Here is a 57671-nt window from a genome sequence, read left to right as displayed (position 1 = left end):
AGTCCACGGACCAATCGTGGACTCGAGTTATCTCGATGTCAACCTTCTTGACGTCGAGAGAATGTTTGGGTGGTGTACCGAAGAACGGGCAGTGGTCGGCGCGGCGCCGCAGGTTGCCGTACCAGCCGAGCGGCGGACTGGCGACGGTCGGGTATGCCGGGCTGAGGACGACCCGTTCTTCGGTACGCGGGTGACGGATGTCAGCGGGCGGCGAGCAGTTCGGCGATCTGGACGGCGTTGAGGGCGGCGCCCTTGCGGAGGTTGTCGTTCGAGACGAACAGGACCAGGCCGCGGTTGCCGGTGACCGACTGGTCCTGGCGGATGCGGCCGACGTACGACGGGTCCTGGCCGGCGGCGAGCAGCGGCGTCGGCAGGTCGGCGAGCGCGACTCCGGGCGCTTCCCGCAGCAGCTCGGTCGCCTGCGCCGGCGTGATCGGCTCGGCGAACTCGGCGTGGATGCTCAGCGAGTGACCTGTGAACACCGGCACCCGGACGCACGTACCGGCGACCGGCAGGTCCGGGAGGTGCAGGATCTTGCGGCTCTCGTTCCGGAGCTTCTGCTCCTCGTCGGTCTCGCCGGTGCCGTCGGCAACGATCGACCCGGCCAGCGGGAGCACGTTGAACGCGATCGGCCCGGCGTACACCTTGGGCTCGGGCAGCGTGATGCCCTCGGTACCGCGGGCGAGCTTGCCGCCGGCCACGGACAGTTCCCGGGCCTGGTCCTCGAGCTCGCTGACGCCGACGCCGCCGGAGCCGGAGACGGCCTGGTACGTCGAGACGACCAGCCGGGTGAGGCCGGCCGCGCGGTGCAGCGGGGCGAGCACCGGCATCGCGGCCATCGTCGTACAGTTCGGGTTCGCGACGATGCCCTTGGGGATCGTGTCCAGGTCGTCCGGGTTCACCTCGGAGACGACCAGCGGTACGTCGGGGTCCATCCGCCAGCCGGACGAGTTGTCCACCACGACCGCACCCGCGGCGGCGACCTTGGGAGCGAGTTCCTTCGAGGCAGTCTTCCCGTTCGAGAACAGGGCCAGCTCGAGCCCGGAGAAGTCCGCCGTCGCGGAGTCCTCGACCACGATCTCCCGGTCACCGAACGGCAGTTTCGTCCCGGCCGACCGCGCCGAGGCGAAGAACCGCACCTCGTCCACCGGAAAGCGCCGCTCAACCAGCAACTCCCGCATAACCCCGCCGACCTGCCCCGTCGCACCAAACACACCAACTCGCATACGACCGAGCCTAGTAGCCCCCCGCCCCACCCCACCTCCCATCCCACCGAACGGACGCCAGGCCCAGCACAATCGCCGGCAACGACCGGCGTTCACGCTCAGCGGGCGGCGGAACGGGCGATTGTGATGGCCTGGAGGTCCGGGACCGAGCCTCCAGGGCGCCTCCGGGGCACCGGTCAGGTGTCGGAGGCGAGGGTGCCGCCGTTGGCTACGTCGGTTTTCTCGATTTCGGTGAAGACGATGCGGACGGACTCGCGTTTGGCGCCGAGGATCGCGATGGCGGAGTCGGTGACGGCGGCGACGAACTCGCGGCGCTGGTCGAGGGTGCGGCCGGAGAGCAGTTCGACGGTGATGTTCGGCATCTGGCAGTTTCTCCTGGGATTCGGTGTCAGGACAGGGCCGCCGCCGGGCGGGCGGTGACCGGATCGGTGTTCAGGGAGTCGACCAGCTCGTCGACGTCCCCGCGGTTCTCCGGCAGCAGCAGGCCGAGGCCGACGTACACGACCAGAGAGGTTGCCAACGGCAACGCGACGACCAGGGTCTGGTCGGTGGATCCGACGCCGTACTTGACGATCGCCCACGCGATCAACCCGATCGCCCAGGACGCCAGCGCCGCCCGCGACCCGCTCCGCCGGAACCACGGCAAGAGCCCGAGCATCAACGGGATCGCGATCGGCCCCATCGTGGCGGCGACCAGGTCGACGACGATCTTCAGTACGACCCCCTCGCCGTTGGTGGCGATCGCGATCAGCATGCTCACCGTGACGAACGTGAACGTCACGATCCGCGCCATCCGGAGCGTCGCGCCGTCGGTCAGCCGGCGGACGCGCGGTACGAGGACTGGTGCGAGGTCGCGGGTGATCACCGACGAGATCGCGTTCGCGTCGGAGGCCACCATCGCCATCGTGTGCGAGAAGAACCCGGCCAGCACCAGGCCGATCAGTCCGCTCGGCAAGAGCAGCTGGGACAGCGCGACGTACGACTGCTCGGGTTTGCCCGGGTGTACCAGCAGCGGCGCCGCGCACATCGGGATGAACAGGATCAACGGCCAGACCAGCCACAACGCCGAGGACAGCAAGGCGGATCGCTTCGCCGCGGAGCCGGACGGCGCGGCCATGTAGCGCTGCGCCAGGTTCCACATGCCGCCGTTGTACTCAAAGGTTTTGATGAACAGGAACGCGATCAGGAAGACCGGCGTGTACGGCCCGTTGAGCGCGTGACCGTGCCCGGCCGGCAACTGGTCCCACATCTTCCACAGCGTGGGTACGCCGTCCAGGTGATGCAGGACACCGACGAACATCGCGACCCCGGCCCCGAACTGGATCACGAACTGCCCGAAGTCGGTGAGTACGTCGGCCCACAGCCCGCCGAGCGTCGCGTACAGCATCGTCACCACGCCGGTCAGCAGGATCCCCCACCGGATCGGTACGCCGGTGAAGCCGTTCAGCAGCACGGCGATCGCGACCCATTTGGAGGCGATGTCGACGACCTTCAGTGCGGCACCCGAGTACGCCAGGGCCTGTTGCGTCGGCAGGTTGTAGCGGCGGGCGAGGTACTCCAGCGGCGACACGACCCCGTGTTTCGCGCGCAGCCGGTTCCAGCGGGCGGCGAACAGGAACGCGCCGATGCCGACGCCGATCCCGATCGTCATCGCCCACCAGACGTAGACGGTGATTCCGTACGAGTACGCGACCGCGGCGAACGCGACGAACATGACGGCGCTGTAGCCGGACATGTGGTGCGAGATGCCGGACAGCCACCAGGGGATCCGGCCGCCGGTCGTGAAGTAGTCCACGACGGTCTTGATCTTGGTGCGCGACCAGACCCCGATCAGCACCATCAACACGAAGTAGCCGACCAGGACCGTCCAGTCCACAGCGGTCATCGGGGATCCTCCCAGGGGCGATGGGGGTGAGTGACTGGAAGGTTCCATGGAACAGAACCGAGTGTCAAGAGACGGAACCCGGAACAATCTTGGGCCGAGTTCCAGGCTTGACGAGTGGTTCCATGACGTAGAACCTAGTTCCGTGACTCTGCAGATCAGGCACGCCACCCATCCCGAGCAGCTGCCCGGCTTCGACACCGCAGCACTGCGCCGCCACTACCTGGTGGAGGACCTCTTCGTTCCCGGCACCGTCACCGCGGTGCTCACCCACCACGACCGGATCGTGCTCGCCGGCGCCCGTCCCACCGACGGACCGTTGACGCTCGGCACGTATCCGGAGCTGCGCAGCGAGTACTTCCTCGAACGCCGCGAGGCCGGGATCGTCAACGTCGGCGGCCCCGGTACGGTCACCGCCGACGGCACCAAGTACGAGCTGACCACCGGCGCCTGCCTGTACGTCGGGCGCGGCGTCCGCGAGGTCGTCTTCGAAGGACCCGACGCGGCGTACTACGTGTTCTCGGCTCCCGCGCACACGGACTTCCCGACCGCGCAGGTGAACCCCGGCGAGGGCAACCGGCTCGAACTGGGCGACCAGCAGACCGCGAACCGCCGCACCATCGACCAGTTCATCCACGCCGACGGCGTGCGGAGCTGCCAGATCGTGCTCGGGGTGACGACGCTGCACGCGGGCAGTACGTGGAACACGATGCCCGCGCACACGCACGACCGGCGGACCGAGTGCTACCTGTACTTCGGCCTGCCGGAGACCGAGCGGATCGTCCACCTGCTCGGCGAACCCGAGGAGACCCGGCACGTGCTCGTCGCGGACCGGCAGACGATCATCTCGCCGAGCTGGTCGATCCACTCCGGCTGCGGCACGTCGTCGTACAGCTTCGTCTGGGCGATGGCCGGTGAGAACCAGGCATTCGGCGACATGGACGGTGTCGACGTACGGGATCTGCGGTGACGTCGTTCAGTCTCGAAGGACGTACGGCGCTGGTCACCGGAGCGCGACGCGGTATCGGCGCCGCGATCGCGGCCGGGTACGCCGCGGCCGGCGCCGAACTGATCCTGATGGCCCGGGACGCGGCGCTCGAGGACACCCTCGAGGCGATCAAGCAGAACGGCGGCGGCGGCGCGACGGTGGTGATCGCAGACTTCGCAGATCCGGCCGCGGTCGAACGGGCCGCGACGGAGATTGTTGACAATAGGAACGTCGACATTCTGGTCAACAACGCCGGCACGATCCGCCGCGCGCCCGCGGCCGAGACCACGGCCGCCGACTGGCAGCACGTGATCGACGTGAACCTCAACTCGACCTGGGCGGTGACCCGGCCGGTCGGCGCCGCGATGGCGAAGCGCGGTACGGGGAAGATCGTCACGATCGCCTCGCTGCTCAGCTTCCAGGGCGGGATCACCGTCCCCGCCTACACGGCCAGCAAGCACGCCGTGGCCGGGCTCACCAGGGCACTGGCCAACGAATGGGGACCGGCCGGGGTACAGGTGAACGCGATCGCGCCCGGGTACATCAGTACAGGCAACACCGCCGCACTGCAGGCGGATCCGAGCCGCGAGACCGCGATCCGGCAGCGCATTCCGGCCGGTCGCTGGGGCCGGCCTGAGGACGTCGTCGGCGCGGCGGTGTTCCTCGCATCCACGGCGGCGGACTACGTCAACGGGCACGTTCTTGCCGTCGACGGTGGCTGGCTGTCCAGGTAGGGAGTGGCAGGATGTCGGACATGAGTTCGCCTTCGGCCATCGACAAGACGTTGATGGTGCTGGACGCCGTACTGGAGCACTCGCGGTTCACCGACGTGGTGAACGCGACCGGCCTGGCCAAGTCGACCGTGCACCGGATCATGGCGTCGCTGGTCGAGCACGAGTTCGTCGCCCAGGCCGAGGACGGGTCGTACCATCCCGGCCCGAAGGCGCTGCGGCTGGCCGGGCACGCGCTGACCAACGTCGACCTCGCCACGGTCGCCCGCCCGGCACTGGCGGACCTGGTCGCGCAGACGCGCTGCACCGTGCACGTCGGCCTGCTCAACGGCGACGAGGCAATCTACGTCGCGCGTCTCGACGGCCCCAAGCCGTACCGGATGCCGTCCCGCGTCGGCAAGGCGATCTGGCTGCACTGCACCGGCATCGGCAAGGCCCTGCTCGCCGAGAAGGACGACGAATCGCTCGACGTCCACATCACCCGCACCGGCCTCCCCGCCCGTACCCCGCTCACCCACACGACCGCCTCGGCGCTCAAGGCCGATCTCGCCCAGACCCGAGCCCGCGGCTACGCCCTGGACGACGAGGAGAACGAGCCCGGCATCCGCTGCGTGGCCGCCGTCATCCACGACCACACCGGCGCCGCGATCGCCGCCGTCAGCATCTCCACCCTCTCCCTGGAACAGTCCATCGCCCAGGTAGCCCTGATGGCCCCCGCCGCCATCGAAGCCGCCCGCAAGATCTCAGCCGCGCTCGGCTACCGCGAACCGACGTCCTGACGCCCAGCGCACCACCGGCACGAACAACACGCCCACGAACGCGAACCACCCACCGAGGACGATCCAGCCTGGTACGCCGAGACCGAGCGGGAGCAGCGCCATGATCGATGGGGCGACCATCGAACTGACCGACGTACTCGTGTTCCAGACACCCTGGTACTGACCTTGCGCCTGCTCCTGGGCGAGGTCGAAGCCGAGCAGGAACGATCCGGACGACTGCAGCAGCTCCCCGGCCGTCTGCACCGACGCGGCAACCACCAGCACAGCAACGGCCACGATCGCGTCGCCCGCCGACGCGGTCGCGAACAGCACCATCGATGCCAGCAGCAACAACCCGGCGGTCCGGGTGGCGCGCGCGGCCGAGGCGGTGTCGACGATCCCGCGGGACGCACGGACCTGCAGTACGGCGACCCCGGCCGCGTTGACGATCAGCGGCACCGCGGCGGTCCAATGCGGCGCGTCGGTGTGTTCGACCACCCAGAGCGGGATCGCGACGTCGATCACCGAGAAGTTGATCGAGATCCCGGCGTTCAGCGCGGCCACGGCCAGGTACCCGCGGTCGCGGAGCGCGATCCACACCGGGCCGTCGGCCCGTGGCTGCGGAGCGACCCGCGGCACGGCGAGTACGACGAGCGCCGCGATCACACCGAGTACGACGTACACGCCGAACATCAGCCGGTACGACGCCGCCGTACCGAAAGACAGCGCGATCGCGCCGAGGCCGGCGCCCGCAGTGACGCCGATGTTGGTCATCGATCGCAGGTACGCGCGGGCGGCGACGCGTTCGGGGCCTTGGACGACGCCGGCGATCAGCGCGAACCGGACCGCGTTCGAGCCGCGGTCCAGGACGACGACAACCGTCGCGACCGCGAGGAACTGCCAGAACGTGCCGATCACGATGTAGAGCAGGGCGGTCGCCGACATCAGCAGGCTGAGGACGACGAACAGCGTACGTGGTCCGCGGCGGTCGGCGAGGTGGCCGAACGGGATGCTCGCGAGCAGACCGAACAGCCCGGCGACGGTCAGTCCGAGGCCGACCTGCGCGATCGACAGCCCGACGACGCGGGTGAAGTACAGCACGCTGATCGTCATCAGCAGGCCGTTGCCGACCCGGCTCAGCAGGGTCGCCAACGCCAGCGGGCGGAGCGGGCCCGGAGCCGGTAGCAGCTTCCTCACCGGCCCATCATCAGCTATCTGCGACTAAGTCGCAACAAGTTCGGCGGCACGGTTGCGTTCGGCCCAGCGGACGACCGGAACGAACAGGATGCCGACGAGGGCGAACCAGGCGCCGAGGATGATCCAGCCGGGGACGCCAAGGCCGAGCGGGAGCAGGGCCAGCACGGTCGGGGCCACCATGGTGCTGATCGACATGCTGGTGTTCCAGACGCCCTGGTACTGCCCCTGGGCGTGGCCGGGCGCGAGGTCGAAGCTGAGCAGGAACGAGCCGGACGACTGCAGCAGTTCGCCGATCACCTGGACGAACGCGCCGACGGCGAGCAAGGCGACCGCGGTCACCGCGTTGCCCCAGGTGGCACCGGCCATCAGCACCATCGATGCCATCAGCAACAGTCCGGCGGTCCGGGTGGCGCGGGCGGCGGTCGCCGGGTCGGCGATCCCGCGCGACGAACGCACCTGGAACAGCGAGACGACGACGGTGTTGATGATCAGCAGTACGGCGACAGTCCAGCGCGGGGCGTCGGTGTGGTCGACCACCCAGAGTGGGATCGCGACGTCGAGGACCGCGTAGTGGATGCTCATCCCTGCGTTCAACGCGGCGACGGCGAGGTACCCGCGGTCGCGCAGCGCGATCCACACCGGCCCGCCGTCGTCGTGCGGCTGCGGCGCTACCCGCGGGATCGCCAGTACGACGAACGCTGCGACGCTGCTCAACAGTGCGTCGAGGACGAACATCAGGCGGTACGCCGTACCGGTGTCGAAGTGCAGGGCGAACGCGCCGACGGCCGCGCCGAGCATGATGCCGATGTTCGTGACGGCCCGCAGGTACGCCCGCGCCGCGACCCGTCCCGCACCGGTGGTGACTGCGGCGATCAGTGCCGCGCGCACCGCGCCCGCGCCGCGGTCGATCATCGTCAGCACGATGCTCACGACGACGAACTGCCAGAAGTTCTGCACGAACAGGTAGACCAGTGAGAGGGCGCAGACGGTCAGGCTGAGTACGACGAACAGCCCGCGCGGGCCGCGCCGATCCGCGAGGTGCCCGAGCGGCACGGCGGAGAGCAGGCCGAACAGACCGGCGACGGTGAGGCCCAGACCGACCTGGGCGATGCTGAGGCCGACGATCCGGTTGAAGTACAGGACGCTGACCGTCATCAGCAGACCGTTACCGACCCGGCTCAACAGCGTCGCCAGCGCCAACGGCCGCAACGGCCCCGGCTCGGGCAGCACGTCGCCCATCACACCCCCTCCCGCGACCGCACTTGCCTGGCAGACCCAGCAATTTGCCTGGCAGACCCAGCAAATCGGGGGTTACGGACCCGCTGTACCGGTGTGGAACCCAGCATTTGCTGGGTTACCCAGCCAAATGCGAATCGCGGCGGCGGCGTCATCCGCGCGTCACGACGCGCTGCGCGGTTTCGCGGAGCTCCTCCATCAGGTCGACGCCGGAGTCGAGCATTCGCTGCATCTTGGCGGGGTCCTCCTGGGCGAACATGAGCGCGACGGTGACTTCGTGGTCCGGCCTGCTGACGATCTCGATCGGGTCGCCGGCGCCGATCGTGCCCTCGCGGAGCACCTTCAGGTACGCGCCGGGGCGGCCGGCCTGGTGGAACCGCTTGACCCAGCGCGGGAGCTGCATCCGGTGCTGGAACGTGATGCACGGGATCCGTGGCGCGCGCACCATCACCTCGACCTCGGCGCCGATCCGCCACACCTCACCGAGCAGCGCACCGTTCACGTCCAGGCCCTCGGTCCGCAGGTTCTCGCCGAACAGTCCGGTCGGGATCTCGCGGCCCAGTTCGCCGGCCCACCAGGTCGCGTCCTCGTCGGCGTACGCGTAGAGCGCGAGGTCCGGGCCGCCGTGGTTCTTGGTGTCGCAGACCCGGTCGCCTTCCAGGCCGAGCGCGCGGACGCGGACCCGGCCGGGCTGCGGCCGCTTGTCGATCGCGGTGAAACCCGTCTCCTTCGGACCCGGAATCAGCTTCTCCACCACGTTGACCGTCAGCACCCGCATACCCGCATCCTCTCCCGGAGCACCCGGTTCCTTCCACGGGTTTTAGCGGTACCGATCGACAGGTAGTGCACCGGCGAGACGCCGTACACCGGCCGTCTGCCACGCTCAAGCGCACTACCCGTCGGCGGACACCTCCTGTCGTTCGGCACGCTTGAGGGGCAGTACGGCGATGATCAGCAACGTCGCCGCGGTCGCGGCAACGCCGATCCAGGCGGCCGTACCGTATCCGGACTCGCGCGGGAAGACGCCCGTAGTGTGCGCGGCGAGGATGAGCCCGCCGAGCGCACTGCCGGTGGAGAAGCCGACGCTGCGCACGACAGCGTTCACGCTCATCGCGCTCGCGGTCTCGGCTTTCGGGGTGACCGCGAGGATGACGCCGGGCATCGCGGCCGAGAACGCACCGACCCCGAAGCCGAGGATGCCGTTCGCAACGATCGGCTCCACGAGGTGTGACCGGGCGGTGGCGAAGAGTACGAACGCCGCAAGCACGAGGCCCGTACTTGCCGCCAGCAACAGCCGCGGCCGGTCACGCCACCGCGGAACGATGCGGCCGGCAACGAATCCGAGCACCGAGAACGGGACGAGGACGACACCGGCTTCGAACGTGTTCAGGCCGAAGCCGTAGCCAGCGGCCGACGGCGTCTGCACGTAGCGGGTGATCATGCTGAACAGCAGGTACATGCCGATGCCGCCGGTGAACATCACGACGTTGGCCGCCGCGACCGCGGGGTGGCGGAGAAGCCTGATGTCGACGAGCGGATTCTCGATCCGCACCTCGAGGAGGGTCCAGCCTGCCAACAGCAGCAGCGCGCCGATCAGGACAGCCGACGCGACCGCGAGGTGGTGTTGCCACAGGCTCGTTTGACCGATCACCAGGAGCAACGCGGGCAAGGCGATCGCGAGCAGGATCGTGCCACGTACGTCCAGCCGGACCGGCGGACGCTCCGGCGCCTGCGGCAGGGCGAAGAACGCAGCGGCGAACGCGGCCGCGGTGACTGCCAGGCCGAGTCCGTACGCGGCGCGGACACCGGCGACGTCGGTGATCAACCCCGACAACGGATAGCCGATCCCGATCCCCGCGGTCGATGCCACGGACAACAAGGCGATGGTCTTCGCGGCAAGGCGCTCGTCCAGGTGATCCCGTGCGACGGCCATCATCAACACGATCAGCCCGAGCCCCGAGCCCTGCAACGCCCTGCCGATCAGCAGGAATGCGAACGGCAACGGGAGCACGGTCAGCAAACTGCCGACGACTCCGGTCCCCAGCATCGCCAGCATCACGGTACGTCGACGTGGCCCCGATCCGAGCCGCCCGAGCACCGGCGTCGCGACTGCCCCCGCGAGCAACGCGAGCGTCAACGTCCACTGCGACGCGGCGAGCGAAACGTCGTACTGCTGCGCGACCGCTGTGATCAACGGAGCCCCGAGGCTCCCGATCACGACCGACAGGATCAACCCGACGGACGCCAGGAATCCGACCAGCAGGCGCGGCTTGGCGACGACCTGCGTGGCGCTCATCGGTTCGTCTCGGTCGTGATGTGGTTGAAGAGCCCTGGTTTGATGCGGGTCCTGGCCTGGTGGGACCAGGGTTCGTCGACGCTGGGGAGGTCCAGGGCGGCGTTGGTGTTGAGAAGCATGCCGAGGGCAAGGAACGCCTTGACGGTGACCGGGTCCAGTTGGGCGGTATCGGCGACCGACTGCCACAGGCGGGCGAAGCTGGCGCGGACGGCGTCCCGCACCTCGCCGTCACCCGCGGCCGCGGCGGCGGTGCCCTGGAGCTGGAGGAGCAGCGTCGTGCGGTCGGCGAGCATGTCGTTGTACTCCAGCCCCATCGCGGTCAGCGCCTCGATCCCGCTCGTCCCGCCGGCGGCCGCGATCATCGCGAGGCGCATCCGTTCGAAGGCCGCGTCCACGCACTCCAGGAACAGCAGTTTCTTGGTCCCGAACATCCGGAACACGTAGGCCTGCGTGATCCCCGCCCGGCGCGCGATCGTCTCGGTCGAGGCACCGTACAGCCCGGCCCCGGCGAACTCCTGCTCGGCGATCCCAAGCACCTGCTCGCGCCGTTCCTGCCCACTCATCCGTGTCGCCACGCCTCGAAGTTAGTAGGTAGTAACTACTAACCACAAGTCAGTGTCTCCGACCTCACACCCACCCGGCGGCTGGGAAAGAAACCGTCGCCAGGTGCCAATTTGTTTCCCCACCGGCTCGGGCCCACCAGGCGCCACCTCACCGCCGGCCCGAACGGCATTGGGGTGAATCCGCCAGATGCCCCAGCCCGCAGCCGGCCTGCGAGGGCGACACTCAGTCCTGGATCGCTTTCACAATGGCGATGTTGCGGGTCAGCCAGTCCTGCGGGAGGGACTCGTCGGTGCTGGTGGATTCGAGGGTCCACAACACGTTCAGCATCTGCCGGACGATCACCCAGGCGCGGGCGCGGTCCTCGTCGAGGCCGGCCGCGTCGACCGTCGTCCAGAACCGTTGCTGGACGGTGAACCGCAGATCACCGGTCACTTCGTCCCAGCGGTTCCAGATCAGCGGCGCGACCTCGAAGTGCGGGTCGCCGGACAGCGGCTTTGGGTCGATGACCAGCCATGGTTCGCGGTCCGCGGCGAGCATGTTCTCGTAGTGCAGGTCGGTGTGGATCAGCCGCCCGTCGGTGGCCGGGTCCGCGACGAAGTCCTCGGCCAGCGAGATCGCCTGCTCGACGTAGCGGTGCGGGACCGGCGCGGAGGCCGGCAACTGCCGGAACCGCTCGAGCCAGCGTTTCAGCTCTCCCGACAAGGTCCGGTACTGCGGGCCGGCCGGGACGTGCAGCCGCTTGTAGGTGGCGCCAACGATCTCGCAAGCGTCCAGGACGTCGACCGTGGTCAGGTCCCGCGACTCCAGGCGCTCCAGCAGCAGCGCGAAGCGGCGCGGGTCGGCGCGCAGCAGCTGTACGGCGCCGTTGCCGGCCCAGTCCCGCAACGCCAGGTGCTCGGTCTCCGCCTCCCAGTGCGGGAACTGGACCTTCAGTACGGCGCGCTTGCCCTCGGCAACCACCGGTACGACCAGCGCGCAGTTGCCGTACGCGGCCGTGCCGTCGACCTGCAGACTCCACTCGCCGAGCAGATCGCGAACGAGCCGCGGCAGCCGATCGAGCCAATCGGCCCAGTCCTGCCCGCGAGAGGCGACGACGAGCAGGCCCGCCGGGATCTCGACCGGCACTAGCCGGCCGGCCTCTCGTGCCGCGGCCGGACCCGCACTACTTCTTGCCTGCCTTCTCGGGGGCGTCGGAGGTGCGGAGAGCGGCGATGAAGGCCTCTTGCGGGACCTCGACGCGGCCGACCATCTTCATCCGCTTCTTGCCCTCCTTCTGCTTCTCGAGCAGCTTGCGCTTCCGGGTGATATCACCGCCGTAGCACTTGGCGAGCACGTCCTTGCGGATCGCGCGGATCGTCTCGCGGGCGATCACCCGGGACCCGATCGCGGCCTGGATCGGCACCTCGAACTGCTGCCGCGGGATCAGCTCCTTGAGCTTGCCGGCCAGCGCCACCCCGTACCCGTACGCGCTGTCGCGGTGCACGATCGCGGAGAACGCGTCCACGGTCTCGCCGTGCAGCAGGATGTCGACCTTCACCAGCTGCGCGGCCTGCTCGCCGGTCGGTTCGTAGTCGAGCGAGGCGTAGCCCTTGGTCTTCGACTTCAGCTGGTCGAAGAAGTCGAACACGATCTCGGCCAGCGGCAGCGTGTACCGCAGCTCGACCCGGTCCTCGGACAGGTAGTCCATGCCCTGCAGCTGACCACGCTTCTGCTGGCAGAGCTCCATGATCGCGCCGATGTAGTCGCTCGGGGACAGGATCGTCGCCTTCACGACCGGCTCGAAGACCTCGTCGACCTTGCCCTCGGGGAACTCGCTCGGGTTCGTGACGACGTGCTCGGTGCCGTCCTCCATCTCGACCCGGTAGACCACGTTCGGCGCGGTCGAGATCAGGTCCAGGTTGAACTCGCGCTCGAGCCGCTCGCGGACGATCTCCATGTGCAGCAGCCCGAGGAACCCGCAGCGGAACCCGAATCCGAGCGCGCCGGAGGTCTCCGGCTCGTACTGCAGGGCGGCGTCGTTCAGCTGGAGCTTGTCGAGCGCGTCGCGCAGCGTCGGGTAGTCGTCGCCGTCGATCGGGTAGAGACCGGCGTACACCATCGGCTGCGGGTGCTTGTAGCCGCCGAGCGCCTCGGTCGCACCGTTGACGTTCGAGGTGACGGTGTCACCGACGCGGGACTGGCGGACGTCCTTCACGCCGGTGATCAGGTACCCGACCTCGCCGACGCCGATGCTCTGGGTCTTGATCGGCTCCGGCGAGATCACGCCGACCTCGAGCATCTCGTGCACCGCGCCGGTCGACATCATCTTGATCCGGTCGCGGTGCGTCAGCTCGCCGTCGACCACCCGGACGTACGTGACCACGCCGCGGTACGTGTCGTAGACCGAGTCGAAGATCAGCGCCCGCGGCGGCGCGTCCTTGACGCCCTTCGGCGGTTCGATCTGCGCGACGATCTCGCTGAGCAGGTCCTCGACGCCCTCGCCGGTCTTCGCCGACACCTTGAGCACGTCCGACGGGTCGCAACCGATGATGTTGGCGAGCTCGGCGGCGTACTTCTCCGGCTGGGCGCTCGGCAGGTCGATCTTGTTCAGCACCGGGACGATGTGCAGGTCGGCGTTCAGCGCGAGGTACAGGTTCGCCAGGGTCTGCGCCTCGATCCCCTGCGCGGCGTCGACCAGCAGTACGGCGCCCTCGCACGCCTCGAGCGACCGGGACACCTCGTAGGTGAAGTCGACGTGCCCGGGCGTGTCGATCATGTTCAGGATGTACGTCGTACCGTCCGGGGCCAGCAGGCCACCCGGGGAGTCCGGTCCGGGCGTGAACGGCAGCCGGACCGCCTGCGACTTGATCGTGATGCCGCGCTCGCGCTCGATGTCCATCCGGTCGAGGTACTGCGCCCGCATCGAGCGGTCGTCGACCACACCGGTGATCTGCAGCATCCGGTCGGCCAGGGTCGACTTCCCGTGGTCGATGTGGGCGATGATGCAGAAGTTCCGGATCAGCGACGGGTCGGTACGACCCGGCTGCGGCACATTCGTGGAGCCAGCGGGCACGGAGGGGATCCAAATCTGGTCTGGTACGTGGGTATCCGGTCAATCATCCCATGGGGGTCCAGCGGATTCGAAAATCAGTGGCAACAGCCCGCTAGCGTGGTGACGTATGGCGCATGCTGCTGGGGTCCGACTGCCGTTCGAAGAGCTGCCTGCCGCGGTGCGGGCCTGGGTGGAGCGCTCGCTCGGCTCGGTGGTGACATCGGCAGTCACCCAACAGGGAGGCTTCTCCCCCGGTACGGCGGCCCGGCTGGTGACCGCCTCCGGCCGCAGGGCGTTCGTGAAGGCCGTCGGTACGTCACTGAACCCGAAGACGCCGGAGCTGTTCCGGCTGGAGATCACCGCGATGCAGGCCATCGGCCGGCTCCCGATGGCGCCGGAGCTGTACGCGGTGTACGACGACGGTGACTGGGTCGGCATGCTCTTCGAGGACATCTCGGGACGACTCCCGGCACATCCCTGGGAACAGCCGGACGCGGATCGGGTGCTGGACGCGCTGGCCGAGCTGACCGACGTACTGGACCCGTCGCCGTGGGCCGACGCGCCGGTGGTCGCCGTACGGAGCCACGACTTCCTGAGCCGCTGGGAGAACGTGCAGGCGGACGGCCTCGCCGTACCCTCATGGGTCGACGTGGAGGCGTTCGCCGAACTGGCCCGGGGAGGGATCAGGGCGCTGGCCGAGGGCAAGGCGCTGGCGCACTACGACCTGCGGGCCGACAACATCATCCTGACCGACGAGCGGGTGGTGTTCGTCGACTGGGCGCACCCGGGGCTGGCGCCGCGCTGGGTGGACACGGTGATCCTGCACGCGGAGATGCGCGGCTCTGTGACGCTGCCACCACTCCCGGAGGACGACGGAATCACAGGCTTCATCGCGGCGATCGCCGGCGGCCTGTGGTGGGGCTCGGCGCAACCGGCGCCGCCTGGCATCCCGACTATGCGTGCCTGGCAGCGGGAGCACGCCCTGGTTCATCTCGACTGGGTACGTGAACGCCTCTGATGCAGCGTTTCACGGCGATGCGCGTCTCTGGGGTGTGACGAATCCAATGGTGAGTATCAGAGGCCCGGTGCCGATACCGGTGAAAGCGGACGCAGCCGTCTCGAACCTCTACAACCGGCACTGGGTCGGCCTCGTCCGCCTGGCGGTGCTGGTGACCGACGACCGGCAGGCGGCGGAGGACGTCGTACAAGAGGCCTTCATGCAGCTGTACCAGCGTTGGCCTCTGCGAGAGTCCGAGGCGGCCGTCGGCTACCTGCGGACCACAGTGCTGAACCGTTGCCGCTCCGTACTCCGGCGCCGCCGGGTGGCGCGGCTCTACACCCCACCACACGCGGCACCAGGCGCCTCCGCCGAGAGCGCCGCCGTACTCGGCGAGGAACGCTCACAGGTGCAACGCGCCCTGCAGGCTCTTCCGACCCGTACCCGCGAAGTCCTGGTACTGCGCTACTACCTCGACCTGCCCTTCGAAGAGATCGCCCAGCTCCTCGGAATCCGTACCTCCTCGGCCCGGGCGACGGCCTCGCGCGGCCTGACCGCCCTCACCGACAAGCTCAAGGAAGTCCGATGAACGACACCGAGAACCGCCTCCGCGACTACCTCCACAGCCAGGCCCACAACGCCGTACCGGCCGACGCCCACGGCCCCGGCCCGGAACTGGGCGAGCCCACCCGGCACCGCTCCTGGCTACCGATCACCGCCGTCGCCGCCGCCGTCGGCATCACCGTCCTCCTGGCCGTCCCTGCCCTCACCAACCTCGCCGACCACTCGAACCCAGGCGTAGCCGGCACGCCGACGTCGCTGACCAGCGCACCGCCGTCGGTCCCGTACGTCGTCCAGGCCGGAAAGACCGGACAGGAGACGTCGACACTTCACGACGGCGACCGCAGTGTCACGCTGCCGCGGGGAACCTTCGCCGTCTCCGCAGCCCGCGTCGACGGTGGCTGGGCCGCATCCGTCGGCTCGGGAACCAAGGGGTACCGGCCCGCGATCATCAGCCCCGACGGCGCCATCCGGCCGATCGGGCCGCCGACCTCGGACAAGCCGGTCGCGTCGCCGGACGGCAAGCAGATCGCGGTCGCGGCGGGCAACATCAACTACCCGTCGAGCGTCACGATCTTCGACGTGCGCACCGGTCGTCAGGTGGACAGCCTGCAACTGCCGAAGGACCAGATCACCGTCCACGCATGGACCAAGGACGGCCTCTGGATCTCGAGGTTCAACCGCTGGAATGTCGTGACCGTCTGGCAGCCCGGGAGCGGTAAGCCGCGCACGATCACCCTCCCCGCGGGCACGCAACTCGTACGAACCTCGCTGACGGACACCATCCTCGCCGGAAGCCGGCCGGACCGTCCGAACTGCGCCAAGGTAGGCACAGTCGCTGGTGACAAGTTCGTCCTCACCCGGGACTACTGCGGCCGGACCGGACTGATGAGCGTCGATCTGGCGCCCGACGGCCGGACCATGGTCGACGGCGGCTCGAAGGCGGCGATCAACCTCACGACCGGGGCAGTCACCAAGCTGCAACTGCCGGACAAGGTGCAGGCGTCGGACGGGATCGTCTTCGAAGACTCCCGGTACGTGCTGGCCATCACCCAGCAGGGAGAGGACAAACCCTCGAACAACACCTTCACCATCGCACCGCGAGAGGTTCACCGGTGTGACGTCACCACCGGTCAGTGCAAGGTGATCCTGCCCGCTCGTCCGGAGACGTACTACGAGCTCATGCCGTCCTGACGGTGCAGCGGGCGGCCCCCGGTTGCGGGGGCCGCCCGTTTCAGCTGTCTACGCGTACGACGGTGTTTGCAGCACCATCTGCTCCATCGGTGTAGTGCAGCTGGCCCAGGTACCTGGTGCCGGCGGCCAGGCCGGTCCAGGTGGCGGTCACGGTGGCCTGCCCGGCTACCTGGACCGGCTGACTGGCCGGGCTGACTGTCAGGCTGCCTGCGCCGTTCTGCAGCTCCCAGTGGTTGAGGTTCACCTGCTGCTCGTTCGCCCCGGCGTACAGGTCGACGTAGACGTCCACAGGACCGCCCACAGGCTGTGGGAGGTTCACCTCTTCCTCAGCCGAGCCCCCGGTACTACTTCCGAGCAGCGTCGTCGTACCGGCCTTGTAGACGAACACGTCCAGGTCAGTACCCGCGGGATAGTCAGCGTCGAACGTGGAGAACCTGGCGTACGTCGACCCGACCGGGATGGTCGCGGTGAACTTCGCGACGTGGTCGTTCGCCTTCGGCGCCGTCGTCGGGAACGACACGCCACCTGGGTTCTTCAGCGTGGTGTCCGCGACCGTGGCCGCGTTCAGCCCGAGCGCGGTCGTGTTGAGCGTCCCGGCGTACCCGGAGGTGATCGGGACCTGCACGGAGCCCGCCGTACCGGTGCCGTTGACCTGGACCGGCGCCTTCACCGTGAGCGGCTTGATCGCGAGTGTGCTGGCGACCGTGTGCTTCGCCGACTTCCACACCAGCTTGCCGAACGAGTACTGCTCGAGCGGGGCGCCGTTGTTCTCGATGGTGACCTTGTACGTCGTACTGCGGCCCGGGAGCGTGACCAGCAGCCTCGGCGAGACCGTCACCTTGAGGCCCTTCACACCCTCGACCTTCGGGAAGTACACCTCGGGGATCTTGCCGACGTTCGTCACGGTCCGGGTCACGGTCTGCTTGCCGGCGAGGTCGCCGATCGCGATCGTCGGGTAGTTCAGGTCGCTCAGGTCGATCTTGCCGTTGGCGCACAGCTCGTGCGTGCTCGGTACCTGCCCCGAACCGCAGACGAACTTCGTCCAGTCCGTGTAGGTCGAGTCGTACACCAGCCCGGGGTCCATGCCGTACTTCGGCTGTACCTCGCCGGCGCCGTACCCGAACGGGTTGGCCGGCGAACCGCTGTCGTTCTGGATCGGCTTGCCGCTCGCGTCCTGGTCGGTCGCGGTCGTCATCATCGCGGACTTGATCGCCATCGGGGACCAGGTCGGGTGCTTGCTCTTCAGTACCGCGGCGATGCCGGCGATGTGCGGCGTGGCCATCGACGTACCGCTCATGAACGCGTACTCACCACCGGCCGCGCTGAACGCGGTCGTCGCCGCGAGGACGTTCGTACCCGGCGCCATGATGTCGGGCTTGAGCAGGTCGCCGTTCCCTGCCGGGGACGGGCCGCGGCTCGAGGAGGCGGCGACCAGCGGGGCGTTCACGCGGACCGGAGTACCGGCGCCGATCGTGGCGGTCGGGTTCGCGGTGCCGCTGACGTACGCCTTGACCTCCGGCGCCAACTTGTCGTCGAGATGGACGGTCGGCACCGAGTGCAGGTCGGCGTCGAGGGTGCCTGGGGTGATGTTGAGCAGGATCATGCCGACACCGCCCGCGTTCTTCACCTGCAGGCTCTTGTCGACGCGGGCGTTCACGCCGCGGTCGCAGACCACGATCTTGCCTTTCACCTTCGCCGGGTCGAGCGTGCCGGCCTGGCAGAGCGTCAGGTTGGTGGGGTCGGCGTTGGGCAGACCCGCGTCCTTGGCCAGCACCACCGGCGCTTCCGGCGTACCGGCGCCGATGCCCGCACCGGTGTAGGACTTGCCGTTGCCGAGCTGCACCGTCGTCTGGATGTCGCGGTCATGGGTGCCGTTGGCAACCGACGTGACCCAGGGGTACGTCTTGCCGACCGTCGTGTCGCCCGGACCGGTGTTCCCGGCGCTGGTCGCGACGAACACGCCTGCCTTGGCGGCCCGCAGGAACGCGAGGCCGGTGGCGTTCACGTACGTCGATCCGCTGCCGGAGATCGAGTAGTTGATCACGTCCACACCGTCGGACACCGCGGCGTCGATCGCGGCCACGATGTCCGCGTCCGTACCGCTGCCGCCGCCGGACGCGTCGACCGCCCACAGCGCCTTGTAGATCGCCAGCCGAGCGTGCGGCGCCATCCCGGAACCCTTGCCGTAGTCGCGACCCAGCACGGTCATGTCGACGCCGTAGTCGCCGGCCGCCGTACTCGCGGTGTGCGTACCGTGGCCGCCGTAGTCACGCGGCGACTTGTACTCCTCCGGGATCGGGCGGTTGCCGATGCCCTTGTCGAAGTACCGGGCGCCGATCACCTTGTTGTTGCAGGTCACGGGCGCCTCCTCGCCGGCCTGGCAGGTGCCCTTCCACTTCTTCGCGACCAGCGCATCGGACTGCTTGGTCGTCTTCATCGGCGCGAAGCTCGGCCGCTCCGGGGTGTAGCCGGAGTCGATCATGCCGATGATCACGCCGTCGCCGGCCTTGTCGACACCACCCGCCTGCTGCCACGCGCCGCCCTTGCCGGACAGGCCGAGGAAGCGCGGCGTGTCGACGGTGTCGGCGTGCTGGATCTCGCTCGGCTCGACGCTCTTCACACCGGACGACTTCGCCAGCTTCACGGCGTCGTCGTACGACATCTCCGCCGAGAACCCGGCGTACGTGTAGTTGTAGTCGTACAGCTTCTTCACGCCTGGGACCTGTGCGAGCGCTGCGGTGCGCTCGTTCGCGAGGTGCTTGACGTAGTCGACGACGGGCGCCGCGGTCTTCAGGAGCTTTGCGCCCGGCAGCACCTTGGTCGCAGCGAGGCCGGCGATGTCGCCGTCGTACTCCGCGACCGGCGAGTCGTCGAGCTGGACGATGTACGAACCGGTGCTGGAGCGTTTCACGTCCGGATCGGCCGGCTGCGCGGCGGGTCGGCTGGCGTGCGCGGCGGGTTGGCTGGCGTGCGCGGCGTTCACCAGCACGGGTACGCCGGCCGCGGCGGCGATCAGTGCGGTCGCGGCGATGATCGCCGGTCGTTTGCGGGTCACGGAGTTCCTCCAGGGCTTGGCGGAGCGATGGCGGAGCTTTGGGGCTCGCGAGGCCCCGAGTATGCCGTCGACCGCCGACAGTGTCACGCTCACCACAGGCAGCGACCGCAGACGGAAGGGAAAACCCCATGCCCGACCTGACCGAATCCATCACAGTGCGCTCCACCACCAACGCCCTGTACCGATTGGTCAGCAACCTCCCCCGCATGCCCGAGTGGAGCCCAGAATGCACCCAACTCCACTGGACCCACGCCCCTCTCACCCCCGCCCCGCAAACCCCGGCCCCGCACAGCCCCACCGCCTCGGGCAGGCTGGCTTCGGGTGACGCAGGCGCCGTCGGGGGTCCTGTGGTGGGGGCGCGGTTCGTCGGGTACAACCGCGCCGGATTCATCCGCTGGTTCACGTTCGGCCGAGTCGTGACCGCCGACCCGGGCCGCCGCTTCACCTTCGACATCACCTTCGGCCCGATCCCGATCTCCCGCTGGGACTACTCGTTCACCAGTACCGCCGACGGCTGCACAGTCACCGAATCCTGGACCGACCACCGCCCCCGTATCCTGAAGACCCTGTTCCGCCCCGTCTTCGGCAACCGCACCCCGCGCAACGCCGAAGGCATCCACACCACCCTCACCCGGCTGAAGTCGGCCGCCGAGGCAGCCGCCCCCGCCTGAGCGGGCGGTCGCCGGTTTGGAGCTGGGGACGGCTTGTTGGTAATCTAGTCCTTCGCGTGCCCACGGGTGGTGTACAGCCGTGCGCGCAACACCATCCTGTATTGACCGCACACACCTGATCGAGGCTCTGCTCCGTGGCGAACATCAAGTCCCAGATCAAGCGCAACCGCCAGAACGAGGCTGCGCGACTTCGCAACAAGTCCGTGAAGTCGACCCTCAAGACGGCTGTTCGTCGCTTCCACGAGGCCGTCGAGGCCGGCGAGGCCGAGAAGGCCACCGAGACGGCCCGTAAGGCCGGCCGCCTGCTCGACAAGGCCGTCAGCAAGGGCGTCATCCACGCCAACCAGGCCGCGAACCGCAAGTCGGCCATCTTCAAGAAGGCCGCCTCCCTCTAAGGCCCGGTCGGGCCACCCCCCGACCCCAAACGATCGGCCCGTCCCCAAGACCGGCCGATCGTTACGCATGCCCAAAACCACCCCAACCCTCGCCCCGAACCACCTCGATACCACCCCGGCGCACCTACCCGGATCCGCCCAGGCGGGTGGACGCGATCAGCACCACCCGCGCGAACGGCTGACGGGCAGCACCCTCGCCCGAGCCCATGCAATCACCGACGGCCGTGGAAACGGGTAACAGCCAACACCTCCCTCCGAGCCAACCCGATCCCCGGCGCCCTCGCGAACGCGTGACACCCAGCACCTCCACACAAGCCACCGCGATCAGCGCCGGCCATGGAAACGGGTAACGGCCAGCACCTCCACACGGGCCGGTGCGATCGGTGGGGAACCACGCGAATTACTGACGATCAGGACCTCCGCACGAGTCGACGCGGTCAGCGGCGAGCGCGCGAGCGGCTGGGGGTCAGGGCCTCCGTGCCAATTGATGCGGTTAGCGGCGGCCGTGGGAGCGGGTGACGGTGAGGACCATCCGCTCGAGTGCGTACCCGGCGTCGCCGGAGGCGCCTTTCACGTCGGCGTCGGCCTGGGCGACGGCCTTGATCGCGGCCGCGAGTCCACCCGGCGTCCACCCCCGCGCCTGCTGCTTCAGCTGCTTGAGCTTCCACGGCGGTACGCCGACCTCGCGCGCCAGATCCGCGTCCCGCATCCCGCCCGCCGCACTCGCGTACTTCGCCAGCCCGCGCAACCCACCCGCCATCGCACTCGTCACCAGCACCGGCGCGACCCCGCAATCGAGCGCCCACCGCAACTGCTCCAACGCAGGCTCGGTCCGCCCCGCGATCGCCGCATCCGCCACCGCGAAGCTCGTCACCTCCGCGCGGCCGCCGAAGTACTGCCCGATGAGTTCAGCGGTCACGGCCTGCCCACCAGAGTCCGACACCAGCTGCGAACAGGCCCCCGCCAACGCCCGCAGGTCATGCCCCACAGCATCGACCAGCGCCGACGCGGCCCCTTCGTCCACGGTCCCGCCGAGCAGCCGGATCTCGCCCGCGACGAACTGCGGCAGCTCCCACGCCTTCGGCGCCGTCGCGACGACCTCGTTGACGGATGCCTTCCGCAACTTGTCGAGGACGCCCTTGCCCTTCTGACCGCCGGAATGCACAAGCACAACGAGTACGTCGTCCGACGAGGCGTCGGCGTACTCGATCAGATGCGGTGCCATCTCACTCGGCAGGTTCTCCAGCGCCCGCAGCACGAGCACCCGCTCGCTCGCGAACAGCGACGGCCCGGTCAGCTCCGCGAACACCCCGACGTCCAGCGTCGCCGCCTCCAGGTCCGTCACCTCGACGTCCGCACTGGTCTTCGAGACCGCCGCGATCGCCGACCGCACCGCCCGATCCGCCAGGAACGACTCGGCCCCGGTCACCAGCAGAACGTCCCCGAGCTTCGGCGCAGAACCTTTACGAGCAGCCACGCCGCCAAGCATCCCACGCCCTCCGGACAATCCCGCTCCACGCCCTCCCCAAACCACCCGCAACCACCGCTCCGCCCCGGCGCGATCCGCCCACATGAACCCGGTGCGTCTCCATGCGCAAACACTGGATGCGCGCCGAACGCGAACCAGCGCGAATACCCGGCCCGCACCCAGCGCGAACCGCCGCAACTACCTGGTGTCTCCCGACGCAAGCCGCCCGCAAACACCCGGCACGCCCAGCACGAGCCGGCACGAGCCAGTACGAGTCAGCGCGCAATAGCCGGGTGCGCCCTGCGCGAGCTGGGCGTGGGGGACCCGGGGCGCGTTCGGGAATTGCGTGTCGGCGAGGATGGCGGCATGACCTCAACTGTCGACGCGTTGGTAGTCGTGGACGTACAGACCGCGTTCGTCTCGGGCGCCGATCCGGTACCGGGCGCCGCACAGCTCCTGGAACGTATCGGCGAACTGCTCAACCGCGCACGTGAGGCCGGCGCGACCGTCGTACATCTGCAGAACGACGGCGAGCCCGGCGCCGACGACGAACCCGGTACGCCCGGATGGGAGCTGTACCTCCCGGTGAAGCCCGGCCCGCGAGAACACGTGATCCGCAAACCACGCGACGACGGCTTCGACGCGACTCCGCTCGGGGAGGTCCTGGTGTCGGCCGGCGTACGGTCGCTGGCGATCTGCGGGTTGATGTCTGAGATGTGTGTCCACGCCACCGCCAAAACCGCACTGGCCCGCGGCTACGACGTGGTCCTTCCTCACGACGCCCACGGCACCTACGACATCCCAGCCGTACCAGGCGTCTCCGAGTCAGTCCCCGCCCACGTAGCCTCCCGAGTAGCCGCCTGGTCGCTGGGCGACGAGGTCGACAACACCACACCCACCTCTGCCGTCACCTTCTAACCGACCACCTCCTGGGGTTGGGTCGTGAGGGCCAGACGCTTGTCGGTGTTGGTGACGACGAGGGTCCCGCTGATGTTGGTGGTGGCGGTACGGACCGTGTCGTGGGACAGGAGTTCGAGGGTTCTCGGCGCCGGGTGGCCGTAGTCGTTGTTGCGTCCGGCGGAGATGACGGCGAGCCGAGCGTCGGCCGCCGCGATGAAGGCCGGGTCCTGCTGGGCGGATCCGTGGTGCGGGACCTTCAGCACGTCTGCCCGCAGATCGACTCCCGTCGCGAGTACAGCCCGCTGCGACTCAGGCTCCAGGTCGCCGGTGAGCAGGATGCGTAGCCCGGAAACCTCGACCATCATCGCGATGCTGGCGTTGTTCTCCGGCGACCCTTCGTCCGTGGACGTCGCCGACGACGTACCGGCCGGAGGCAGCGCCGGCACCTTCGCCGGCCACAACGTCGTCCAACTCACCTGCCCGACGGCCCGCTGCTCATGGAACGCGACGGTCCGCACCGCCACCCGATGCTGCCCCGCCAACTCGATCACCCGCGCGTACTCGGCACGCGGCGAGAAGTACGGCGTCACCTCGATCTCGCCCACCTTCCTCCCGTTCAGTACCCCGGCCAGCCCGCCGACATGATCGGCATGGAAGTGACTCAGTACGACCACCGGGACGTACCTCACCCCGAGCTGCCGCAGACATCGATCCATCGCCGCCGGATCCGGCCCGGTGTCGACGACGACCGCCGTACCGTCACCCGCCCGCAACACCAACCCGTCTCCCTGTCCGACATCACAAACCACGAACACCCAGTCGCCCGGTGGCCACCCGAACGTCCCGACAGGCCGCAGTACGACGACCGTCAGTACGACCACCGACACAACCATCGCGATCGGGCGAGCGAGGATGCGATGCATGCCGACGACAAGCACGACGCAGAGCAACGTCAGTACCGCTACGCCGATCACCGTTGCAGGCCAGGCGTTCGCTGCGCCGGGCAGGTCCGCGCCTTCGCGGGCGACCAGGATGATCCAGCGGGCCGGCCAACCCGCGACCCAGCCGACGAACTGCGCCAGCCCCGTGCTCACCAAGGCGACCCCGGCGGCGATGAAACCCAGGATCGTCGCCGGACCAACTGTTGGACCAGCCAACAGATTGGCCGCGACCGCGACCAGCGACACCTGACCCGAGAGCCACGCGACGATCGGCGTACACGCAAGCTGAGCAGCAAGCGGGCATGAGATCGCCTCCGCCAGCCATGCCGGGAGCCAACGCGCCAGCGCATCTCGCCAACCTGGCCCGAGCAGGACGATCCCCGCGGTCGCGAGTACCGACAGTGCAAAACCGGCTGACCGGGCGAGTGACGTGTCGAGCAGCAGGAGCACGATCACCGCGACCGACAGACTCCGTACCGCGCGACGCTGCCCTCCCCCGCTGGTCATCGCCGCCAAGGCGATCAAGCCCATCGCGGCCGCACGCAGGACGCTCGGCTGTGGCCGGGCGAGTACCACGAACACCACGACCATCAGCACACCAACCACGGTCAAACCGCGCGCCCGTACGCCGATACCCCGCACAAGGGGCAGCACGAATGCAAGCAGCAGCGTCAGGTTTGTCCCCGACACGGCCGACAGATGCGTGAGGCCTGTGGTCCGGAAGTCCGCGTTCAGGTCGGCCGAGACACCGGAGACATCGCCCATCACGAGCGCCGGTACGAGTCCGCGTACGTCCTCCGGCTCGTGCGCTACCGATTGCCGAAGTCCGGCTCGTACGCGCTCGGCCGCACGCAACCACCAGGGCGGCTCGTCGACTGCACGCGGCGGCGATCGGGTCGAGAGCATCGCGGCCACCTCGCCACCGCTGTCGGCACGCTGGAGCCTGCCGTTCGCATCAACGTGCTGGCCGTACCTCACGGTCTGCCATTTCGCGTTCCCGATCACCAACACCGGCGTTCGGGTCCGGACTGTCTTCGTTCGTTGGCTGTGTACCTCCTCGATAGTTGCCTTCACCACCACGTACGGCGGACGCCTGCTGGTGGTGCTCTGCCGCAACGACGGATCCCCGTCGATCCGCAGCCGAACCCCGACCGTCCCCTCGGCACCAGCCAGCTCGTAGACCGGCCCCGCCCGCAACCCCGCCACCTGAAGCCCGGCCGCAATCCCCAACCCTCCAACCACCACCAACACCGCGACAACAGCCCACCCACTCCGACCCCCAACCGAAGGCCACCTAGTCCGAGCCCCAGCCGGAGCCCGCCTAGCCCGAGCCCACCTAGCCCAGACCCCAGCCGGAGCCCACTTAGCCCGAGCCCACCTCGCCCGAGCCCACCTCGCCCGAGCCCACCTCGCCCGAGCGCACCTAGCCCGGGCCCCAGCCGGAATCCACTTAGCCCGAGCCTCAGCCGGAGCACGCTCAGCCCGAGCCTCAGCCGAAGGCCATCTCGTCCGAGCCGATGTCGAAGGCCGCCTCACCACGTTCCGCGCCGAACGTCGCGCCTCGCTCGTCGATCGAGGCCCCGACACATCCCCGGCCTCGGCGACCATCCGTCGCTGTCGGCGGACGAGCAGCAAGCCGAGGACCGCTGCCAACCCGAGCGCAGCGGCACCAACCGCACCACCGACCATCGGCGCCTGGCCCACCAGCACGGCAGCCGCCAGCCATCCGAGTCCGGCCGGTGCCAGCAAACGCAGGTCGACAGGCTCGACCTCAGCCGAGACCTCCGCGGGGTCAGTCGCCGGCTCCGGCGGTGACACGCGCCAAGGTTCGGACAGCGGTTCGTACGGCGGTTCGGGCTGCGGTTCGCGCGGCGGCTGGGGAGTTGGGACGGGGTTGGGGGCGGGGTCAGATGCGGACATGGGATTTGAGGGAGTCGTACTTCTTGGGGCCTACGCCGGGGACCTCCTGGAGTTGGTCGATCGTGGTGAAGGGGCCGTTCTGGGTTCGGTAGTCGAGGATGCGTTGGGCCAGGACCGGGCCGACGCCGGGGAGCGCGTCCAGTTGGTCGAGGGTGGCGGTGTTGAGGTTTACGGGGGTGTTCTGGGCTGTGGTGGGCGTGGGTGGGGTTGATGGTTGGGGTGGGGTTGTGGGCTGGGGTTGATTGGGTTGGCCGACGATGATTTGTTCGCCGTCGGATACCTGGCGGGCGAGGTTGAGGGTCGTCAGGTCGACGCCGCGGAGTGCGCCGCCGGCGAGGGTGAGTACGTCGGCTACGCGTGAGCCGATCGGGGCTCGGACGAGGCCGGGGCGTCGTACCTTGCCGGCCACGTACACGACGACGAGCTGCTGGTTCGGTGACATACCGGTGCCTGGGGTCTGGTTGGGACCCGGCAAGGTTTGGGCGGCTTGGGTTGGGTTGGGCGGGGTTGGGACGAGCTGCGTACCAGATTGAGTCGCGTTGGATGAGGGTTGGCCTGAGGTCGGGCATGGCTGTGTCGTCGTGGGTGCGAGTTGGCTTGAGCAGGGTTGGGCGACTGGGCTGCCTGCAGTTGTGGTCGTGGGGCGAGTTTCAGGGATGGCGGTCGGTTGCGCGCGGAGGAAGGACCAGGTAGCCCAGGTGAGGCCAAGGGCCAGGATTGCCAAGAGCACCAGGACGTGGCGCGGGGTGATCGTCCACCGAGCGTCGCGCAGCCGGTCCACGAACTGCCCGCGCTCCACGCGCTCCGGTAGCTCCTGGCGAACCGGCGGCCGGGCCCGCCCCGGCCGGCGGGCTCGCTCGGGGGGCTCATGGCGCTCCCGTGGCTGAATGCGTTCCGGGGGACGAGCGCGCTCCGCGGACTGTGTGTGCTCCGGGCGCTGATTGCGCTCCGACCGCTCGTGACGATCCGCGGGCCAGGTCTGCTCCGGCCCCTCGAGGTGGTCCGGGGGCGGGGCGTAGTCCGGAGGCTGAGGGTTCTCCGGGGGAAGAGGTCGCTCCGCGGGTCGGGTTCGCTCCGCGGGGGTGTGGTGCTTCGGGGGCTGGGTGCGGTCCGGGCGCTTGAGGCGGTCCGGGTGGGCTTGTTCTGGGGGTTGGGGGTTGTGGGCGGGGTGGTTGCGCGGGTTGGGTTCTTGGTTGGGGGTCCATCCACCGCGCACCTCATCACGCTCCTCCGGGGATTCGGGGTGTTGGTCGTGGGTGTGGAGGTCGGCGTGCGTGGGCGGCCGGGCGGCGAGGCGCGCGAGGGCGCGGGCTCGGGCGTCGGAGGCCGAGGGGTCGGTGCGGCGGAAGACCTTCACGCCAGGGAAAGTACGAGTTCTCGGCGCCGTGGAACGCACGAGTTGAAACCTGTGGAGGACGCTGCGGCGAGGTTCGGGCAGCCCCAGAACGGTGCTCTTGCCGGGACTGGGAACAAGAAATGGTGTCTGGGGAGCTGCTATTTCCTGTCTCCAGACACCACCACTTATCGCCACCTCCGCCGACCGACGCGCCCACACCCTCGAGAACGGAGCAGGCGCGGCGTGGGAGGGGCGGGGGTAGGTGCGGCGCGGGCGGCGCGGTGCGGGCGGCCGCGGTGCAGGAGCGATGAGGGCGGGAGGGACGCCGCGGGAGGCACGTGCGGCGTGGGTGGCGCGCAGCGCAGGAGGCGCGCGGTGCAGCGCGAGTGGTGCAGTGGGACGTGCGCGGCGGGGGCGGGTGGCGGGCCGGTGGTGCGCGGCGCGGGAGGACGGCGCGGGACGGCGGCGCGGGACGGCGGCGCGGGACGGCGGCGCGGGACGGCGGCGCGGGACGGCGGCGCGGGAGGGCGGCGCGGGGAGGGTGAGTGGGAGGTAGCGAGGGGGTGGGGTTATAGGGGGCTTACTACTACGGCTAGGAGGCCGGGGCCTACGTGGGCTCCTATTACGGCGCCTACTTCTCGGAGGACTACTTCTTTGGCTTGGGGGAGGCGGGTGGTGAGGGTGTCGGCCAGGGTTTGGGCTTTTTCTAGGTTGGCGAGGTGGTGGACTGCCAGGTCTACCGGGGTGTCGCCGGCTCTTTGGATGGCGATGTCGGTCAGGCGGGCGATGGCTCGGCTCGAGGTGCGGACCTTTTCGAGGGGGACTATGCGGCCGCCGTTGATGGTGAGCAGGGGCTTGACGGCCAGGGCGGTGCCGAAGAGGGCCTGGGCGGCGCCGATCCGGCCGCCGCGGCGGAGGTATTCGAGGGTGTCGACGTAGAAGTACGACGAGATCGCCTTCATCCGGGCCCGGGCGGCGGCCTCGACGGTTGCGGCGTCCTGTCCGGCGGCGGCGGCCGCGGCGGCGGCCAGGACCGGGAAGCCGAGGCCCATCGCGAGCGAGCGCGAGTCGACGACGTGGACCGGGATCGGGGACTCCTTGGCGCCGATCATCGCGGCTTCGAAGGTGCCGGACATGTCGCCGGAGAGGTGGATCGAGACGACTGCCTCGGCGCCGTCCGCGGCGCAGGCGGCGTACGTGTCGGCGAAGGTCTGCGGTGCCGGCCGGCTCGTGGAGACCGGCGTGAACGTCTTCAGCGCCTCCGCGACCGCGTCCGCGGACGTGGCGCCGTCGTCGTACGACGTACCGCCGATCACCACCTGCAGCGGTACGACGGTCAGCGGGAGGCGGAGGAGCTCGTGCGTGGACAGACCGGCCGTGGAGTCGGTGACGACCTGCACGCGGGCTGCCATGCAGCGAGGTTACCGGACGGTTAATGTCGGGGAGCAGTGCCAGACTCCAGAAGATGAGGGAGACAGCAGCGGAAGTCGCCGAGCTCCAGGCGCTGATGGACGCCGTGTATCCGGCGTCGACCCAGCACTTGCGCAACATCATCAAGGGCCAGAAACGGCTCAATGCGGACGCGCTGGTGCAGGCGCTGACCGGGATGTGCACCGTCAACCTGGCGACTGTCACCGCGCGAGGCGAGCCACGGATCAGCGCGGTCGACGGGCATTTCCTGCACGCGCGCTGGGTGTTCACCACCTCCGGCTCCGCAGCGAAGGCAAAGCACCTGAAACAGCGGCCGGCCGCGAGTCTCGCGTACGTCGACGGCGAGCGGATCGGCGTGTTCAGCCACGGGACCGCCGAGTTCCTGACCGCCGAACACCCGGACTTCGCCGAGATCGAGGAGTACCTCACGAACCACTACGGCAGCTCACCGTCGAGCTGGGGCCCGGACATCGTCTACTGCCGGCTCCAGCCCAGCTGGGTGGACGGTTACGGAGAAACAGCGAGGTGAAGGCCACCCCTCCCGGGGCCTTCACCTCGCTTCGGAACTCTGCCGGGCTCCTGACGTCCCCTGTGCGTCAACAGCCCGGCTTGTTCGGCTGACTCCCCCTGGCTGTCAGCTGAAGTAGATGGGACCTCGACGAGCTACTCCCCGTACCCGGCTCCGCATGAACCGGCCTGACCGCGAGCTCGCCGAGGTCCCGGGAGGTCCCAGCGGCCGGCCCGCCGACGGGAGACCAAGCCCGCCGGTTTACCCGCGCCGGAAGGGCCGCGACACTCGTCCCCTGTGTCGTGTGCCTGACCCTGTGCTGGGACCCCGCCCCGGAAGCAGTGCCCTGACGGTGCACAGCGCCCGGTACAGGCAGGACAGATCCACACGCGACAGCACTCCGGAGCTCTCGGCCGCCGGTCGGCGCCCCCACCAACCAGCCACCGGAGGCCCTCCGCGTCGCCTTCGCCGAGCCATGCGGTCCGGCGCTGTGCCATGGCCTCTTCATGGTCCACCGCCTTTCCCGCCGCTTTCCGGTGTCGGACTCTGCTTCGTGGAACCTGCCCTACGGCTGTAATTCTTTGTCGCCGGGCTATGTCAGGACGAGGCAGAACTACCGGCAGTTACCCGGCAGCTTCGGCGGATCCGCGTCAGGAAAGCGCGGTGAGTACGTCGTTGGCCAGCCGCTGTACGGCGGCCGCCGGATCAGGCTGCGGCCAACCGTCGGCGGCCGTGGCGCTCTGGCACGACTCCTGCAGCACTGCCCACGCTGTCGGCAGCATGGGCGGGTCCATCGTCTGCTGCCACGCCAGCAGCTCGCCGCAGATCGCATCCCCGACCTCGGAGCGCCCGAGCGCGTGCAGTACCGCCACAGCTTCCGGCAGTACTTCGAGCAGGTAGACGACCCGCCCCTCGAGCACGAGCCGGTTCAGGGCGTCCAGTACGGCCAGCCGGGCCTGCTCGACCTCACCAGCAGCACGGGCCAGCCGTGACCGGTAGAGCATCACCAGGTAGTCGAAGTACCCACGGTGACCCCGGATGTCCGCGTCGGCCTGGTCGAGCAGGGCACGCGCCTCGTCGTACTGGCCGTCGTGGTACTCGACCATCGCGAGGCAGCCGGCCACCTTCGTCCGCTCGGGGTCGTCGGACGCCTGGCTGTCACGGGCGAGCAGGGCCCAGTGCCGAGCGCCGGCCAGGTTGCCCAACTCGAGGTCGACCCGGCTGAGCGCCATGTACGCGATCTCGTCCGCGTAGACACCCGGGTTGACCAGTGCGGCCTCCCACGCGAGCAGGAGCTCCCTGGCCTCGACAAGACGGCCCCAGCGCAGCAGGGCGAGTCCGCAGGTCGCCTGCACCGTCGCGGACCGCTGCAGGTCGCCGTGCTTCCGCGCATCGTCCACCAGCGCAGGAATCTCGGCCAGGCTTCGTGTGTCGAGCAAGTGCGAACCGGACGACACCCAGCCGCCCCGAGCGACCAGACCCATCTCCGTCTCACCTGGGATGAGCTTGCGCGCTTCTTCGTAGTGCCGCCGCGCGCCGTGGATGTCACCGGTCAGGCTGGACAACCGACCGGCAATGGCAAGCAGCCGGCCGCTCGTCTCCTTGTCGGACACGTTGGAAGCGCACAGCGTCGCCCAGCGGATCCCGCTCTCGGCAACACTCGCCTGGTACTGCCAGGCGATCCGGAACCCGAGCACGATCCGCGCCGCCGTGTCCCACTCCCCCAGCTCCGCGGCTCGCTCCAGCGCCACCTCGAACAATGCCGAGTTCGCATGCGCGGCCCGGTACCGCCGGTCGCGGTCCGGCGACGACCACGCACCCTCGAGCCCGGACACGTACGTCGTACACCACGCGACGGCCCGATTACGGAACTCGGTGAGGTCGTCCCCCTGCGACGACAGTCCCCCGTACGCGTGCTCGCGGATCGTCTCCAGCAGCTTGTACCGCGCGCCGTACAGCTGCTCGAACTCGTGGACCGGCTGCAGCAGCGACTTCTCCACCAGCTCGGCAAGCAACATCGGTACGTCGAGCTCGTCGATCGGGGTACCCGTACAGACCCCTGCTACAGCCTCCAGCGTGAACGGCGACCCGAGTACGGACGTCCGGTACAGCAGCTGCCGTGCCGGGTCCGACAGCCCGTCGACGCTCCACGCGATCGTGTCGGCCAGCGTCCGCTGATGCGGCGCACCGAACCGCCGCGGGCCGGACAGCAACCGGAAACGGTCGTCCAGCGCGGCCAGGATCGTCTCCACCGACAAGGACCCTGCGCGCGCGGCCGCGAGCTCCAGCGCGAGCGGCAGCCCGTCCAGCCGGCGGCACAGTCGCGCAACCGTCGATGCGTTCGCGGGGGTCAGCTCGAAGTCGGGCCGTACGCGCGTCACCCGCCGGGTGAACATCTCCACGGCCGGCGACGCCGCGATCTCTTCGAAGTTCTCGTCGTTCGCCGGTACGCCGAGCACCTGCACACGCCGTACCACTTCGTCCGGCAGACCGAGCGGGATCCGCGACGTGACCAGTACGCCGACCCCCGGGAAGCTCCGTACCATCCGGTTCGCGACCGTGGCGACGCCGTCGAGCACGTGCTCCGCGTTGTCCTCGACGATCACCAGGTCACCAGGGCGGCGGCCGGACAGTACGTCGTCGAGGTCGGACGTACCGGGAGCTGTCCCGAACGCGTCGAGGATCGCCGACGGTACGGCCGCGTCGCGCTGCACTGTCGTCAGGTCGACGACCACGACGGTCGTGTCCGCGCCGGAGAACCGGTCCGCCGCGGCCAGCGCCAGCTCCGTCTTCCCGACGCCACCAGGACCTACGAGCGTGACGAGGCGGTTCTGCCGCAGCAGGGCCTCCAGCTCGTACAGGTCCTGCTCACGCCCGACGAGCCCGTCCGGGATCGGCCGCGTACCGCGCCAACGCAGACCGGTCGGCGCCGCATCCGCCACTGAAATGACCGGAGCGACTGGACGCCCCGAGCCATGCCCGGCCGCTTGCAGGAATTCGGCCACGTCCTGGAGTCCCAGCGCGGACGCGAGCAGCCGGACCGAGTCCTTCCGCGGCCGCGCGACCCGGCCGGCCTCCATCTCCCGGATCGAGCGCACACTCAGCCCGGCCCGGTCGGCCAGCTCCTCCTGGGAAAGGCCGGCCTGGACCCTCAAGTCGAGCAACAGTTCGGCGAACCCTCGCCGACCGTCCGCCCGGCCATCCCTGTCCGACACAGCCCGTCACACCCCTCCGAAGGCCTCACGTACTCGTCACAACATAGCGTGATGGGTACGTTTCCGGTGGGGGCGCCCGGCGTGCGGGATGCGGTCTGGGTCACACGGAAATCAGCCGATTGAATTCCTGTGAGTTCAGAATTGCAATTTTCAAGCAGTCGCCCGAACCGAGCGGGATTCATTTTCGCCGGCGTACAGGGAAAGCACGCCGGCCCAGTCGTCGATCCGCGCGCGGGTGTCGGCGCGGCCGGTGTCCGCATTCAGCAGACTGCCGTCGGAAATGCCCCGGGTAGCGCGAACCAGGAGCTCAACGGTGACGTCGCGCAGGGTGTCCAGGGCTGCCATGCGGATAATTCAAGCGGAGCCGTGTTTCGCAAACGTAACGCGATCGGCAACATCACGATAAGTCACCAAAATACTCGCGGTCCTTATTACCGGGTAGTCCACTAACCGGCCAGGAACGACAACCGGACCTGCCGGTCGGGATTGTCCCGATTGGTGTCGACCAGACAGATCGACTGCCAGGTCCCGAGCGTCAGCCGCCCGGCCAGCACCGGCACGGTCGCGTACGGCGGGATCAGCGCGGGCAGCACGTGGTCGCGGCCGTGACCGGGCGACCCGTGCCGATGCCGCCAGTCGAAGTCGCGCGGCAGCAGCTCCTCGAGCACCGAGAGCAGGTCGTCGTCGCTGCCCGCCCCGGTCTCCAGAATCGCCACACCCGCGGTGGCGTGCGGTACGAACACGTGCAGCAGGCCGTCACCACGGCCGGAGACGAACTGCTCACACCGAGCCGTGAGGTCGAGAACGACCTCACGGCTTCCGGTGTGAACCTTCAGTACGACGGAGTCCATCAGGCGGGGACGATGTTCACCAGCTTGGGCGCCCGCACGATGACCTTGCGGGTACCGCGACCGTCCAGTGCCTTCTGGATCGACTCGGAGGACAGCGCCAGCTGCTCCAGGTCGGCGTCGGAGATGTCCGGCGCGACCTCCAGCCGGTCCTTCACCTTGCCGGCCACCTGGACCACACACGTCACGGTCTCCTGGACCAGCAGGGCCGGGTCGACCTTCGGCCAGCCCACCTTCGCGACGGTGGCCTCGTGGCCCAGCTCCTCCCACATCTCCTCGGCCGTGTACGGCGCGACCAGGCTCAGCAGGATCGCCACCGTCTCGACCGCCTCGCGGACCGCCGGGTCGGCCGCGCCCGGGCCGGCGTCGATCGCCTTCCGGGTCGCGTTCACCAGCTCCATGATCCGGGCGACCATCACGTTGAACCGGTGCGAGTCGATCAGCTCGGCCGCGTCGGCCACCGTCCGATGGGTCAGCCTGCGCAGCGCGACGTCACCGGTCGCGGGATCCGAGCCCACCGGCGCCTCGACCGCACCGGCCAGCCGCCAGGCCCGTTGCAGGAACTTCAGCGAGCCGCCCGGGGACATGTCGGCCCAGTCGATGTCGTCCGCCGGCGGACCCGCGAACACCATCGTCAGCCGGACCGCGTCGACGCCGTACTCGTCGATCATGTCGCCCAGGTTCACGCCGTTGCCCAGGGACTTGCTCATCGCCTTGCCCTGGTTGATGACCTGGCCCTGGTTCAGCAGCCTGGTGAACGGCTCCACCACGGTCAGCAGCCCCATGTCGTACAGCGCCTTCACGAAGAAGCGCGCGTACATCAGGTGCAGTACGGCGTGCTCCTTGCCGCCGACGTACTGGTACACCGACATCCAGCGCTCCGCCGTGGCCTGGTCGAACGGGCCGTCGGTGTACTCCGGCGACAGGTAGCGCAGGAAATACCACGAGGAGTCGACGAACGTGTCCATCGTGTCGGTGTCGCGCTCGGCCCTGCCACCGCACTTCGGGCAGTCGACCTCGACCCACTCGCGGGCCGCGGCCAGCGGGGACACGCCCTTCGGCTGCAGGTCGGCGCCGCGCAGGTCGGGCAGCTCCATCGGCAGCTGGTCGTCCGGGACCGGCACCTCGCCACAGGCCGGGCAGTGGATGATCGGGATCGGGCAGCCCCAGTACCGCTGGCGGCTCAGCAGCCAGTCGCGCAGGCGGTAGTTGATCGTGCGCTCGCCCAGGCCCTTGTCCTGCAGCCAGTCGATGATCCGCGTCTTCGCCTCGGCGACCTCCAGCCCGTCCAGGCTGATCTCGTCGTTCGCGCTGTTGATCGCGGGACCGTCACCCGTGTACGCCTTGCCCTCGAAGTCGGCGGCAGGCTGCACGGTACGCACGATCGGCAGGCCGAACTTCTCCGCGAACTCCCAGTCCCGGGTGTCCTGCCCCGGGACCGCCATGATCGCCCCGGTGCCGTAGTCGGCCAGCACGTAGTCGGCCGCCCAGATCGGGATCCGCTGCCCGGTCACGGGGTTGATCGCGTACGAGCCCAGGAAGACACCGGTCTTCTCACGCTCGGTGCTCTGCCGCTCGATCTCGGTGGTCGCCTTGACCTTGGTCAGGTACTCGTCGAACGCGGTCTGCTGCTCCGGCGTGACCAGCTCGGCGGCCAGCTTCGCGTCTGGCGCGACGACCATGAAGGTGGCGCCGAACAGCGTGTCCGGGCGGGTCGTGAAGACCCGGATCGGCTCCGAACGGCCCTCGACCTGGAAGTCCGCGAACGCGCCCTCGGAGCGGCCGATCCAGTTCCGCTGCATCAGCAGGATCTCTTCGGGCCACTGCAGCTGGTCCATGTCGTCCAGCAGGCGCTGCGCGTACTCAGTGGTCTTGAAGTACCACTGGGTCAGCTCCCGCTTGGTGACCTCCCAGCCGCAGCGCTCGCAGCGGCCCTGGACGACCTGCTCGTTGGCCAGCACGGTCTGGTCGTTGGGGCACCAGTTGACGTACGAGGCCTTGCGGTACGCCAGGCCGCGCTCGTACAGCCGCAGGAACAGCCACTGCGTCCAGCGGTAGTACTCCGGGTCGGACGTGTGCAGCCGGCGCGACCAGTCGAAGCTCAGCGCGTACCGCCGGATGGACTCCGCCTGCGTCTCGATGTTCGCGTACGTGTACGTCGCGGGGTGCTCGTTGCGCTTGATCGCGGCGTTCTCCGCGGGCAGGCCGAACGAGTCCCAGCCGATCGGGTTCAGTACGTCGTACCCCTGCTGGAACCAGTACCGCGCCAGCACGTCGTGCAGCGCGAACACCTCGGCGTGACCCATGTGCAGGTCGCCGGACGGGTAGGAGAACATCGTGAGCGCGTACCGGCGCTCCGCCGAGCCGTCGTCCTTCGCCTTGAACGGGTCCAGCTTCTCCCACACCGGACGCCACTTGGCCTGCATGGCGTTGAAGTCGTAGCCACCCCGGTCGATCGGAGTGTCGTCCACCTGCTCGCTCACGGTCCTACTCCTGCTTCGTGGTCTTGTTGAGCCTAAATCTGCCAGAAATGAAAAATCCCCTCACACAGGAGGGGGTGCCGTACTGACCGGAATATCAGTACGGCTAAGTAAGGAGCAGGCTCACTCGCATACGTTCAGGGTAGCACTACAGGAACTCCGTCCCGCCGGTGCGGCGGTGGTCGCCCGGGGTACGGCCGTACCTGCGTTTGAAGGCAGTGGAGAACGGACGTACGTCGGAGTACCCGCAGGCTCGCGCTACGTCCGTGACGGACAGCGTGTGATCCAGCAGGAGCTGTCCGGCCAGTTCCAGTCTCAGCCGTCTCAGCGTGGACATGATCGAGTCACCGGTCTGCTGGGTGAACAGCCGCTCCGCGTGGCGCTCGGAGAGGTGAGCGGCTGCGGCCACGTCGCGCACGGTGATGGGCCGTGAGAGGTTGTCCCGCAGATGTCTTTGCATGGCTTCTACTACTAGAGGTCGTCTGTCTCTACGTACTGGTTCAACGGCTAGGTCCTCGTCTAGAGCGAATGCCCGCGCTGTCTCCATCACGAGCGTAGAGCCCAGAGCTATAAGAGCAGTTTCGTAGCCGGAGACCGGTGCTGCGGCTTCCCCGGCCAGGGCTGTGACAAGGGCTGGGAGCGCACCTGTTCTTGTGGACATGACAGGGCCATCAGTGCGTGTGAGCCCGGACCACCACCCTCGTTCGTCGGAACCAGGACGGAACGTGAAACCCCAGAACGCGATACCCAGAGGAGACGAGTGCGACGACTCGATCTCGTGCACGTCTCCGGGCCGCGCGAGGAACACCGAGCCCGGCCCCACGTCGTACCGCACGGACCCGTTGTTGAACCGCCCCTCTCCCGAGTACGCCAGACAGACCTCGTGGAACGAGTGGCTGTGCCAGTAGTTGCGCCAGTACTCCGGCTGGTAGTGCCCCCAACTCAGGAAGTCCGCACGGAAGCCGTCGACCTCACAGGACTCCAGGAGCCCCGCGAGGTCGACGAACCGGTCAGCACTGCCTACATCGGCGAGCGTCAAACAGCACTCCTGCCAGTGGGGTCGACTCCACGCAGCATCATGCCCTGACCGAGCGACCAGTCGTGGGTCTTCACCGTCGGCGGGTCCGCCGGGTCGCGGTACTGGATCAGCCACGTCGTACGGGCCTCGTCGCTGGTGTTCACACCGGACCCGTGGACGGTCAGGTACGTGAAGAACAGCACGTCGCCTGCCTCGGCCGGCTGCGGTGTCGCCTCGTCGAAGGCCGGCTCGAGGAGGTGGTACGACCCCTCCGCCTCGTGCTCCCGCGGCCCGGACTTGTGGCTGCCCGGGATGATCCGTACGCAGCCCTTCTCGACCGGGGCGTCGTCGAAGTGGAAGATCGCCGCACCGACCCGGTGGTACGTGTGCGGGAAGAACGGGTAGTCCTGGTGCAGCGGGAACGGCGAACCGTTCTCCGGCGGCTTCACGAACAGCTTGGTGTGGTGCAGTTGGACGTTGTCGACACCCATCACCGCGGCGGCCACGTCGGTGAACCGCGGGTCAACCAGCAGCTTCGCGAACTCCGCGTCGTAGAACTGCGCGTCGTGCAGGTGCTGCAGCTTGGTGGGCGCTTCCGCCATGTCGCGAGCGGCTCCCCAGGTGGGGTCGTCACCACGGTTCAGCTGCGCCAGCAGGTCATGGCTGCGCTTGCGGTAGTACGCCGCTTCTTCCTTGCTGAGCAGGCCTTTCACCAGTACGAAGCCGTCGGCGGCGTACTGCTGCGCGAGCGACGACAGCTCGGGCCGCTCGGATGTGATCGTCATCTCGGAGTACCTCCTGATCGGGTACTTCGAGCCTACGAACGCCGGCGTCCGGACGGGAGGACCCGGCCGGACGCCGATGTTCGTCAAACGGACATGCTCATTCCTCGTCCCGGACCGCGATCGGCCGCAGCCGCGCCCACAGCACGAACAGCGCGGCGAACACCAGCATCCCGATGCCGCCCCACAGGTTGATGTTGACCCCGGCCGCCTTCTCGACCTCGGCCTTGCTGCCGGTGATCCCGAGGATCGTCAGCACCACGCCGTAGATGCCGACCAGCAGCGCGATCACGACCCGGATGTCGAACGCTCCGGCCTTCTTCTTCTCCGCCATCACGAGCTCCCAGTCAGCTGAAGACGATGTTCAGGACGATGGTCAATGCCAGCGAGATCCCGGCCAGCAGGACCGGCTTGCGGTACCAGCCACCGTCGCCGGCGACGGCCACCTCGGTGCGCTGTTCCTTCGGCGTCAGCGAGTACACCAACCCGATCAGCTCGGTCTCCCGTTTCGGTGTCGTCACGAGGCTGACCAGCACGCTGACCAGGATGTCGACCACAAACGCCGCACCCGCGCCGACGAAGCTGGCGCCCTGACCGGGCAGGTTGATGGTGCCGTTCTCGGACAGTACGAACACCAGGATCGCGGTAGCCGTACCGCTGACCAGGCCGATCCAGCCGGCCGCCGCGGTCATCCGCTTCCAGAACATACCGAGGATGAACGTCGCGAACAGCGGTGCGTTGAAGAACGAGAACAGTTGCTGCAGGTAGTCCATCAGGTTGCTGTAGCCGGAGGCGATCGCGGCCGTGCCGATCGCGATCAGCGTGCCGGCCACGGTCACCCAGCGCCCGGTCCGCAGGTAGAACTCGTCCGGCCGGTCCTTGATCACGTACCGCTCGACGATGTCGTACGACATGACCGTGTTGAACGAGCTCAGGTTGGCCGCCATGCCGGCCATGAACGACGCCAGCAGGCCGGTGATCGCGAGGCCGAGCATGCCGTTCGGCAGCAGGTCGCGCATCAGCAGCAGCAAGGCGTCGTTGTAGTCGACCTCGCCGCTGCCGGTCGCCTTGTACTGGGACAGCTCGGGCACGACGACCGCGGCGATGATGCCCGGGATGATCACGATGAACGGGACGAACATCTTCGGGAACGAGCCGATGATCGGGGTCCGCCGGGCCGCGGACATGTTCTTCGAGGCCAGCGCCCGCTGGACCTCGGTGAAGTTCGTCGTCCAGTACCCGAACGACAGCACGAAGCCGAGGCCGAACACGATCCCGATCACCGACAGGAAGCTGTTGTGGAAGCCGCTCAGCGCGTTCCCGGGCCAGGCCGACATCTGCTCGCCGCCGCCGGGAGACGCGGTGACCTTGTCGACCAGCCCCTGCCAGCCGCCGACCTTGTGCAGGCCGACAAGCGTCAGCGGCAGCAGGGCCGCGACGATCACGAAGAACTGCAGCACCTCGTTGTAGATCGCCGCCGACAGACCGCCGAGGGTGATGTAGCTGAGCACGATCACGGCGGCGACGATCACCGACACCCAGATCGGCCAGCCGAGCAGTACGTTCACGATGGTGGCGAGCAGGAACAGGTTCACGCCCGCGATCAGTACCTGTGCCAGCGCGAAGCTGATCGCGTTCACCAGGTGCGCGGGCTTGCCGAACCGGCGGAGCATGAACTCCGGCACGCTGCGGACCTTCGAGCCGTAGTAGAACGGCATCATCACGACGCCGAGGAACAGCATCGCCGGGACCGCGCCGATCCAGAAGTAGTGCACGGTCGGCATGCCGTACTGCGCCCCGTTCGCGGACATGCCCATGATCTCGATCGCGCCGAGGTTGGCCGAGATGAACGCCAGGCCGGTCACCCAGGCGGGCAGCGAACGGCCGGACAGGAAGAAGTCCAGGCTGCTCGACACGGCCCGTCTGGCCAGATATCCGATGCCCAGCACGAAGACGAAGTACAGCGCGATGATGAGGTAGTCGATCGCCGTGGCATCCAGTCTGAGGATGGATTGTTGCGGAAGCATCGGCCCTCCGGAGCTCCGGTTGTGACAGATCGTCGTGACACATCGTGGTGTTACCGGTGAGGAACGTTACTCCTCTTTTCAACCAGATCGCTTCTCCACCCGGATCTCCACCCGTGGTCTGTCCTCACCCACCGCAGTCCGGACCTACCGTCCGTGACATGAGCTTCGGAACCTTGCCCAACGCACTCGTCGTGATCGCAGTCGTGATCGCCGTCATCGCCCGGCGGCTGTCCTGGTCCGAGCTGAACAACGCCAACGCCGACGTCTGGCGCGGCCCGGTCGTACTGATCGGAGCCGGGGTCTCTCAGCTGTACGCCAACCACACGCACCTCGGTGCCGCCGACGTGACCCTGCTGGTGATCGGTGCGGGTGTCGCACTGGTCGCCGGGGTCGCCAGCGGGCGGGTCGCCCAGGTGGAGCGACGCGCCGGAAAGGTGTTCTACCGGCTCGGTCTGCCCGGACTGGGCATCATGGTGGCCTACCTGGTCATCCGGCTCGGCCTGGCGGGCGTCGGCCATCTGATCGGCATCCCGGTTGCCCAGGGTGGTGCGCTGATGTTCTCGCTCGGTGCGAACCTGTTGACGCAGTCGATGATCATCCAGGGCAAGGCGAGCCGCATGGCCGAGGAGTACACCAACCAGTGAAGCTGCAGGCGCTACTGCCGGCCCGTCCGCACGGAGAGAGCGGCTGGGTCGGCCGGGTGCTCACCACGGGCGTAGCGATCGCCGTACTGGCCACTGCTCGTCCTGCGGACGTCTGGGTGTGGGTAGTACTCGGCGTTTCGTTCGGCGTCTTCGTCGTCGGGTCCGTGCTGATGGCTGCCCGGCCGTACGGGGCCTTCGCCCTGCTGTCAGCGGTCGCGGTCAGCAATGCGCTGATCGCTGGATACCCGCAGTCGAACGCCCTGGTACTCGTGCTGGTCGCAGTGACCGACATCGCGGTGATCGACTTCCAGCGGCACAGCAACCGGCCGGTCGTTGCCGCCTGCATCGGGGTGTCGATCGCGTACGCCGCTTCTGCCTACCTGTTCGATCAGTCGGAGTCCTGGTACTTCAGCCAGCTGCTGTGGACCGCAGTACTAGTGGCTTTCGGGTTGAACCGGCGGCAGTACGAGGTACAGGCGAGACAGACCGAGCAACTGCTGCAGCAGACCCAGCTGGCCCAGAACGAACATGCGCGTGCTGCGGCGCTGGAGGAGCGCGGGCGGATCGCCCGTGACCTGCATGACGTACTGGCGCACTCGCTGGGCGCGCTGAGCGTTCAGCTCGAGGTGGCCGAGGCCCTGCTCGAAGAGCGCGGTGACACGGCCGGGGCGCTTGAGCGAGTACGCCGTTCGCGACGGCTCGCCGTACAAGGGCTTACCGAGGCGCGGTCGGCCGTAGCTGCGCTACGAGTAGATGAAGTACCGGAGCTTCCTGCTGCGTTGGCTGCGCTTGCGGAGCAGCACATCGCGGACCACGGGATCGCGGTGACGCTGACTGTTACCGGTCAGCGCAAGCTGGAATCAGAGGTGACGGTCGCGCTACTCGGCGCCGCTCGTGAGGCACTGACGAATGCGGCAAAGCATGCGCCCGGTCAGATTGTCGACATGCGGCTTGTCTACAACCACGGCGTCGAGCTGTCGGTGCGGAACAAGGGCGTGACGAGCGGCGAAGGGTTCGGACTGGCAGGGATGCGGGAGCGGTTGGCCTTGGTGGGCGGGACGTTGACGGCGGGTCCGGATCCGGCTGGTTCCGGCGACTGGTTGGTGGTGGCGGAGGTTGAGTGACGTGATCCGGGTCGTTGTCGCGGACGATCAACAGGTCGTACGGGAAGGGCTGGTCGCGCTGCTCGGGCTGATCGACGGCGTCGAGGTCGCCGGCGCGGCCACGAACGGCGTCGAAGCCGTCGACCTGGTTGCCCAGGGCAACGTGGACGTCGTGCTGATGGACCTGCGGATGCCGGTGCTCGACGGGATCCAGGCGACCGCACGGATCACCGCGGACTTCCCGGGCGTCGCCGTACTCGTACTGACGACGTACGCCGACGACGCCTCGATCGCGAACGCGCTGCGCGCCGGAGCCCGCGGGTACCTGACCAAGGACGCGAGCCGCGCCGAGATCGGCGCCGCCCTGCGCTCCACGGCGGCCGGGCAGTCGACGTTCGACCCGCAGGTGACCAAACGGCTGCTCGCCGGGCTGACACCCACGAGTGATCCAGGCGGCGACGGCCTGACCGCCCGCGAGACCGAAGTACTGCGGTTGATCGCCCAAGGACTCAGCAACCCGGAGATCGCCGGAAAGCTGTTCATCAGCGAGGCGACCGTGAAAACCCACATCAACAACACCTTCGCCAAGATCGGCGCCCGCCACCGCGCCGAGGCAGTCCGCTACGCCTTCCGCAAGGGAATCGCGTCAGAGACGTAGCTCGGCCACTACCGGGCGGTGGTCGCTGCCGGTGGGGCTCATCACCCAGGCCTTGGTCGGGGTGAGGCCGCGGACCAGGATGTGGTCGATCCGGGCCATCGGGAACGCCGACGGCCAGGTGAACCCGAACCCGGTGCCGGCCGCGCCCTGTGCCGAACGCAGGCCCGAGGTCAGCGGAGCGAGACTGCGGTCGTTGATCGTGCCGTTGAAATCGCCCATCACGATCACCGCCGACGACTTGTCCGCGGCGATCTGCTGTCCGAGCTCCTTGATCGTGTTGTTGCGCTGGTCGGACGTGAACCCGCTGGTGCCCACCCGTACGGAGGCCAGGTGCGCGACGTACACCGCAACCGTCCCCTTCGGCGTCTTGACCTCCGCCCGCAGCGCCCGCGTCCAGGCGAACCCGACGTCCACGGACTTCGTCTCGACGACCGGGTACTTCGACCACAGGGCCACCGTGTCGCGGGTCACCTCGTACGGATAGGTCTTGGCGAACGCCGCCTTGTAGATCTTCAGGTCGGCCGGGGTGAGCTCCTCCAGCGCGACGACGTCCGCGCCCGCACCGAGCAAGTCCTGCGCGGTCTGCTTCGGCGCCGGGTTCGCCGCGTCGACGTTGTGGGTCAGCACACGCAGGTCGTACGCGCCGCCAGGTGCCTTCCCCGGCAACATCAGGTGCCCGAACATCAGGCCCCAGATCGCCAACGGGAGCAGCAGCGCGACACCGGCCGTCGCGGAACGGCGTACCAGCGCGGCCACGCCCAGCACCGGCACGGCGACGCCGACCCAGGGCAGGAAGGTGTCGAGCAGGCTGCCGAGGTTGCCAACCGAGTTCGGCACGCTGCGGTGGAACATCAGCACCGCCGCGGTCAGCAGCGCGAGGACGGCGATCACCCAGCCGCGCCGCCACATGCCGCCGCTCTTCTTCCGCCGGCGCGCTGCGGTGCGCGTCGGCGGTCGCGAACGGGCGGCGACTGCGGTCTGGCGGTCGGACATGCAGCGATTGTTGCGGACTGCCGGGCCGGACCAAAGTCCATGCAGGGTCAGGTACGGCGATTTCATCCGTACGGACGAGCGGCGCACCCCACAATGATGAGGAAACCGTGAGAACTCTGGTGCGTTCGACGGACAGCGCCCACAATGCCGGTATGTCAGCGGAGACCACCGAGCCGTTCGTCGTGAAGCGCCACGGGCTCGGTACGACGAAGACCGCGCTCGCGCTCGGTACCGCGGTGTTCGCCGTCATGGTGCTGCTGACGCTCGGGATCGTCGTCGTGCAGGCGATCCGCGGCGCCTCGATCCGGACGCCCCTCGAAGCGGTATGGCTGAGCTGGGGCGGTACGCCGCTGATCTTCGCCGTCGGCCTGCCGATCCTGCTGCTGGCCGGCGCGATCACCGCCCTCGAGGAACGCCGCGAGGAGGACACCGACGACGTGCTGCTGACGGTCGACAGTACTGGGATCCGCCTCGGCGGCGACCAGCCGCGGACGATCCCGTGGAGCCAGATCCGCGGCGTGTGCCGCGTCGAGCAACTGGAGGCCGAGGAGGTCTGGGAGCCGCGGCTCGTCGTCATGCTCGTCGACGAGGACGCGCTCCCCCGCAGTACCAAGGCCTGGGGGCCGTCCTGCCCGTGGCCCGGTACGCACGAGATCCTCGGCCGTACGCTGCCGTACGACGAACTCGCCACCGCCGTCGCCCAACGCGCCCCGCACGTCCCGGTCACGAATCGCGGCCGGGTGGAGGACTGAGCCATGAAACCTTTCGCACTCGACCCTCACCACCGGCTGGCGCCAGGTCAAGGCCGACACAGCCGACACCAACGGCTCGCTGACGGTGATGGAGTTCGTCATCCCGCCGTACGAAGGTCCGCCCGTACACACACGCACGTCCGTGAAGACGAGGTCTGGTACGTACTGGACGGCTGCTGGTGATCACCACACCGTCCGGTCTCGAGCGCTTCTTCGAGGAGGCCGACACGCTGTCGCGTCCGATCGACCCCGAACAGCTCGCGGCCGTCGGGCATGCCGCCTGGATCGAGTTCTCCGGACCACCGCTGGACGTCTCGGACCCGGTGCCGCGTTAGCGTCTGGGGCATGGCAGCTCCTGACATCAACAGCCCGGAGGAACAGGCCCGTTACCAGCGCGGCCTGGACGTACTCAACGCGATCGACGGTGGCGGCGCACCCGCGGTCATGGACAGTCTCGGCGACATCGCTCCCGCCCTCGCGCACCACGTCGTCGCGTTCGGCTTCGGCGACATCTACGCGCGGCCCGCGCTCGTACCGCAGCAACGGCAACTGGTCACCCTCGGCATCCTCGCCGCCCTGGGCGGCTGCGAACCCGAACTGGAAGTCCACATCCGGACCTCCCTCAACGTAGGCCTCACCCCCGAACAGATCGTCGAGACCTTCATCCACACGCTGGGCTACGCCGGCTTCCCGCGCGCGATCAACGCGATCGCCGTCGCCAAGAAGGTCTTCGCGGAGCAAGGTCTGCTACCGGTCAGAGGCTGATACTCGAAGCATGTCGATCATGGACCTGCCCCCGTTCAATCGCGCACAACTGCACGCGATCGAGGTGCTGCGCGGGGGCGGGGCGGTCGTCGTGACCAGTCCGAGTCCGATGACATACGGAGTGGTAGCCCGCGACCCGCGCGCCGTGAATTTGCTGAAGGGCCGGCCGGTCGATCATCCGGTCGCGATCTCGGTCCATTTCAGGACCGCACACGATCAGCTGTTCCAGTACCTCGAACTGGCGACCGACGCCCGCGCCATGGTCGACCACGCGCTGGCGGATCGGATGTTGGTGTCGGCACCGATCCGGCCGGACCCGGCGATGCCGGAGTGGCTGGTGCCGGCGATCGAGGACGGCTGGGTGCTGTTCTTCGACGGGGCGTGGGCACCGCTTTGGACGCTGTGGGGCAGCTTCCCGTTCCTGTACTGGGACGGCACGGACAATCCGCCTGTCGCGACGGCCTCCGAAGCTCGTGCGCTGTTTCCAGCCGGCACTGTCGTCATCGACGCCGACGACCGCCGTACGCCGGCCAGTACGTACGGGCCTCGTACCGTGATTCGCGTGGACACGGACGGTCGTCCGACCGTGCAGCGAACGGGGATCCAGGATCAGGAGGCGGGTCCAGCCCTCCTGGATCGACTGCGCGAGTTCAAATCCGCGGTCGCGGTGCTCGACGGACCCGGCAGGACGCCGCTGGGCAAGACGTACGTGTCCACGGCCGTGTTCGAGGACGACGAGCCCAAGGAACTGGTGCCTCGGACGCGGATCCAGGTCGAGTTCGCGCGGGATCCGAACAAGAACGAGGGCGGGCCGAACGTGCTGGACGTCGTGAGTGCGGACGTCGGTTGCAATCACCTGGGCACAGCGGTCGCGGCCGGCGAACTGCTGACCGGCGGGCGGCTGTCGATCCCCGGTCTCGGCGGCACCCAGGTCGGCTGCCAAGGGCCGCTGCGGGATCAGGAGGAATGGTTCAAGACGTTCCTGACGAGCACACCCTCCTGGAGGCTGGACGGCGACGAGCTGACGCTCACCTCAGGTGGTACGACGATCACCTTGCTCGACCGGAAACTCGCCGAACCGGACCTCCCGCTCGACGGGATCCGCTGGAAGGTCATGACCACCATCACCAACGCGGACATGCGCCAAGGTTTCCGGTTCTCCGGCCAGGCGTGGCTCAGCTTCGACAACGGACGCGTGTCCGGCTGGACCGGCTGCAACGAGCTGTCCGGCACCTACACCCGCAACAACACCGAACTGAGCTTCAGCAACGTCACCATCACCGACACCCCCTGCCCACCCGACACCGAGGCCTTCCGAACCACCATCCGCACCACCCTCGGCCCCGCAACCACCTACACCATCACCCACAACAAACTAATCCTCCTGTCCCCCTCCGGCACCGGCCTCGACCTAACCGCGGAATAGACGGCTCCTGTCGGTCAGGTGAGGAGTTTTTGTAGGTCGGTGAGGACTTGCAGGGCGCCGATCGGGCCTAGGCCTAGGAACCAGACCTCGTCGTCTACTCGGGCGGATTTGCCTGTTTTGACGGCTGGGAGGGACTTCCACAGTGCGCCGTTGACGACCTTGGTTTCGTCGGTGGTGTCGGGTTTGCCGTAGCTGGAGTAGAAGATCCAGTCGCCGGTGGCCTGGCCGATGTTCTCCTGGGAGACCTCGACGGCGAGGTCCTGGACGTTCTGGATCTTCGGGCGCGGCAGTCCGACGTCCTTGAGGATCACCCCGATGAACGACAGGTTCCCGTACAGCCGGATCTCCCCGGGACGGAAGCGGACCAGCGAGATCGTCGGCGTACCCTGCACCTTCGACTTCACCTCGTCGGCGCGCTTCTGGTAGTCGTTCAGGATCGACGTCGCCTTGGTCTCCTCGCCGACCGCGTCCGCGACCAGCAGGAAGTTCTCCTTCCACGGGAACCCGGGCCGGATGCTGAACACGGTCGGCGCGATCGCGCTCAGCTTCGGGTACAGGTCGTTGGCCCGCAGTTTGCTGCCGAGGATCAGGTCGGGCTTGAGCGCGGCGATCGCCTCGAGGTTGAGTTCGCTGATCCCGCCGACGGTCTTGATGCCCTGCGCCTTGCCGGCGAGGTACGACGGTACGCCGTTCTGCCCGGCCGTCGTCGCCATCCCGACCGGCGTGATGCCGAGGGCAAGTACGTCGTCGAGCTCGCCGCTGTCCAGTACGACGATCCGCGTCGGCTTCTGCTCCAGCTGCACCGATCCGAGCGCGCCCTTCACGGTCCGCGGGAACGCCCCCGGTGCGGCGTCCGAGCCGAGTTTGGCGGTCTCGGCGTCGGCGGTCTTGAACAGCCTCCCGCCGGTCGCCACTTCCTTGTCACCGACGCCGGTGTCCGCGCTCTTGGTGTCTCCGCCACCACATCCGGCCAGCACGAGTACGGCGGCCGAGGCGACGATTCCGATCAGCTTCCTCACAACCGCAGACCCTACACAACTTTGGTTAGGCATCCCTAACCAGGTCCAGCTGTTGTCCGGCGGCGAGCGTCACGGTCCGCTCCCCGGTCGGCAGCGCGATCCGGTACGTACCGTCGTGCGACGCCCGTACGACGGCCTCGGTCAGCTCGTCGTTGCGCCAGGACACGTCGAAGACCAGCCCACCGCGCGCCCGCAGCCCGCGGAACGACCCGTCCGGCCAATCCGCCGGCAGGGCGGGCAGTACCCGGACCACGTCGGTGTGGCTCTGCAGCAGCAACTCCGGGATGCATCCGGTCATCCCGAAGTTCGCGTCGATCTGGAAGATGTCGCCGTCCCGCGACAGCAGGTTGTCCGACACCAACCGGCTCAGGTAGTCCTGGATCACCGCGACCGCCCGCGCCGGCTCGAACAGCCGCGCCCACAACGCCACGAGCCAGGCCGCCGTCCACCCGCCGTTCGTAGCGCCTTCGGTCCGGACGAGGAGCGACGTACGGGCCGCCGCCGCCAACGACGGCGTACGCACCGGGTCGATCTCCGCGCCCGGGTACAACCCGTACAGATGCGACTGATGCCGATGGTGTACTTCGGACGGCTCCCAGTCCGTCGGCCATTCGTGCAACCGCCCGTCCGGCGTCACCCGGACCGCCGGCAACCGATCCCGGGCGGCGGCGGCCCGCGAGGTCAGGTCCGACGACACTCCGAGGATCCGCGAAGCCTCGGCCAGGTTCGCGAACAGCTCCCGGATCAGCCAGATGTCGTACGTCGACGTGAGATCGACGGACGCCTTCGAACCCGACGGCAGCACGAAGTGATGCTCAGGCGCGGTGGAAGGAACGAACTGCAGTACGCCGTCCCGATCCGCGACGAGCATCGACAACACGAACTCGGCCGCGCCCGCGATCACCGGATAGGCCCGCTCGCGCAGGAAGCTGACGTCCAGCGTGAACCGGTAGTGCTCCATGAGATGCGCCGTCAGCCACACCCCGCACGTCGCACACATCGCCCACACCGGATCGTCACCGCCGTCGCCGACCGGCCAGGTCGCCCGCCAGATGTCGGTGTTGTGGTGCGCGACCCATCCGGGTGCGTCGTACAGGATCCGCGCCGTGTCCGCACCTGCCGACGCCAGCTCCTCCACCAGCGAGGTCAGCGGGTCGAAGCACTCGCTCAAGCCGGTCAGGTCGGCGAGCCAGTAGTTCATCTGGGTGTTGATGTTGTTGGTCCAGTCGCTGGCCCACATCGGCCGGCGGTCCTGGTTCCAGATGCCCTGCAGATTGGCGGCCTGCGTTCCCGGGCGGGACGACGCCATCAACAGGTACCGCCCGTGGTTGAACATCAGCGCGATCAGATCCGGATCGCTCGCCCCGGCGGCGACCGCGCGGAGACGTTCGTCCGTAGGATTGTTGACAATCGGCCCTAGCTCCAGCGCCGCACGGTCGTACAACGACACATGGTCCTCGACGTGCCGCGCGCGAAGCTTGTCCACGGCAACCGAATCCAGTACGGAAACCGCCGCATCGAAAGCGACCGCCGGATCCCGCCCCGGGGGCACCGACCACCCGGCGTACGTACTGGCCGCCGCCAGTACGACCGTCACCCGCGAAGCCCCGTGCACCGCGACACCGTCAGCAGACACCGACACCGCACCGTCGTCGGAGAACACCCGCAACGCAAGCCCGAAGCCGATCCCCCGCCCGTCCTCGTACCGCACCGGATCGGGCCGTGACCGGTACTCGATGGTCAGATCCGACGGAGCATGCCCCACCACCCCATAGGTGCCATCAGCAACCAACGGACGGACCGGATGCTGACTCTCCAACCCGATCAGAAGGTCGACAACAGGATTGTCGGCAATCATCGTCCACACCAGCACCTGGTCCGGCGCCGACACGTACGTCTCGCGCCGGAACCGCACGCCGTCGACCGTGTAGTCGACGGCGGCGATCCCGGTCCGCAGATCCAAACTCCTCCGGTAGTCCGCACCCTCGCCAGCCGAGGTGATCACCAGGTCGGCGAGCGGCTGGTACGACTCCACCAACGGCCCCTGCAACGCACGGGTCCGCTCGGTCGCCGCCAGCTGATCACCTTCCTCCAGCAACAACCGTCGTACGTCGGCCAGCACCCCGGGCCCGTCCGGAACCGTCAACGTCCGCGGCCCGTCCCCGGACCACACGTCGTCGAGGTTCAGCGCGATCCGCTCGTCGGCAACCCGGCCGTACACCTTCGCGCCGAGGTGCCCGTTGCCCAGCGGCAACGCCTCGAACCAGTCCGGCGCGGGGGTGCGGAACCACAGGAGGTGGGACACTACTTCGATCCGCTCTTGTACTTGTCGTAGGCCTGCTGGTTGATCTGCAGGTACCGCGGCATGCCGGTGCTGTCGAGCCCCTTCACGTACGCGTCCCAGTCGGTGTCGAGGTTCTTCGACCCGGTGATGAAGGCCAGCTGGTTCTGGTTCACGTAGTTGTTCAGGTTGGTCTGCAGTGTGGCGATCTCACCGCTCAGGCTGGGGTCCGGCCACATGAACGCCTGCGGGAACCACTGCGACTTGTCGACGTGGTTCTCGTACTGCTTGGTCGCGTCCCACAACCGCCGCTCCAGCCCGGCGCCGGTGTAGACGTCCTTCGGCGTGACCTGTGCGTTCCGGAAGGCGAGGGTGTTGTTGTACTGGCCGAGCGCACCCCAGCTGATGTTCTTCGGCGCGTTCTGCGTCGGCTTGTACAGCGGCTTCGTGCTCGCGTCGAGGGCGATGTCACCGGGGCCGGGCTTGGTCCAGCCGACACCTTCAGGGCCCATGTTGGTGATCATCTGGCCTTCGTCGGTATAGATCCAGTCGAGCATCTTGATCGCCGCGACCTGCGCCTCCTTACTGGCCTTGTTGGTCAGCATGAACGTGTACCCGGTGGAGGTCGGGTGGTTGTAGCCGGTGTAGCTCTTGCCCTCCGGGCCGGTCAGCGGCGGTACGGAGTCGTACTGCTTGTCCCGCCCGTCCTTGGAGTCGAGCTGGACGAAGATGCCCGGCCAGAGCACCGGCACCGAGCCGAGTACGACGGCCTTCGGGTTGTTGCCCTCGGCCTGCAACGCCTGCGCGTTCTGGGTGAACGCGGCCTGGTCGATCAGCCCGTCCTTGTAGAGACCGTGGATGTACTTGAGCCCTTCCTTCCACGCGTCCGAGGTGACCGGCGTGACGACCTTGTCACCGTTCAGCGTGAGCAGCGACCGGACGCCGTTGTTCGCACCGACCGGGTCGTAGGCGAACGCGTTCATCAGGTACGCGATCAGGCTGCTGTCCTGGACGTCGGTGGTCATCGGGATCTCGTCGGCCTTGCCGTTGCCGTTCGGGTCCTTGGTCTTGAACGCCTCGAGCACGTTGCGCAGGTCGTCGGTGGTCTTCGGCACCTGCAGGCCGAGCTTCTTCAGCCAGGCGCTGTTGATCCACAGCTTGTCCGGGTACGTGCAGTGGAAGCAGTCGGCCCACTGCGGCAGCGCGTAGATGTGACCGTCGGGCGCGGTCGCCATCTCCTTGTACTCCTTGTTGGAGTCCAGCACCTTCTGGATGTCCGGCGCGTTCTGCTTGATCAGGTCCTCGAGCGGTACCGCGACGCCCTGCTGGCCGAGCTTCAGCACCTCGGCCTGGGTGAACGCGTCCACCCACGGGATCAGGAAGAACAGGTCCGGGTAGTCGCCGCTGGCCAGCGCGATCTGGCGCTTCTCCTTGGCCGGCCCGGCGTCGTACGTCGTGGTCTGCCAGCGGAACTGGATCTTGAACTTGTCGCTGATGATCTTGGTGACCGAGTTGGTGGCCAGGTTGGTGCTCTGGTCCGACGGCGTGAAGGTGTCGATGATCACCTTGCCGTCGGCCGAGGTCTCGTTCGCCGCACCCTTGGACGACTTGTCCGAACTGCAGGCGGCCAGGGCCAGTGCGCCGGCAGCTGCCAGCGCCACGACCTTGCTCATGGATGAGCGCATTGCGGTGTTCCTTTCTGTCGTCAGCCCTTGACAGCGCCGACCATCACGCCCTTGGTGAAGTGGCGGGCGACGAACGGGTAGATGACCAGTACGGGCAGGCTCGAGATGACGATGAGCGCGTACTTGAGGACGTTGGCCAGCTGTTGCTGTTCGAGCTGCTGGGCCAGATTCGTCGTAGTGGTGGACCCGGTGAGGGTGTTCAGGATCAGCACGTTCCGCAGCACGATCTGCAGCGGGTACAGGCCGGGGTCCTTCAGGTAGATCAGTGCGTCGAAGTAGCTGTTCCACTGGAAGATCGCGTACATCAGCGCGATCACCGCGATCACCGGCTTGGACAGCGGCAGCACGATCGACCAGAGGAACCGCAGGTCGCTCGCGCCGTCGATGGTCGCGGCCTCGTACAACTCGTCCGGGATGGTCGAGCGGAAGAACGTCCGCGCGATGATCACCTGCCAGACGCCGATCGCGCTCGGGATCACCATCGCCCAGCGGGTGTTCAGCATGCCGAGGTCCTGGACCACCAGGTACGTCGGGATCAGGCCGCCGGAGAACAGCATCGTGAAGATCAGCACGCTCATGATCACGTTCCGGCCGAAGAACGTCCGGCGCGACAGCGGGTACGCGATCGCGATCGTCAGCGTGACGCTGATCAGCGTGCCGCTGACCGCGTAGATGAACGAGTTCAGGTAGCCCTTCATGATCAGCGGATCGCTGAAGGCCTCCTTGTACGCCTTGAGCGAGGGCTCGACCGGCCAGAGCAGCACCTTGCCGGCGCTCACCGCGGACGGGCTGCTGAACGAGTTCGCGACGATGTAGATCAGTGGGACCGCGACCATGATCAGCGCCAGCCAGAGCATGATCTTCACGCCGGTCAGGAAGATCTTGTCGGTCCGCGTTTCCTCGATGGTGGTGCGCTCGGAACGCTTGACCGACGTACGGCGAAATCCTTGCAACGTGATGCTCATGACCAGAGTCCGTTTCCGGTGATGCGCTTGGCGGCGAAGTTCACGCCGAGCAGCAGGAAGAGGTTGATCACCGAGTTGAACAGCCCGATCGCGGTCGCCATGCTGAAGTCCGCGTTCAGCAGGCCGGTCTTGTACACGTAGGTGGCGATGATCTCGGACTGCGCGGTGTTCAGCGGGTTCTGCAGCAGGAACGCCTTCTCGAACCCGATCGACATGATGTTGCCGACGCCGAGGACCAGGATGATCACCGCGGTCGGCATGATCCCGGGCAGGTCGACGTGCCGGATCCGCTGCAGCCGGCTGGCGCCGTCGATCCGGGCCGACTCGTGCAGCGCCGGGTCGATCCCGGCCAGCGCGGCCAGGTAGATCACCGCGGAGTATCCCGTGGTCTGCCAGACGTCCGACCAGACGTAGATGTGCCGGAAGTAGTTGGGGTTACCCAGGAAGTCGATCTGCGGTACGCCGAACAGCCCGATCGCGTCGTTCACGAACCCGAGCCGCGGCGACAGCACCAGGATCGTCATCGAGACCACGACCACGGTGGAGATGAAGTACGGCGCGTACGTCACCAGCTGGACCGTCTTCTTGAACCGGCCGTTGCGGATCTCGTTCAGCGCGATCGCCAGCACGATCGGGATCGGGAAGCTCGCCAGCACGGTGTAGACCGAGAGCAGGAACGTGTTCTTCACCAGGGTCCAGAACACCGGGTTCTGGAAGAACAGTTCGAAGTTCTTGAACCCGACCCACGGGCTGGCCCACGGCCCCTTGACCGGGCTGTAGTCCTTGAACGCGATCACGGCGTTCGCGATCGGGATGTACTTGAAGATCACGAAGTACGCGAGCGGTACGACGACCAGCAGGTACAGCTGCCAGTGCCGCCGCAGACTGCGCCGGGCCTGGGTCCGGCGAGACGTTCGCGGTGGTTTCCGGGCGGTTGCCGCCGCCGGCGGCGCCGGTGCCGCCGGCGCCGGTTTCACCTCGAAGGTTGCGCTCACTCCGCTTCCTTTCCCTCACGCGCTGGAGTGGAACCGATATCCGATAGGATCTCGGGTTTCGCTATCCCGGAGGATGACACACAACCCCGGGGCAGCGGAAGAGTTTCTGCTGGTGTCGATACCGGACGGTGACCCAGGCGCTCAGATCCCTTGCAGGCAAGGGTTCTCTGAGGTTGCCGTTAGCAACGATGGGTCGCCCAACGACGAATGGTCCGATGGCTGGCCATCGGACCCGGGCACACCACGGTCGGACCCGGAGTCGATCTGAGCCGTCGACACCGGACCTCTCCGGAATTTATTTCTTCGGTTAACTATATAGCAGTCAACCCGTGTGCGGCGCCCGGTGTCAAGACCCGGCGGCGGACAGGTGCCGGGTGATCATCGCCTCGTCGAACCGGCCGCTCCGCTGCCTCTCCCAGAGCCCCGCCATCACCATCAGCACCTGCAACACAACCTGCAACGGCGCAATCGCACCCAGCTCCCGATCACTCAACGCGGCAGGTCGAGCAGGCCGTGTTCGGCCACCAGCAGCTCCTTGTCGGCCGTCATTGCCCGGACCGCGCACTCCGCCAGGTCCGGTCGCTGCCCGCGGAGCTGCAAGGCGGCGGCCGGAGGGGTGCTGAGCATCCCGGTATCGTCGCAGGCTGGGATAGTCGCGGCATGGAATTTGTGGACGGCAGGGTGCTCGTCGACGGGGTCGAGGTCGGGACCACCGGGATGCGGTGGTGGGACGAGCAGGACGGCACCCGGGTGTATCTCCTGACCGGCGGGGTCGCACCGGAGTTCCAGCGGATGGGGTACGGACGGCGGATCCTGGCCTGGCAGGAAGAGCAGGCCCGGGCCCAGGCGAACGGTGCAGGCGTGCCGGTGTTCGGGACGAACCCGGTGTCCGAGCGGGACCGGGCGCTGGTTCGCGCTGCCGGGTACCGGGCCGCGTTCACCCGGGTACGGATGACGCTGGCGCTCAGCGAACCGGCGGCCGCCGAGGTCTGGCCGGCCGGCGTCGAGGTACGGGAGGCGACCGGCAGAGATCATCGGGCGGTGTTCGACGCGATCGACGACGTGTTCGCTGGGTCGATCGCCTGGGCACAGCACACGTTCGAGGAGTTCGAGCAGGACGTCGCCGACGACTTCGGCGAGTACGGGCTGTGGACGCTCGCGTGGCACGGTGACCGGTTGGCCGGGTGGGTGATCAGCGGGATCCGCGACACACCGTGGGTCGGCGTACGGCCCGAGTGGCGTCGGCGCGGCCTGGCCTCCGCGCTGCTCCGGGCGAACCACGCTCAGTTATGGGCGTACGGCGTACGCACCGCCTCGCTCTGGACCGTGTGGGAGAACCCGACCGGGAGCGTGGCGTTGTACGAGAGCCTCGGCTACCGGATCGTCGAGCGGCAGGAACGGTACCGGAAGTCGTTCTGAGGGCAGACAAAACCTGACCCGACCATCACGGGGGAACGGCCGGGCCAGGCTCTCTCGATGATACCCCTGATCACCAAGCGGGGTCGGCAAATTCGGCGGCGGACGCGCCGGGTACTGCCTTACTCTTGGCGCCATGCGAACCCGCTCCTGACCGCGCACCTCTGACGTGCGCCACGCAAGCGTTTGACCGGCTCCCGGTCGCGCTTTGTCCTGCCCGCGCACGCCTTCAGGAGCAGTCCACAATGCCGTCGTACCACGCTGCCGACCCGACCCGGACGTACTACGTCTACAACGCCGTACAGGCGTTCCTCTTCGCGCTGGCGTTCACGCTCAGCGCTGTCTACTACGTCCGCGACGCCGGGTTGAACCCGCTCCAGATGGTCCTCGTCGGGACGGTCCTCGAGCTGTCCTGCTTCCTCTTCGAGATCCCGACAGGCCTCGTCGCCGACCTGTACAGCCGGCGCCTCTCGATCATCATCGGCATCGTGCTGACCGGTGCCGGCCTCCTCCTCCAGGGCCTGGTGCCCGCGTTCCTCGCGATCCTCGGCGCCCAGGTGCTGTGGGGCATCGGCTACACGTTCACCTCCGGCGCCGACCAGGCGTGGATCACCGACGAGATCGGAACCGAGCGCGCCGCCGAGGTGTTCGTCCGCACGCAGCAGTTCAGCCTCGGCGGCACGATCGCCGGTACCGTCGCCGCCGGCGCGCTGGGCCTGATCAGCCTGCCGCTCCCGATGGCGCTGTCCGGCGGCGGGATGATCCTGCTCGCGCTGCTGCTCGCCGCGTTCATGCGCGAGCAGAACTTCCACCGCACGCCGAAGGAGGAGCGCGAGACGTTCCGGCAGTTGGCCGAGACGTTCCGGAGCGGACTCGACGCGGCCCGGCGGCGTCCCGTCGTACGGACCCAGGCGATCATCGCGCTGATCGCCGGCCTGGCGAGCGAGGCGTTCGACCGGCTGTGGTCGGTGAAGCTGCTGACCTTCACGTTCCCGACCGTGTTCGGCCTGTCGGGCCCCGCCTTCTGGTTCGCGGTCATCGGGCTGGCGGGCACGATCCTCACGCTGAGCGCGTCGCTGTTGCTGAACCGGTTCTCTGCCGAACGCCTGCAGGCCGCGCACCCGACCGGCATCCTCGCCACCCTCGCGGCGCTGGACGGCGCGGGCATCTTCCTGTTCGTGCTCGGCGGGAATTTCTGGATCGCGATGGCCGCGCTCTGGTTGCGCCAGATCGCCGACACGGTCTCGACTCCGATCCACTCCGGCTGGCTGAACCGGCACGTCGAGTCGCGCTCCCGGGCGACCGTCATCTCGATGGTGTCGCAGGCGAACGCGATCGGTCAGGTCGTCGGCGGCCCACCCCTCGGCGCCCTCGGCCGCCGCTCGCTGCGCGGCGCACTGCTCGCGTCCGGCCTGATCTGGCTCCCGATCCCGGCGTTGTACCTGCGCCTGAAGGCGCCGGTCGGGGTTTCCGGAAAGAATCCTGCACCTGACGCCGTTTAGTTACCGAAAAGGCGGCCTGCTCAGTCGTCGATCCGGACGGCCTCGCGGCGGTTGTCGCGGGCCGTCTTGAGCAGGCTGACCACCGTGGTGACGAACAGCGTGCCGACGATGAAGCCGAGCGAGGTCAGGATGCCGATGTGCGGCAGGTGGATCGCGCCGATGTCGTCGATGTGCGAGCCGTGCAGCGCCTCGATGATCAACTTCACGCCGATGAACGCGAGAATCACCGACAGGCCGACGTTCAGGTAGACGATCCGCTCCAGCAGGCCGCCGATCAGGAAGTACAGCTGCCGCAGGCCCATCAGCGCGAACGCGTTCGCGGTCAGCACGATGTACGCGTCCTGGGTGAGCCCGAAGATCGCCGGGATCGAGTCGAGCGCGAAGATCACGTTCGCCATCCCGATCGCGGCGATGACGATCACCAGCGGGGTCAGCAACCGCTTCCCGTCGAACCGGCTGACGAGCTTGTCGCCGTCGTAGTCGTGCGACAACGGGAGCACCCGGCGCAGTCCGCGCAGTACGGCGTTCTCCTGGAAGTCCGACTCGTCGTTCTCACCCTCGAGCGCCAGGCGGACCGCGGTGTAGACCAGGAACGCGCCGAAGATGTAGAACACCCAGCTCGCCGCCGAGATCGCGGCCGCGCCGGCCAGGATGAAGATCGCCCGGAGCGCCATCGACACCACGATGCCGATGTACAGCACCTTGTCCTGCGCAAGGCTCGGGACGGCGAACCGCGCCATGATGATCACGAAAACGAACAGGTTGTCGACGCTGAGGCTGTACTCCGTGATGTACCCGGCGACGAACTCGCTGCCCGACTGCCCCGGGCTGAACACGAACAGCCCGACCGCGAACAGCCCCGCGAGGCCGACGTAGAACAGCACCCAGCGAGTGGCGTCCTTGATCGTCACGGTGTGGTTCCGGCGGGCGATCACGACCAGGTCGAACGCGACGATGGCGAGCAACCCGGCGATCGTCAGCACCCAGACAACGGGTGGCATGACAGAAACCATAACGAACCTCCGGACGTGGGCATACCGCTAGCTCGGTCCGGAGGTCTCTTCCACCCAGGTCACCCTGGGCCGGCAGCACCGGTTCGGCCGCGAGGCCTCCCGTGATGACGACACTGCCGTGGCGGAATACTCCCCTCCACAAACGCTGCAAGCATATCCGGTCCCGATTTATTCCCGGTCACCCCTGCGACGCTCTGCAGGATCGTATACCGCATACTGCCTGCAATGCTAGAGGATGGCAGGCTATGTCCGTGATCAGTGGCTGGGAGACGCTCGCGGTGGCGTCCGTGGCGGCATTCGTACTGGCAGTGGTGTCCGCGGTGGCCGGCTTCGGCGGTGGCGTACTGCTCCTACCGGTCTTCACCGCGCTCTTCGGGCTGCGGGTCGCGGTGCCGATGCTGACGCTGACCCAACTGACCAGCAACGTTTCGCGCGTCTGGCTGAATCGGCACGAAATCCGCTGGCGCCTGGTCGGCTGGTTCGCGGCCGGCGCCGTACCACTCGCGATCGTCGGCGGTCTCCTGCTCGCACATGCGCCGTTGACCGCACTCAAGCGTGGCCTCGGCGTGTTCCTGATCGCGGTTGTCCTTTGGCGGCATCTGCGACCAACTCCGCGCAGACCCAGCGACCCGGCCTTCGCCGCGGTCGGCGCGGCCTCCGGGCTCGGGTCCGCGCTGCTCGGTTCGGTCGGGCCGCTGACGGCGCCGTTCTTCCTGGCGTACGGGCTGACCAGGGCCGCGTACATCGGCACCGAGGCCGCGAGCGCGGTCAGCATGCATCTGTCGAAGATTGCCGCGT

53 protein-coding genes (2 of these 53 running past the window's edge) are annotated in these 57671 nt (G+C 68.1%); 20 read left to right on the top strand and 33 right to left on the bottom strand.

Going from position 1 to position 57671, the window contains the following annotated elements:
- From ACFYRU_RS32405 to ACFYRU_RS32390, 4 genes are all read right to left on the bottom strand, one after another.
- Positions 1 to 7 carry the beginning of a class I SAM-dependent methyltransferase gene (locus ACFYRU_RS32405; protein WP_387665650.1) on the bottom strand. Its footprint begins 587 nt before the window's first position, so 7 of the gene's 594 nt are visible here — the first part of the coding sequence; the start codon lies at positions 5 to 7; its stop codon lies off the left edge, out of view.
- A gap of 193 nt (positions 8 to 200) precedes the next feature.
- On the bottom strand, positions 201 to 1226 hold the full coding sequence (locus tag ACFYRU_RS32400) for an aspartate-semialdehyde dehydrogenase (protein ID WP_387665647.1): 1026 nt from the start codon (positions 1224 to 1226) through the stop codon (positions 201 to 203).
- A gap of 176 nt (positions 1227 to 1402) precedes the next feature.
- Positions 1403 to 1588, bottom strand: a complete 186-nt coding sequence (locus tag ACFYRU_RS32395; RefSeq protein ID WP_387665645.1) for a tautomerase family protein — start codon at positions 1586 to 1588, stop codon at positions 1403 to 1405.
- Between the two features lie 26 nt (positions 1589 to 1614).
- Entirely contained in the window at positions 1615 to 3111 is a 1497-nt protein-coding gene (locus ACFYRU_RS32390; protein ID WP_387665642.1) for a sodium:solute symporter family protein, read from the bottom strand.
- Between the two features lie 142 nt (positions 3112 to 3253).
- On the opposite strand from ACFYRU_RS32390, the gene kduI reads away from it, so the two are divergent.
- The 3 genes from kduI to ACFYRU_RS32375 are packed head-to-tail and all read left to right on the top strand — an operon-like array spanning position 3254 to position 5606.
- Positions 3254 to 4078, top strand: coding sequence for a 5-dehydro-4-deoxy-D-glucuronate isomerase (gene kduI / locus ACFYRU_RS32385; RefSeq protein WP_387665640.1), 825 nt, complete (start codon positions 3254 to 3256; stop codon positions 4076 to 4078).
- Complete coding sequence (locus ACFYRU_RS32380; protein ID WP_387665638.1) at positions 4075 to 4830, top strand: SDR family oxidoreductase; 756 nt, start codon at positions 4075 to 4077, stop codon at positions 4828 to 4830. Before kduI ends, ACFYRU_RS32380 begins: the two co-directional genes overlap by 4 nt.
- Before the next feature lie 20 nt (positions 4831 to 4850).
- Complete coding sequence (locus ACFYRU_RS32375) at positions 4851 to 5606, top strand: IclR family transcriptional regulator (RefSeq protein WP_387665636.1); 756 nt, start codon at positions 4851 to 4853, stop codon at positions 5604 to 5606.
- On the opposite strand, the gene ACFYRU_RS32370 is transcribed toward ACFYRU_RS32375, so the two are convergent.
- From ACFYRU_RS32370 to lepA, 7 genes are all read right to left on the bottom strand, one after another.
- Entirely contained in the window at positions 5571 to 6782 is a 1212-nt protein-coding gene (locus tag ACFYRU_RS32370; protein ID WP_387665634.1) for an MFS transporter, read from the bottom strand. The genes ACFYRU_RS32375 and ACFYRU_RS32370 overlap by 36 nt on opposite strands.
- Before the next feature lie 24 nt (positions 6783 to 6806).
- The gene (locus ACFYRU_RS32365; protein ID WP_387665631.1) at positions 6807 to 8021 is read right to left on the bottom strand and encodes an MFS transporter; all 1215 of its coding nucleotides are present in this window, start codon (positions 8019 to 8021) and stop codon (positions 6807 to 6809) included.
- Between the two features lie 148 nt (positions 8022 to 8169).
- Positions 8170 to 8796, bottom strand: a complete 627-nt coding sequence (locus tag ACFYRU_RS32360; RefSeq protein ID WP_387665628.1) for an MOSC domain-containing protein — start codon at positions 8794 to 8796, stop codon at positions 8170 to 8172.
- A 114-nt stretch (positions 8797 to 8910) separates the two neighbouring features.
- Positions 8911 to 10314, bottom strand: coding sequence for an MFS transporter (locus ACFYRU_RS32355; RefSeq protein ID WP_387665625.1), 1404 nt, complete (start codon positions 10312 to 10314; stop codon positions 8911 to 8913).
- Positions 10311 to 10889: a TetR/AcrR family transcriptional regulator gene (locus tag ACFYRU_RS32350; RefSeq protein WP_387665622.1), complete on the bottom strand. Its 579-nt coding sequence runs from the start codon at positions 10887 to 10889 to the stop codon at positions 10311 to 10313. The genes ACFYRU_RS32355 and ACFYRU_RS32350 overlap by 4 nt, the downstream gene beginning before the upstream one ends.
- 211 nt (positions 10890 to 11100) lie before the next feature.
- Positions 11101 to 12003 carry an aminoglycoside phosphotransferase family protein gene (locus ACFYRU_RS32345; protein ID WP_387665620.1) on the bottom strand — a complete coding sequence of 301 codons (903 nt, stop codon included), beginning with the start codon at positions 12001 to 12003 and terminating at the stop codon, positions 11101 to 11103.
- A 37-nt stretch (positions 12004 to 12040) separates the two neighbouring features.
- On the bottom strand, positions 12041 to 13930 hold the full coding sequence (gene lepA, locus ACFYRU_RS32340; RefSeq protein ID WP_387665617.1) for a translation elongation factor 4: 1890 nt from the start codon (positions 13928 to 13930) through the stop codon (positions 12041 to 12043).
- Between the two features lie 106 nt (positions 13931 to 14036).
- Between lepA and ACFYRU_RS32335 the strand changes: the two genes are divergently transcribed.
- From ACFYRU_RS32335 to ACFYRU_RS32325, 3 genes are read left to right on the top strand one after another with little or no spacing between them, the layout of a single operon-like run.
- Entirely contained in the window at positions 14037 to 14927 is an 891-nt protein-coding gene (locus ACFYRU_RS32335; protein ID WP_387665614.1) for a hypothetical protein, read from the top strand.
- 46 nt (positions 14928 to 14973) lie between these two features.
- On the top strand, positions 14974 to 15495 hold the full coding sequence (locus tag ACFYRU_RS32330) for an RNA polymerase sigma factor (protein ID WP_387665611.1): 522 nt from the start codon (positions 14974 to 14976) through the stop codon (positions 15493 to 15495).
- The gene (locus tag ACFYRU_RS32325; RefSeq protein WP_387665609.1) at positions 15492 to 16661 is read left to right on the top strand and encodes a WD40 repeat domain-containing protein; all 1170 of its coding nucleotides are present in this window, start codon (positions 15492 to 15494) and stop codon (positions 16659 to 16661) included. Before ACFYRU_RS32330 ends, ACFYRU_RS32325 begins: the two co-directional genes overlap by 4 nt.
- A 40-nt stretch (positions 16662 to 16701) precedes the next feature.
- Here ACFYRU_RS32325 and ACFYRU_RS32320 read toward each other — a convergent pair whose 3' ends face one another.
- Positions 16702 to 19716, bottom strand: coding sequence for a S8 family serine peptidase (locus ACFYRU_RS32320; protein ID WP_387665606.1), 3015 nt, complete (start codon positions 19714 to 19716; stop codon positions 16702 to 16704).
- A gap of 128 nt (positions 19717 to 19844) precedes the next feature.
- Here ACFYRU_RS32320 and ACFYRU_RS32315 point away from each other — a divergent pair, with 128 nt between their 5' ends.
- Complete coding sequence (locus ACFYRU_RS32315) at positions 19845 to 20387, top strand: SRPBCC family protein (protein ID WP_387665604.1); 543 nt, start codon at positions 19845 to 19847, stop codon at positions 20385 to 20387.
- Positions 20388 to 20521: 134 nt separating this feature from the next.
- Complete coding sequence (gene rpsT / locus ACFYRU_RS32310; RefSeq protein ID WP_380197003.1) at positions 20522 to 20782, top strand: 30S ribosomal protein S20; 261 nt, start codon at positions 20522 to 20524, stop codon at positions 20780 to 20782.
- Between the two features lie 493 nt (positions 20783 to 21275).
- Here the strand turns inward: rpsT and holA are convergent, their stop codons facing one another.
- Positions 21276 to 22259, bottom strand: coding sequence for a DNA polymerase III subunit delta (gene holA / locus ACFYRU_RS32305; RefSeq protein ID WP_387665600.1), 984 nt, complete (start codon positions 22257 to 22259; stop codon positions 21276 to 21278).
- 357 nt (positions 22260 to 22616) lie between these two features.
- Here holA and ACFYRU_RS32300 point away from each other — a divergent pair, with 357 nt between their 5' ends.
- Positions 22617 to 23168 (top strand): isochorismatase family protein, encoded by a 552-nt coding sequence (locus tag ACFYRU_RS32300; protein ID WP_387665598.1) that lies wholly within the window; start codon positions 22617 to 22619, stop codon positions 23166 to 23168.
- Here ACFYRU_RS32300 and ACFYRU_RS32295 read toward each other — a convergent pair.
- The 3 genes from ACFYRU_RS32295 to ACFYRU_RS32285 form a co-directional block, all read right to left on the bottom strand.
- On the bottom strand, positions 23165 to 25333 hold the full coding sequence (locus tag ACFYRU_RS32295; RefSeq protein WP_387665596.1) for a ComEC/Rec2 family competence protein: 2169 nt from the start codon (positions 25331 to 25333) through the stop codon (positions 23165 to 23167). The genes ACFYRU_RS32300 and ACFYRU_RS32295 overlap by 4 nt on opposite strands.
- 664 nt (positions 25334 to 25997) lie before the next feature.
- On the bottom strand, positions 25998 to 26453 hold the full coding sequence (locus ACFYRU_RS32290) for a helix-hairpin-helix domain-containing protein (RefSeq protein ID WP_387665594.1): 456 nt from the start codon (positions 26451 to 26453) through the stop codon (positions 25998 to 26000).
- A gap of 1463 nt (positions 26454 to 27916) precedes the next feature.
- Entirely contained in the window at positions 27917 to 28759 is an 843-nt protein-coding gene (locus ACFYRU_RS32285) for a DegV family protein (protein ID WP_387665592.1), read from the bottom strand.
- A gap of 53 nt (positions 28760 to 28812) precedes the next feature.
- On the opposite strand from ACFYRU_RS32285, the gene ACFYRU_RS32280 reads away from it, so the two are divergent.
- A complete protein-coding gene (locus ACFYRU_RS32280) occupies positions 28813 to 29307 on the top strand; it encodes a pyridoxamine 5'-phosphate oxidase family protein (RefSeq protein WP_387665590.1) in 495 nt (164 codons plus the stop codon).
- A gap of 629 nt (positions 29308 to 29936) precedes the next feature.
- Here ACFYRU_RS32280 and ACFYRU_RS32275 read toward each other — a convergent pair.
- The 8 genes from ACFYRU_RS32275 to ACFYRU_RS32240 form a co-directional block, all read right to left on the bottom strand.
- On the bottom strand, positions 29937 to 32450 hold the full coding sequence (locus ACFYRU_RS32275; protein ID WP_387665587.1) for an ATP-binding protein: 2514 nt from the start codon (positions 32448 to 32450) through the stop codon (positions 29937 to 29939).
- A 201-nt stretch (positions 32451 to 32651) separates the two neighbouring features.
- Positions 32652 to 32846 carry a hypothetical protein gene (locus ACFYRU_RS32270; protein WP_387665584.1) on the bottom strand — a complete coding sequence of 65 codons (195 nt, stop codon included), beginning with the start codon at positions 32844 to 32846 and terminating at the stop codon, positions 32652 to 32654.
- A 101-nt stretch (positions 32847 to 32947) separates the two neighbouring features.
- Positions 32948 to 33352 (bottom strand): YjbQ family protein, encoded by a 405-nt coding sequence (locus tag ACFYRU_RS32265; protein ID WP_387665581.1) that lies wholly within the window; start codon positions 33350 to 33352, stop codon positions 32948 to 32950.
- Positions 33352 to 35832 carry a leucine--tRNA ligase gene (gene leuS, locus ACFYRU_RS32260; RefSeq protein WP_387665579.1) on the bottom strand — a complete coding sequence of 827 codons (2481 nt, stop codon included), beginning with the start codon at positions 35830 to 35832 and terminating at the stop codon, positions 33352 to 33354. Before leuS ends, ACFYRU_RS32265 begins: the two co-directional genes overlap by 1 nt.
- A 145-nt stretch (positions 35833 to 35977) precedes the next feature.
- Positions 35978 to 36868, bottom strand: coding sequence for a helix-turn-helix domain-containing protein (locus ACFYRU_RS32255; RefSeq protein ID WP_387665577.1), 891 nt, complete (start codon positions 36866 to 36868; stop codon positions 35978 to 35980).
- Positions 36865 to 37632, bottom strand: coding sequence for a phytanoyl-CoA dioxygenase family protein (locus ACFYRU_RS32250; RefSeq protein ID WP_387665575.1), 768 nt, complete (start codon positions 37630 to 37632; stop codon positions 36865 to 36867). Before ACFYRU_RS32250 ends, ACFYRU_RS32255 begins: the two co-directional genes overlap by 4 nt.
- Before the next feature lie 97 nt (positions 37633 to 37729).
- On the bottom strand, positions 37730 to 37963 hold the full coding sequence (locus ACFYRU_RS32245; protein WP_387665572.1) for a hypothetical protein: 234 nt from the start codon (positions 37961 to 37963) through the stop codon (positions 37730 to 37732).
- Positions 37964 to 37976: 13 nt separating this feature from the next.
- Positions 37977 to 39656, bottom strand: coding sequence for a sodium:solute symporter family protein (locus ACFYRU_RS32240; RefSeq protein ID WP_387665570.1), 1680 nt, complete (start codon positions 39654 to 39656; stop codon positions 37977 to 37979).
- Between the two features lie 158 nt (positions 39657 to 39814).
- Here ACFYRU_RS32240 and ACFYRU_RS32235 point away from each other — a divergent pair, with 158 nt between their 5' ends.
- From ACFYRU_RS32235 to ACFYRU_RS32225, 3 genes are read left to right on the top strand one after another with little or no spacing between them, the layout of a single operon-like run.
- A complete protein-coding gene (locus ACFYRU_RS32235; protein ID WP_387665567.1) occupies positions 39815 to 40300 on the top strand; it encodes a hypothetical protein in 486 nt (161 codons plus the stop codon).
- On the top strand, positions 40297 to 41424 hold the full coding sequence (locus ACFYRU_RS32230) for a sensor histidine kinase (protein WP_387665564.1): 1128 nt from the start codon (positions 40297 to 40299) through the stop codon (positions 41422 to 41424). The genes ACFYRU_RS32235 and ACFYRU_RS32230 overlap by 4 nt, the downstream gene beginning before the upstream one ends.
- Position 41425: 1 nt before the next feature.
- Positions 41426 to 42061, top strand: coding sequence for a response regulator (locus tag ACFYRU_RS32225; RefSeq protein ID WP_387665562.1), 636 nt, complete (start codon positions 41426 to 41428; stop codon positions 42059 to 42061).
- Here ACFYRU_RS32225 and ACFYRU_RS32220 read toward each other — a convergent pair.
- Positions 42050 to 43054 carry an endonuclease/exonuclease/phosphatase family protein gene (locus tag ACFYRU_RS32220; protein ID WP_387665560.1) on the bottom strand — a complete coding sequence of 335 codons (1005 nt, stop codon included), beginning with the start codon at positions 43052 to 43054 and terminating at the stop codon, positions 42050 to 42052. The genes ACFYRU_RS32225 and ACFYRU_RS32220 overlap by 12 nt on opposite strands.
- Positions 43055 to 43206: 152 nt before the next feature.
- Here ACFYRU_RS32220 and ACFYRU_RS32215 point away from each other — a divergent pair, with 152 nt between their 5' ends.
- The 4 genes from ACFYRU_RS32215 to ACFYRU_RS32200 all read left to right on the top strand — a co-directional run bounded on the left by ACFYRU_RS32215 (position 43207) and on the right by ACFYRU_RS32200 (position 45997).
- Entirely contained in the window at positions 43207 to 43806 is a 600-nt protein-coding gene (locus ACFYRU_RS32215; protein ID WP_387665557.1) for a hypothetical protein, read from the top strand.
- 179 nt (positions 43807 to 43985) lie between these two features.
- Positions 43986 to 44141, top strand: a complete 156-nt coding sequence (locus ACFYRU_RS32210; RefSeq protein WP_387665555.1) for a hypothetical protein — start codon at positions 43986 to 43988, stop codon at positions 44139 to 44141.
- Positions 44142 to 44151: 10 nt separating this feature from the next.
- Positions 44152 to 44571 carry a carboxymuconolactone decarboxylase family protein gene (locus ACFYRU_RS32205; protein ID WP_387665553.1) on the top strand — a complete coding sequence of 140 codons (420 nt, stop codon included), beginning with the start codon at positions 44152 to 44154 and terminating at the stop codon, positions 44569 to 44571.
- 10 nt (positions 44572 to 44581) lie between these two features.
- Complete coding sequence (locus ACFYRU_RS32200) at positions 44582 to 45997, top strand: META domain-containing protein (protein WP_387665551.1); 1416 nt, start codon at positions 44582 to 44584, stop codon at positions 45995 to 45997.
- Positions 45998 to 46011: 14 nt separating this feature from the next.
- Here the strand turns inward: ACFYRU_RS32200 and ACFYRU_RS32195 are convergent, their stop codons facing one another.
- The 7 genes from ACFYRU_RS32195 to ACFYRU_RS32165 all read right to left on the bottom strand — a co-directional run bounded on the left by ACFYRU_RS32195 (position 46012) and on the right by ACFYRU_RS32165 (position 53569).
- Positions 46012 to 47016 carry an ABC transporter substrate-binding protein gene (locus tag ACFYRU_RS32195; RefSeq protein WP_387665548.1) on the bottom strand — a complete coding sequence of 335 codons (1005 nt, stop codon included), beginning with the start codon at positions 47014 to 47016 and terminating at the stop codon, positions 46012 to 46014.
- A 25-nt stretch (positions 47017 to 47041) separates the two neighbouring features.
- Positions 47042 to 49321: a glycoside hydrolase N-terminal domain-containing protein gene (locus tag ACFYRU_RS32190; protein WP_387665546.1), complete on the bottom strand. Its 2280-nt coding sequence runs from the start codon at positions 49319 to 49321 to the stop codon at positions 47042 to 47044.
- Positions 49321 to 50970 carry an ABC transporter substrate-binding protein gene (locus ACFYRU_RS32185; RefSeq protein ID WP_387665544.1) on the bottom strand — a complete coding sequence of 550 codons (1650 nt, stop codon included), beginning with the start codon at positions 50968 to 50970 and terminating at the stop codon, positions 49321 to 49323. The genes ACFYRU_RS32190 and ACFYRU_RS32185 overlap by 1 nt, the downstream gene beginning before the upstream one ends.
- A 32-nt stretch (positions 50971 to 51002) precedes the next feature.
- Positions 51003 to 51947 (bottom strand): carbohydrate ABC transporter permease, encoded by a 945-nt coding sequence (locus ACFYRU_RS32180; RefSeq protein ID WP_387665542.1) that lies wholly within the window; start codon positions 51945 to 51947, stop codon positions 51003 to 51005.
- On the bottom strand, positions 51944 to 52942 hold the full coding sequence (locus ACFYRU_RS32175; RefSeq protein ID WP_387665540.1) for an ABC transporter permease: 999 nt from the start codon (positions 52940 to 52942) through the stop codon (positions 51944 to 51946). The genes ACFYRU_RS32180 and ACFYRU_RS32175 overlap by 4 nt, the downstream gene beginning before the upstream one ends.
- A gap of 346 nt (positions 52943 to 53288) precedes the next feature.
- Entirely contained in the window at positions 53289 to 53435 is a 147-nt protein-coding gene (locus tag ACFYRU_RS32170) for a hypothetical protein (protein WP_387665537.1), read from the bottom strand.
- On the bottom strand, positions 53432 to 53569 hold the full coding sequence (locus tag ACFYRU_RS32165) for a hypothetical protein (RefSeq protein WP_387665535.1): 138 nt from the start codon (positions 53567 to 53569) through the stop codon (positions 53432 to 53434). The genes ACFYRU_RS32170 and ACFYRU_RS32165 overlap by 4 nt, the downstream gene beginning before the upstream one ends.
- 33 nt (positions 53570 to 53602) lie before the next feature.
- Here ACFYRU_RS32165 and ACFYRU_RS32160 point away from each other — a divergent pair, with 33 nt between their 5' ends.
- Both ACFYRU_RS32160 and ACFYRU_RS32155 read left to right on the top strand, forming a co-directional pair.
- Entirely contained in the window at positions 53603 to 54361 is a 759-nt protein-coding gene (locus tag ACFYRU_RS32160; RefSeq protein WP_387665533.1) for a GNAT family N-acetyltransferase, read from the top strand.
- Positions 54362 to 54603: 242 nt separating this feature from the next.
- Positions 54604 to 55860 (top strand): MFS transporter, encoded by a 1257-nt coding sequence (locus ACFYRU_RS32155; protein WP_387665531.1) that lies wholly within the window; start codon positions 54604 to 54606, stop codon positions 55858 to 55860.
- A 20-nt stretch (positions 55861 to 55880) separates the two neighbouring features.
- On the opposite strand, the gene ACFYRU_RS32150 is transcribed toward ACFYRU_RS32155, so the two are convergent.
- Positions 55881 to 56861: a TerC/Alx family metal homeostasis membrane protein gene (locus ACFYRU_RS32150; protein ID WP_387665528.1), complete on the bottom strand. Its 981-nt coding sequence runs from the start codon at positions 56859 to 56861 to the stop codon at positions 55881 to 55883.
- 257 nt (positions 56862 to 57118) lie between these two features.
- Between ACFYRU_RS32150 and ACFYRU_RS32145 the strand changes: the two genes are divergently transcribed.
- On the top strand, positions 57119 to 57671 hold the 5' portion of the coding sequence (locus ACFYRU_RS32145) for a sulfite exporter TauE/SafE family protein (protein ID WP_387665526.1). It continues 182 nt past the right edge of the window; only the first 553 of its 735 coding nucleotides appear in the window; it begins with the start codon at positions 57119 to 57121; the stop codon falls past the right edge of the window.

Origin of the sequence: Kribbella sp. NPDC004536 (assembly GCF_042873835.1) — a bacterium.
Classification (GTDB): domain Bacteria; phylum Actinomycetota; class Actinomycetes; order Propionibacteriales; family Kribbellaceae; genus Kribbella.
This window is presented reverse-complemented; position numbering and strand designations above follow the sequence as displayed.

Bases quoted from the DNA above. Each gene is read 5' to 3' on its own strand.
- ACFYRU_RS32400 (WP_387665647.1), bottom strand. From the start codon at position 1,226: ATGCGAGTTGGTGTGTTTGGTGCGACGGGGCAGGTCGGCGGGGTTATG.
- ACFYRU_RS32395 (WP_387665645.1), bottom strand. From the start codon at position 1,588: ATGCCGAACATCACCGTCGAACTGCTCTCCGGCCGCACCCTCGACCAG.
- ACFYRU_RS32390 (WP_387665642.1), bottom strand. From the start codon at position 3,111: ATGACCGCTGTGGACTGGACGGTCCTGGTCGGCTACTTCGTGTTGATG.
- ACFYRU_RS32375 (WP_387665636.1), top strand. From the start codon at position 4,851: ATGAGTTCGCCTTCGGCCATCGACAAGACGTTGATGGTGCTGGACGCC.
- ACFYRU_RS32365 (WP_387665631.1), bottom strand. From the start codon at position 8,021: ATGGGCGACGTGCTGCCCGAGCCGGGGCCGTTGCGGCCGTTGGCGCTG.
- ACFYRU_RS32360 (WP_387665628.1), bottom strand. From the start codon at position 8,796: ATGCGGGTGCTGACGGTCAACGTGGTGGAGAAGCTGATTCCGGGTCCG.
- ACFYRU_RS32355 (WP_387665625.1), bottom strand. From the start codon at position 10,314: ATGAGCGCCACGCAGGTCGTCGCCAAGCCGCGCCTGCTGGTCGGATTC.
- ACFYRU_RS32335 (WP_387665614.1), top strand. From the start codon at position 14,037: ATGGCGCATGCTGCTGGGGTCCGACTGCCGTTCGAAGAGCTGCCTGCC.
- ACFYRU_RS32330 (WP_387665611.1), top strand. From the start codon at position 14,974: ATGGTGAGTATCAGAGGCCCGGTGCCGATACCGGTGAAAGCGGACGCA.
- ACFYRU_RS32325 (WP_387665609.1), top strand. From the start codon at position 15,492: ATGAACGACACCGAGAACCGCCTCCGCGACTACCTCCACAGCCAGGCC.
- ACFYRU_RS32315 (WP_387665604.1), top strand. From the start codon at position 19,845: ATGCCCGACCTGACCGAATCCATCACAGTGCGCTCCACCACCAACGCC.
- ACFYRU_RS32300 (WP_387665598.1), top strand. From the start codon at position 22,617: ATGACCTCAACTGTCGACGCGTTGGTAGTCGTGGACGTACAGACCGCG.
- ACFYRU_RS32290 (WP_387665594.1), bottom strand. From the start codon at position 26,453: ATGTCACCGAACCAGCAGCTCGTCGTCGTGTACGTGGCCGGCAAGGTA.
- ACFYRU_RS32285 (WP_387665592.1), bottom strand. From the start codon at position 28,759: ATGGCAGCCCGCGTGCAGGTCGTCACCGACTCCACGGCCGGTCTGTCC.
- ACFYRU_RS32280 (WP_387665590.1), top strand. From the start codon at position 28,813: ATGAGGGAGACAGCAGCGGAAGTCGCCGAGCTCCAGGCGCTGATGGAC.
- ACFYRU_RS32270 (WP_387665584.1), bottom strand. From the start codon at position 32,846: ATGGCAGCCCTGGACACCCTGCGCGACGTCACCGTTGAGCTCCTGGTT.
- ACFYRU_RS32265 (WP_387665581.1), bottom strand. From the start codon at position 33,352: ATGGACTCCGTCGTACTGAAGGTTCACACCGGAAGCCGTGAGGTCGTT.
- ACFYRU_RS32250 (WP_387665575.1), bottom strand. From the start codon at position 37,632: ATGACGATCACATCCGAGCGGCCCGAGCTGTCGTCGCTCGCGCAGCAG.
- ACFYRU_RS32245 (WP_387665572.1), bottom strand. From the start codon at position 37,963: ATGGCGGAGAAGAAGAAGGCCGGAGCGTTCGACATCCGGGTCGTGATC.
- ACFYRU_RS32240 (WP_387665570.1), bottom strand. From the start codon at position 39,656: ATGCTTCCGCAACAATCCATCCTCAGACTGGATGCCACGGCGATCGAC.
- ACFYRU_RS32235 (WP_387665567.1), top strand. From the start codon at position 39,815: ATGAGCTTCGGAACCTTGCCCAACGCACTCGTCGTGATCGCAGTCGTG.
- ACFYRU_RS32220 (WP_387665560.1), bottom strand. From the start codon at position 43,054: ATGTCCGACCGCCAGACCGCAGTCGCCGCCCGTTCGCGACCGCCGACG.
- ACFYRU_RS32215 (WP_387665557.1), top strand. From the start codon at position 43,207: ATGTCAGCGGAGACCACCGAGCCGTTCGTCGTGAAGCGCCACGGGCTC.
- ACFYRU_RS32205 (WP_387665553.1), top strand. From the start codon at position 44,152: ATGGCAGCTCCTGACATCAACAGCCCGGAGGAACAGGCCCGTTACCAG.
- ACFYRU_RS32200 (WP_387665551.1), top strand. From the start codon at position 44,582: ATGTCGATCATGGACCTGCCCCCGTTCAATCGCGCACAACTGCACGCG.
- ACFYRU_RS32185 (WP_387665544.1), bottom strand. From the start codon at position 50,970: ATGAGCAAGGTCGTGGCGCTGGCAGCTGCCGGCGCACTGGCCCTGGCC.
- ACFYRU_RS32180 (WP_387665542.1), bottom strand. From the start codon at position 51,947: ATGAGCATCACGTTGCAAGGATTTCGCCGTACGTCGGTCAAGCGTTCC.
- ACFYRU_RS32165 (WP_387665535.1), bottom strand. From the start codon at position 53,569: ATGCTCAGCACCCCTCCGGCCGCCGCCTTGCAGCTCCGCGGGCAGCGA.
- ACFYRU_RS32160 (WP_387665533.1), top strand. From the start codon at position 53,603: ATGGAATTTGTGGACGGCAGGGTGCTCGTCGACGGGGTCGAGGTCGGG.
- ACFYRU_RS32155 (WP_387665531.1), top strand. From the start codon at position 54,604: ATGCCGTCGTACCACGCTGCCGACCCGACCCGGACGTACTACGTCTAC.
- ACFYRU_RS32150 (WP_387665528.1), bottom strand. From the start codon at position 56,861: ATGCCACCCGTTGTCTGGGTGCTGACGATCGCCGGGTTGCTCGCCATC.